This is a genomic window from Dyadobacter sp. (assembly GCF_039919315.1).
Classification (GTDB): domain Bacteria; phylum Bacteroidota; class Bacteroidia; order Cytophagales; family Spirosomataceae; genus Dyadobacter.
In genome coordinates this window covers 1-57,671 of record NZ_JBDSFX010000018.1, presented here as the reverse complement: position 1 = coordinate 57,671, position 57,671 = coordinate 1, and the positions used below count along the sequence as shown (strand labels likewise).

At 45.1% G+C, this 57,671-nt stretch carries 46 protein-coding genes and 1 riboswitch (1 of these 47 running past the window's edge); of the genes, 22 read left to right on the top strand and 24 right to left on the bottom strand.

Annotation, left to right across the window (positions count from 1 at the left end; all coding sequences use genetic code 11):
* The 5 genes from ABIO93_RS04805 to ABIO93_RS04785 form a co-directional block, all read right to left on the bottom strand.
* Positions 1-153: the 5' end (the start) of a sialate O-acetylesterase gene (locus ABIO93_RS04805; protein ID WP_348065001.1), read on the bottom strand. It extends 1,989 nt beyond the left edge of the window; the window shows 153 of its 2,142 coding nt (coding positions 1-153); it begins with the start codon at positions 151-153; its stop codon lies beyond the left edge, outside the window.
* A 154-nt stretch (positions 154-307) separates the two neighbouring features.
* Entirely contained in the window at positions 308-3,484 is a 3,177-nt protein-coding gene (locus tag ABIO93_RS04800) for a T9SS type A sorting domain-containing protein (RefSeq protein WP_348064998.1), read from the bottom strand.
* A gap of 75 nt (positions 3,485-3,559) precedes the next feature.
* Entirely contained in the window at positions 3,560-4,567 is a 1,008-nt protein-coding gene (gene obgE / locus ABIO93_RS04795) for a GTPase ObgE (RefSeq protein WP_348064996.1), read from the bottom strand.
* Positions 4,568-4,601: 34 nt separating this feature from the next.
* Entirely contained in the window at positions 4,602-5,183 is a 582-nt protein-coding gene (locus tag ABIO93_RS04790; protein ID WP_348064994.1) for an adenylate kinase, read from the bottom strand.
* A gap of 155 nt (positions 5,184-5,338) precedes the next feature.
* Positions 5,339-6,145, bottom strand: coding sequence for a T9SS type A sorting domain-containing protein (locus ABIO93_RS04785; protein WP_348064992.1), 807 nt, complete (start codon positions 6,143-6,145; stop codon positions 5,339-5,341).
* A gap of 171 nt (positions 6,146-6,316) precedes the next feature.
* Here ABIO93_RS04785 and ABIO93_RS04780 point away from each other — a divergent pair, with 171 nt between their 5' ends.
* The 5 genes from ABIO93_RS04780 (at position 6,317) to ABIO93_RS04760 (ending at position 14,299) form a co-directional block, all read left to right on the top strand.
* Entirely contained in the window at positions 6,317-8,134 is a 1,818-nt protein-coding gene (locus ABIO93_RS04780; protein WP_348064990.1) for a HAMP domain-containing sensor histidine kinase, read from the top strand.
* An 83-nt stretch (positions 8,135-8,217) separates the two neighbouring features.
* Positions 8,218-10,860, top strand: coding sequence for a valine--tRNA ligase (locus ABIO93_RS04775; RefSeq protein ID WP_348064988.1), 2,643 nt, complete (start codon positions 8,218-8,220; stop codon positions 10,858-10,860).
* Between the two features lie 259 nt (positions 10,861-11,119).
* Positions 11,120-12,115, top strand: a complete 996-nt coding sequence (gene fbp / locus ABIO93_RS04770; RefSeq protein ID WP_348064986.1) for a class 1 fructose-bisphosphatase — start codon at positions 11,120-11,122, stop codon at positions 12,113-12,115.
* 37 nt (positions 12,116-12,152) lie between these two features.
* Complete coding sequence (locus tag ABIO93_RS04765) at positions 12,153-13,490, top strand: DEAD/DEAH box helicase (RefSeq protein ID WP_348064984.1); 1,338 nt, start codon at positions 12,153-12,155, stop codon at positions 13,488-13,490.
* A 68-nt stretch (positions 13,491-13,558) separates the two neighbouring features.
* On the top strand, positions 13,559-14,299 hold the full coding sequence (locus ABIO93_RS04760) for a hypothetical protein (protein ID WP_348064982.1): 741 nt from the start codon (positions 13,559-13,561) through the stop codon (positions 14,297-14,299).
* A gap of 55 nt (positions 14,300-14,354) precedes the next feature.
* Here the strand turns inward: ABIO93_RS04760 and ABIO93_RS04755 are convergent, their stop codons facing one another.
* Both ABIO93_RS04755 and ABIO93_RS04750 read right to left on the bottom strand, forming a co-directional pair.
* A complete protein-coding gene (locus ABIO93_RS04755; RefSeq protein WP_348064980.1) occupies positions 14,355-15,437 on the bottom strand; it encodes a DUF5074 domain-containing protein in 1,083 nt (360 codons plus the stop codon).
* Between the two features lie 11 nt (positions 15,438-15,448).
* The gene (locus tag ABIO93_RS04750) at positions 15,449-17,362 is read right to left on the bottom strand and encodes a TonB-dependent receptor (protein ID WP_348064978.1); all 1,914 of its coding nucleotides are present in this window, start codon (positions 17,360-17,362) and stop codon (positions 15,449-15,451) included.
* Positions 17,363-17,439: 77 nt separating this feature from the next.
* Positions 17,440-17,636: riboswitch (cobalamin riboswitch) on the bottom strand.
* 62 nt (positions 17,637-17,698) lie between these two features.
* Between ABIO93_RS04750 and ABIO93_RS04745 the strand changes: the two genes are divergently transcribed.
* Positions 17,699-18,613, top strand: a complete 915-nt coding sequence (locus ABIO93_RS04745) for a DMT family transporter (RefSeq protein WP_348064976.1) — start codon at positions 17,699-17,701, stop codon at positions 18,611-18,613.
* Positions 18,614-18,661: 48 nt separating this feature from the next.
* Positions 18,662-19,222 carry a DUF255 domain-containing protein gene (locus ABIO93_RS04740; protein ID WP_348064974.1) on the top strand — a complete coding sequence of 187 codons (561 nt, stop codon included), beginning with the start codon at positions 18,662-18,664 and terminating at the stop codon, positions 19,220-19,222.
* 1 nt (position 19,223) lies between these two features.
* On the opposite strand, the gene prfA is transcribed toward ABIO93_RS04740, so the two are convergent.
* Entirely contained in the window at positions 19,224-20,297 is a 1,074-nt protein-coding gene (gene prfA / locus ABIO93_RS04735) for a peptide chain release factor 1 (RefSeq protein WP_348064972.1), read from the bottom strand.
* A 140-nt stretch (positions 20,298-20,437) separates the two neighbouring features.
* On the opposite strand from prfA, the gene ABIO93_RS04730 reads away from it, so the two are divergent.
* Both ABIO93_RS04730 and ABIO93_RS04725 read left to right on the top strand, forming a co-directional pair.
* Positions 20,438-21,019, top strand: a complete 582-nt coding sequence (locus ABIO93_RS04730; protein ID WP_348064970.1) for a hypothetical protein — start codon at positions 20,438-20,440, stop codon at positions 21,017-21,019.
* A 30-nt stretch (positions 21,020-21,049) separates the two neighbouring features.
* Positions 21,050-21,982 (top strand): S-adenosyl-l-methionine hydroxide adenosyltransferase family protein, encoded by a 933-nt coding sequence (locus tag ABIO93_RS04725; protein WP_348064968.1) that lies wholly within the window; start codon positions 21,050-21,052, stop codon positions 21,980-21,982.
* A gap of 22 nt (positions 21,983-22,004) precedes the next feature.
* On the opposite strand, the gene ABIO93_RS04720 is transcribed toward ABIO93_RS04725, so the two are convergent.
* Complete coding sequence (locus ABIO93_RS04720) at positions 22,005-22,883, bottom strand: aldo/keto reductase (protein WP_348064966.1); 879 nt, start codon at positions 22,881-22,883, stop codon at positions 22,005-22,007.
* A gap of 32 nt (positions 22,884-22,915) precedes the next feature.
* Positions 22,916-23,272 carry a hypothetical protein gene (locus tag ABIO93_RS04715; protein WP_348064964.1) on the bottom strand — a complete coding sequence of 119 codons (357 nt, stop codon included), beginning with the start codon at positions 23,270-23,272 and terminating at the stop codon, positions 22,916-22,918.
* A 255-nt stretch (positions 23,273-23,527) separates the two neighbouring features.
* On the opposite strand from ABIO93_RS04715, the gene ssb reads away from it, so the two are divergent.
* Positions 23,528-23,866: a single-stranded DNA-binding protein gene (gene ssb, locus ABIO93_RS04710; RefSeq protein WP_348064962.1), complete on the top strand. Its 339-nt coding sequence runs from the start codon at positions 23,528-23,530 to the stop codon at positions 23,864-23,866.
* Between the two features lie 110 nt (positions 23,867-23,976).
* On the opposite strand, the gene ABIO93_RS04705 is transcribed toward ssb, so the two are convergent.
* Positions 23,977-25,461, bottom strand: coding sequence for an FGGY family carbohydrate kinase (locus tag ABIO93_RS04705; RefSeq protein ID WP_348064960.1), 1,485 nt, complete (start codon positions 25,459-25,461; stop codon positions 23,977-23,979).
* Between the two features lie 313 nt (positions 25,462-25,774).
* Here ABIO93_RS04705 and ABIO93_RS04700 point away from each other — a divergent pair, with 313 nt between their 5' ends.
* The 5 genes from ABIO93_RS04700 to ABIO93_RS04680 all read left to right on the top strand — a co-directional run bounded on the left by ABIO93_RS04700 (position 25,775) and on the right by ABIO93_RS04680 (position 31,359).
* Positions 25,775-27,238: a M20/M25/M40 family metallo-hydrolase gene (locus tag ABIO93_RS04700; protein ID WP_348064958.1), complete on the top strand. Its 1,464-nt coding sequence runs from the start codon at positions 25,775-25,777 to the stop codon at positions 27,236-27,238.
* Between the two features lie 71 nt (positions 27,239-27,309).
* Positions 27,310-28,119: a 4-(cytidine 5'-diphospho)-2-C-methyl-D-erythritol kinase gene (gene ispE / locus ABIO93_RS04695; protein WP_348064956.1), complete on the top strand. Its 810-nt coding sequence runs from the start codon at positions 27,310-27,312 to the stop codon at positions 28,117-28,119.
* Between the two features lie 74 nt (positions 28,120-28,193).
* The gene (locus ABIO93_RS04690; protein WP_348064954.1) at positions 28,194-28,829 is read left to right on the top strand and encodes a heme-copper oxidase subunit III; all 636 of its coding nucleotides are present in this window, start codon (positions 28,194-28,196) and stop codon (positions 28,827-28,829) included.
* Between the two features lie 55 nt (positions 28,830-28,884).
* Entirely contained in the window at positions 28,885-30,051 is a 1,167-nt protein-coding gene (locus ABIO93_RS04685) for a helix-turn-helix domain-containing protein (RefSeq protein WP_348064952.1), read from the top strand.
* A gap of 108 nt (positions 30,052-30,159) precedes the next feature.
* On the top strand, positions 30,160-31,359 hold the full coding sequence (locus ABIO93_RS04680; protein ID WP_348064950.1) for an acyltransferase family protein: 1,200 nt from the start codon (positions 30,160-30,162) through the stop codon (positions 31,357-31,359).
* Here the strand turns inward: ABIO93_RS04680 and ABIO93_RS04675 are convergent.
* From ABIO93_RS04675 to ettA, 5 genes are all read right to left on the bottom strand, one after another.
* The gene (locus ABIO93_RS04675) at positions 31,340-32,914 is read right to left on the bottom strand and encodes an OmpA family protein (RefSeq protein ID WP_348064948.1); all 1,575 of its coding nucleotides are present in this window, start codon (positions 32,912-32,914) and stop codon (positions 31,340-31,342) included. The two genes, ABIO93_RS04680 and ABIO93_RS04675, sit on opposite strands and share 20 nt — an antisense overlap.
* A gap of 17 nt (positions 32,915-32,931) precedes the next feature.
* On the bottom strand, positions 32,932-33,528 hold the full coding sequence (locus tag ABIO93_RS04670; RefSeq protein ID WP_348064946.1) for a TIGR00730 family Rossman fold protein: 597 nt from the start codon (positions 33,526-33,528) through the stop codon (positions 32,932-32,934).
* 46 nt (positions 33,529-33,574) lie between these two features.
* Positions 33,575-34,957: a Mur ligase family protein gene (locus ABIO93_RS04665; protein ID WP_348064944.1), complete on the bottom strand. Its 1,383-nt coding sequence runs from the start codon at positions 34,955-34,957 to the stop codon at positions 33,575-33,577.
* A 79-nt stretch (positions 34,958-35,036) separates the two neighbouring features.
* The gene (locus tag ABIO93_RS04660; protein ID WP_348064942.1) at positions 35,037-37,235 is read right to left on the bottom strand and encodes a T9SS type A sorting domain-containing protein; all 2,199 of its coding nucleotides are present in this window, start codon (positions 37,233-37,235) and stop codon (positions 35,037-35,039) included.
* Positions 37,236-37,681: 446 nt separating this feature from the next.
* Positions 37,682-39,349: an energy-dependent translational throttle protein EttA gene (gene ettA / locus ABIO93_RS04655; protein WP_348064940.1), complete on the bottom strand. Its 1,668-nt coding sequence runs from the start codon at positions 39,347-39,349 to the stop codon at positions 37,682-37,684.
* A gap of 71 nt (positions 39,350-39,420) precedes the next feature.
* Here ettA and ABIO93_RS04650 point away from each other — a divergent pair, with 71 nt between their 5' ends.
* The gene (locus ABIO93_RS04650; protein ID WP_348064938.1) at positions 39,421-40,701 is read left to right on the top strand and encodes a DUF349 domain-containing protein; all 1,281 of its coding nucleotides are present in this window, start codon (positions 39,421-39,423) and stop codon (positions 40,699-40,701) included.
* 43 nt (positions 40,702-40,744) lie between these two features.
* Here ABIO93_RS04650 and ABIO93_RS04645 read toward each other — a convergent pair whose 3' ends face one another.
* On the bottom strand, positions 40,745-41,770 hold the full coding sequence (locus ABIO93_RS04645; protein ID WP_348064936.1) for a LacI family DNA-binding transcriptional regulator: 1,026 nt from the start codon (positions 41,768-41,770) through the stop codon (positions 40,745-40,747).
* 276 nt (positions 41,771-42,046) lie between these two features.
* On the opposite strand from ABIO93_RS04645, the gene ABIO93_RS04640 reads away from it, so the two are divergent.
* The 5 genes from ABIO93_RS04640 to ABIO93_RS04620 all read left to right on the top strand — a co-directional run bounded on the left by ABIO93_RS04640 (position 42,047) and on the right by ABIO93_RS04620 (position 47,359).
* Complete coding sequence (locus ABIO93_RS04640) at positions 42,047-42,658, top strand: RNA polymerase sigma-70 factor (RefSeq protein ID WP_348064934.1); 612 nt, start codon at positions 42,047-42,049, stop codon at positions 42,656-42,658.
* A gap of 140 nt (positions 42,659-42,798) precedes the next feature.
* Complete coding sequence (uxuA, locus tag ABIO93_RS04635; RefSeq protein WP_348064932.1) at positions 42,799-43,989, top strand: mannonate dehydratase; 1,191 nt, start codon at positions 42,799-42,801, stop codon at positions 43,987-43,989.
* 39 nt (positions 43,990-44,028) lie between these two features.
* Complete coding sequence (uxaC, locus tag ABIO93_RS04630) at positions 44,029-45,456, top strand: glucuronate isomerase (protein WP_348064930.1); 1,428 nt, start codon at positions 44,029-44,031, stop codon at positions 45,454-45,456.
* Positions 45,457-45,615: 159 nt separating this feature from the next.
* Positions 45,616-46,611: a sugar kinase gene (locus ABIO93_RS04625; protein WP_348064928.1), complete on the top strand. Its 996-nt coding sequence runs from the start codon at positions 45,616-45,618 to the stop codon at positions 46,609-46,611.
* A gap of 82 nt (positions 46,612-46,693) precedes the next feature.
* Positions 46,694-47,359: a bifunctional 4-hydroxy-2-oxoglutarate aldolase/2-dehydro-3-deoxy-phosphogluconate aldolase gene (locus tag ABIO93_RS04620; RefSeq protein WP_348064926.1), complete on the top strand. Its 666-nt coding sequence runs from the start codon at positions 46,694-46,696 to the stop codon at positions 47,357-47,359.
* Position 47,360: 1 nt separating this feature from the next.
* Here the strand turns inward: ABIO93_RS04620 and ABIO93_RS04615 are convergent, their stop codons facing one another.
* Positions 47,361-47,942 carry a Uma2 family endonuclease gene (locus ABIO93_RS04615; RefSeq protein WP_348064924.1) on the bottom strand — a complete coding sequence of 194 codons (582 nt, stop codon included), beginning with the start codon at positions 47,940-47,942 and terminating at the stop codon, positions 47,361-47,363.
* A 167-nt stretch (positions 47,943-48,109) separates the two neighbouring features.
* Between ABIO93_RS04615 and ABIO93_RS04610 the strand changes: the two genes are divergently transcribed.
* Complete coding sequence (locus tag ABIO93_RS04610) at positions 48,110-48,829, top strand: DUF3784 domain-containing protein (RefSeq protein ID WP_348064921.1); 720 nt, start codon at positions 48,110-48,112, stop codon at positions 48,827-48,829.
* Here ABIO93_RS04610 and ABIO93_RS04605 read toward each other — a convergent pair.
* From ABIO93_RS04605 to ABIO93_RS04580, 6 genes are all read right to left on the bottom strand, one after another.
* Positions 48,807-50,321 carry a tagaturonate reductase gene (locus ABIO93_RS04605; protein ID WP_348064919.1) on the bottom strand — a complete coding sequence of 505 codons (1,515 nt, stop codon included), beginning with the start codon at positions 50,319-50,321 and terminating at the stop codon, positions 48,807-48,809. The genes ABIO93_RS04610 and ABIO93_RS04605 overlap by 23 nt on opposite strands.
* A gap of 88 nt (positions 50,322-50,409) precedes the next feature.
* Positions 50,410-52,887 (bottom strand): endopeptidase La, encoded by a 2,478-nt coding sequence (gene lon / locus ABIO93_RS04600; RefSeq protein ID WP_348064917.1) that lies wholly within the window; start codon positions 52,885-52,887, stop codon positions 50,410-50,412.
* A gap of 171 nt (positions 52,888-53,058) precedes the next feature.
* Complete coding sequence (locus ABIO93_RS04595; RefSeq protein WP_348064915.1) at positions 53,059-53,604, bottom strand: DUF6702 family protein; 546 nt, start codon at positions 53,602-53,604, stop codon at positions 53,059-53,061.
* Positions 53,605-53,621: 17 nt separating this feature from the next.
* Entirely contained in the window at positions 53,622-54,938 is a 1,317-nt protein-coding gene (rseP, locus tag ABIO93_RS04590) for an RIP metalloprotease RseP (RefSeq protein WP_348064913.1), read from the bottom strand.
* A gap of 146 nt (positions 54,939-55,084) precedes the next feature.
* On the bottom strand, positions 55,085-56,917 hold the full coding sequence (locus tag ABIO93_RS04585; protein ID WP_348064911.1) for a DNA mismatch repair protein MutS: 1,833 nt from the start codon (positions 56,915-56,917) through the stop codon (positions 55,085-55,087).
* Positions 56,917-57,671: ABC subfamily B transporter ATP-binding protein (locus ABIO93_RS04580; RefSeq protein ID WP_348064909.1), on the bottom strand; the 755-nt coding region annotated here is incomplete at its 5' end. The genes ABIO93_RS04580 and ABIO93_RS04585, both read right to left, overlap by 1 nt.

Sequence of the window (57,671 nt, the reverse complement as noted above, 5' to 3'; positions counted from 1 at the left end):
GACGGTAATCTCTCTCTGACCTATTTGATCTTGTTGATAAACAGCCTGAAAAGTAGGAGAGGTAATTTTAATCTGAGAAAATACCGTTGATGAGACTGCGCAAATCAACAGAAATGCCTTTGCCACTACCGGAAGAATAATTCTATAACGCATTGGTAAACTGATACAGGGTAAAGTTTTGTATGTGTAACGTCGGTTTTGGTTTTGTTAAAGTCTTCATTACAAAACGGTCACAAATGTAAATGAATATTTTTGCTAAAATATCACTATTCCGTTTTTTTGATTACCGGGATCAGTAATCGCCCATTTACTGGACGATTATCAGCTTTTGTGTAGCATTAAATGACAAAGATGAGATGCGAATAATGTATATCCCGCTCGATAGCCCGGATAAGTTGAAGAACTGTCTGCTATCAAACCTTTTGACTGTGAAACTCTTATGAATGACGCCTCTGCTGTCGATGATCTGAACCTGCGCGTTATTGAGGTTTTGCAAAGTTTCAACGGTTACCTGGCCTGTCGCTACCGGGTTGGGGTAGGCTACAAAACCTGGATTCGAAGTATCAATATAAAATATGAATGGCTGCGAATATTCGGAATAGCAAGTCAGTGTGGGGCTGTATACAATGGTATTGTTAACCACATAAGTACCGGAACGGATCGCTTTGAGAGTAGCTGTGGTATCCGGTAATTGTACATCATTCAGTTTCCACAAATGGTTACCGGCGCTGAGGTTGTTTTCAGCCAATAATGTAAAAGTACCGATCTGTTTGATAGTAGGAGCAGAGGGTGAAGGTTTCACCTCCACCGGAATCTCAACAGAGTATGGGGAATAGCATCCTTTTTCGTCTTTTGCCCTGGCCGAATAATTCCCTGAGGCGAATACGCTAAGCATGTCACTTGCTGTGCCTTCATTCCAATAAAAATCACTTCCTCTGGTAGCTTTGAGTATCACGGTATCTCCGTCACAAAAAGTAGTAGCACCTGCCGCCTGAACGATCGGTGGAGGTGGCAATGCCAATGTTTGTGTCGTAATCTGGTTGCTCGGGTCGGAATAGCATTGGAATTCATTGATCGTCTGAACCGAATACGTACCGGCAGTAGTAACTTTTAATGTTTGGGAAGCAGTACCATTGCTCCACAAAAATCCGACAGCCGCGCTGGAACTTAGATTAACACTCAGATCCGCACAGAAAACCAGGGGACCGTCAGCTGCAATGGTCGGCTTGTCGGGAAGTGGATTTACCACAACCTGAACTACCGGTGAAACTGGCGATACACAACCCTTCTCGTCTTTGGAAGCAATAGTGAAATTTCCTGAACTACGGATCTCAATTTCACGGCCCGTTTCGCCATTGCTCCATACATAAGAAAAAGCTTCGCTGCTTCTTAATGTGGTATAGTCGCGTAAACAAAACGTGGTCGGACGTAAAGAAGTGATGGCTGGCGTGGCTGGTAATGGGTTCACTTTTACGTTCACTACGTCGGATGTTGACTCGCAACCATTGCCATCACGCTGTTTAAGGCTAAACTGCCCCGTTGCCGTGATTGAAATGGCTTTAGTTACAGCTGCATTGCTCCAAATATTTCCTGCCTCGTAGTTCGAAGTCAACGTTACATTGCCTCCATCGCAGAATTCTGTCGAGCCGCTGAGTCCGATCACTGGTTTTTGCGGTAAAGCGTTCACTTTTACTTTTACGAGGTCAGATTCCGGGGAGTAGCAGCCTTCGTTATCCAATGCTCTAACCCTGAAATCTCCCGAATTTCTTACACTGATAGTCGCGGTTCCCTCACCATTCGACCATACATTTTTTTCCTTTGAATCAGAGGTTAGTTTTACTTCCCCGCCATCACAAAATTCAAGCACACCTGACGCGGTGATCTTTGGAGTAGCTGGCAAAGGTGAAGTCACCACCCGCATCACAATTTTTTCGGAAGTAGATTCACACCCATACGCATTTCTCGTGGTGACGAAATATTCTCCTCCCGCAGTAACAGGAAGACGATCACCGGTAGCACCATTGTTCCAACGTGCATTTTCAGAAGTGCTGGAAACCAAAGTCGCGGTATTTCCAAGGCATACCGGATTACTGCCCTCGATTCGGATAGTAGGCTGGTTAGGCTGGATTTGATCATAGATCCTTATTTCTGGAGAGAAAATCACGTTGCCTCTGCCATCTCGTGCGCTTACCCGGTAGCTACCATTGCCAACCTGAATACTATTTGAATTTTGTCCATTGCTCCAATTAAATGACGACATTCCATCATTATTGACAGTCAGGTTCATATTGCCATTTCCCGCACAGGAGGCACTGATTCTTAAAGGACTCACTGCCTGATATGGATCTGAATTTGCAAAATAGTTATCATTTAGTCGCTGGTTCCATGCTTCTCCTAGCTGCGTCAGCCCTTCGTTCATGAAGTGGACACCGTCTTGATCTTGCCTTGGAATTTGAATTAAATCCGTAAGAGGCCCCTGGAAAACATTAAAAACCTCGTTGATTACTTTTTGCTGTCCGCCGGTTACCTGATTGTCAACACCATGAACGTTGTCATAAGAGGTAATTGATACCATCCAGGAAATATTCTTGCCTGAATCATTTCGACTAGTTTCAATAACCGTTTTCAAATCATTAAAATAACTGTCGCTGTTAGTGTTTGCGAAGTTATCAGCTTCACCCTGAATCCATAAAACACCTCTCAGGCCGGTAATTGGCGTGAATCGCTGGATAACCGCCCGCATATTTCCATAGGGCATTCCGCGGGGTTCGAAGGGCGTACCATTATATACGGAGTAGGCAGTACCATTAATACTTTCGCGCCAGGCTCTCACAGCACTTCCATACCAGGCGACATTATAAAATAGTATGGGTACCCGAAGTTTATCAGCAAGCAAATCACCCAGTTTTCCCCACGCCCAGGCTGACTTGCCTCTAGGTCCAATATCAGAAGAATTGTCTAAGTGTTGAAACTCGGGAAAGGAATAATCGGGAGAAACGGGAGGGCCGTCGGTTGTATTCAGTCTCACACTATTAACCCTGTCGTCCTGAGCTCCTTGTGCGCCATATTCGGGTAGGGAGTACCCCTGACCATTGGATTGCCCGGCAATCATAAAAACCTCGCCTACACCTACGTGAGGCACCTGATAAGAGCTGATGACCTGATCACCACGTATGGCCCTGACTTCCAAGTTATACCATCCTCCCTTGGCATTATCAAGACTTCCTGAGAAAAAACCACCTTGAGGATTGTTTTGAATGACTTTCCAGTCAATGGGCTCCCCACCATTCATAGGGTTTAATTTCGCCTCAATGCGGTCGGTGACCTTGGTGTAGCTGCCGGAAATATATATCGTAGCGGAATTGTTTCTATCACGTTGAAATACAGCGCGATCAGTAGGATAATCAATACTGATCTGGCTGAATGATTTTGTCGAAATAACGCTCAATACTACCCAAAACAAGTATGGTAGATAGTGTTTCATAGTAACTGAAAATTCATTAAAGTAACTCCTGGGACACACAAGATGCATCAAAAGGTTGCCTCTTTCAAGAAAATATTATTTTACGGAAAACGGCGAATTAATCAGTTGCCATACCGCATCTTTCAATTGTTCAATGCCTTCTTGGGATATTGCCGAAAATAAAAGACTAGGAATGTTTTTGGGTAAGGTTTTTTGTAAGCCAGCGCGCTCTTCTTCTGAAAGAACATCAATTTTGGAAATTGCCAGAATGCGGCTTTTATCAAGGAGGGAGGGGTTGTAAATGCGTAGTTCCTGTACAAGTGTCTGATATTCAGCATTAATATCTTCGCTATCAGCAGGAACCATAAAAAGTAATATTGAATTTCGTTCGATATGCCTCAAGAAACGAAGGCCCAGGCCTTTTCCTTGTGATGCCCCTTCAATAATTCCGGGGATATCTGCCATAACGAATGATTTGTAATCCCGATAGGACACTACACCAAGGTTAGGGACCAGGGTGGTAAACGGATAATCGGCGATTTCGGGTCTTGCGGCAGACACGACCGATAGAAGAGTGGATTTGCCTGCATTCGGAAATCCTACAAGTCCTACATCAGCAAGTACTTTCAGTTCGAGGATAACCCAAGCTTCCAGGCCAGCTTCGCCGGTTTGGGCGTGCTGGGGAGTTTGGTTGGTGGCTGACTTGAAATGGTCGTTACCCATTCCTCCACGTCCGCCACGCAAGAGGATCAGCTCCTGGCCGTCCTCGGTAATTTCGAAAAGCTGCTCGCCGGTTTCGGCATCTTTGGCAATTGTTCCGAGTGGAACTTCAACGATAATGTCTTTACCAATCGATCCTGACCTTCTTCCTCCTTCTCCACCTTTACCATCAAAAGCCTTGAGGTGCTTGGTGTATTTTAAATGGAGGAGTGTCCAGAGTTGCGAATTTCCTTTCAGGATCACATGCCCTCCGCGTCCACCGTCGCCACCGTCGGGACCACCTTTTTCAACGTGTTTTTCACGCCTGAAATGCAGGGAACCCGCTCCGCCAGAGCCGGAACGAACATTAATCTTAACGTAATCAATAAAGTTAGAGGAGGCCATGTGCGTAAAGTGTATATATTAAAAATGGTAACGATTACTTGGAGATTGCTTTCGTAATTGCTTTGGTAATTTCTCCAAAGATAAAATCAATTTCGCCGATACCGTTTATTGCGACAAACTTATCCTGTTCCTGGTAGTAGTCCGCCACTGGTTTTGTTTTGCTATTGTATTCTTGAATGCGCTTGCTGATCAGTTCTTCGTTCTGGTCGTCAGGACGTCCGGAGGTCTTTCCTCTGTTTAGCAAACGGGTCAATAATTCCTGATCGTCTACTACCAAAGCGATCATGACAGAAATGCTTTCATGGTAGCTGGCAAGCAGATTATCCAGGGCTTCCGCCTGTTTTACTGTACGTGGAAAACCGTCGAAAATAAAGCCGGGAGCGTCCTTATGTTCTTTCAGCTTGTTATCAATCATTCCAATCACTACTTCATCAGGCACCAAAATGCCCTTATCCATCAATGTTTTGGCCTGCAATCCCAATTCGGACCCTGCGTGGATTTCGGAACGCAGCAGGTCACCTGTGGAAAGGTGAATGAGTTTGTATTGGGCAATAATTTTTTCACTTTGGGTGCCTTTCCCTGCACCAGGAGGGCCAAACAGTATAAGATTCAGCATAGTTGCATTGAAAATTGATGTCGCAGTTGATAGGTGAATTCGGCAAATTTACAATTCTTACTAAATGTCAGCGTCATTGTGGCATATTTTTTACAATAAAAAATCCCCTTCATTATTTCTAATCAAGGGGATTGGGCAAAAGGGCTTGTTTAAAATCAGGGTACAACCACTCGCTTCACAGTCCCGTCCTCATGTTGTACGACCGTTACAAACAAGGTTCCTTTTGTATTTTTCTTCAATTCGATTTGGCCTACAAATTCTCCTTCAAAATCTTTGATCTCCTTTTTACCAACCTCTTTGCCTTTGATGTCGGTTACCGTTACGGTAACATCTCCTTTTTCCGGTACTGCGAATCTGAGATTGAGCATTCCATTGTCAGGGTTATTGGAATATACATTCAATGAACGGACATTGGCTGGTTTCATCACTTCTTTGTCCCAAAATTCACCCATTCGGTCGCCAAAGTTGTCCATTTCTTCCCTGAACATTTTCGCTTTGGGCTTAAACTCCCTTTCGAAATCTTTCATATTCCGGCGGAATTTCTCGGTATTGAAATCCCAGTCCGATGAAATATCATTTTTCCAGTGATAAGCGAGGGCGTCGTGGTCGTCGCGGTGGTCGATGATGACTTTCCTGCGTTTCCTGGCGATTACATCCTGGTCGCCGTCATCTACCGTAATCGAAATGGTTTGTTTTTTCTTTTTATCCACTCCCAAAGAATCAAGTACCTTCTCGACAAACTTCTCACGTTCGGCTTCGGACATCGCGCCTACCTCATAGCTTTTATCAATATTTTTGATCTTGCCATCCTCATCCTCCGTTACTTTAATCCGGATGCTGGTCTTTTGTTCCCCATCAGATTTTGGTTTTTTATCTGATTGCGCAGTAGCGGAATTGGGCAGTACCGACGCTGAAAGTAGCATTGCAAACAGGGCCGGTTTGTAAAAATCAAGAGCTTTCATAATGACTTGGGGTTATGTGTATGAATGGATTACAAAAATATCATGATCGTCTTCTGACCGTTGTTAAATAATGTTAAAAACATGATCTGCCGGAGCGTATGCGTTAAATTTGTTATCAGGAAGAATGTCGGTGAAATGGAATGCGGCGTTGCACCGGAGAATTGAAAATTTATGACAAAGCGGAAAATTCAAATAATAGTCGGTCTGATGTGTCTTGCATTGATAGGGCTCATTGGATTTCAATGGTACTGGATCCGGGAAGCGATCGCGATCCGTAATGATCAGTTCAATCAGAAAGTCTCTGAATCGGTGCAGGAAGTGGTACATCGGCTCGAAAAGCAGGAAATGATGTACCTACTGCAAAGAAGGATTGAAACAGAACAACAAAAGAGCAAGCTGGACCGCATTACGCAGCTCAGTAATATGCCTGTAAAACGCACGGCCGCCAGAAAGTCGGAACCAGTGCGTGAAGCGAATATCCATTCGCAGCCTAAAATGGAAATCGCTATCGGGCCGAATGGTGAAGAGATCCATTACCAGATCATTACCGAGGCGGTTCCTACCGATGTTTTGAGTCCCAATTTTAGGGTCATGGTGGATCATCAGCAACGCATCATCGAAGAGTTTTTTCAGGCGCAGCAATATGGCATGGCCGGCATCGACGAGTTTATGCGCAGAAGGCTGGATGATGAGCGCAGACTTGGAAATGCATTCCGCGGCGTAGCAGATGCCGAAAATAAAAAGAATGGTACCGATGGAATGCGGAAAGATTCTTCGTCGCGGAATGTTGCGAATCGTAAAGTAGCAATGCCGGATTCGAAAAATAGCCGCAGAAAAGCCCATGCATTGATCAGTTCCGGTGATCTCGACAGAGCGGATCTTTTGAAAGAGGTAATGAAGGATTTTATTTATACCAAAAGACCTATCGAGCAACGGGTTAACCGGTTTTTGCTGGATACCTTGCTTCAAAAAGAGTTGGTTCAAAACGGCATTTCACTGCCTTACGAGTTTGCTGTTCGCGGACAGAGTGATGATAGTCTTATTTTTTCAACGGCCAGCCTGAAACCCCGGGATTGGGAAACCAGATCGTACAAGGCTTCATTATTTCCGAATGAAACATTGAGCCGTCAAAACGCGCTGTACGTCTATTTCCCGGATCAGCAGCGGTATATTTTGAGCAATATGGGCGTGATGTTCGGCGGCTCGGGTATCCTGATCATTGTGATCATGGCTTGCTTTTATATGGCCGTCACCACGATTTTGCGTCAGAAAAAACTGTCGGACATTAAGAATGACTTTATCAATAACATGACGCATGAATTCAAAACGCCTATTTCTACCATTGCCCTGGCAGCGGAAATGGCGCAGGAGAATTCGGCTTCACTGTCTCAGGTAAGTCCGGGATCCAGGCTGGACAGATATCTGGGCATTATCCGGGAAGAAAATAAGAGGCTCGGAACGCATGTCGAAAAGGTGCTGCAAATGGCATTGCTGGATAAAGGCCACGTGAAATTGAAGATCAGCGATGCCAATATTCATGACTTGATCGGCAAAGCATTGAACGGGCAGAGTGTACAGATCGAAAAGCAGGAGGGTGAGGTGGATATGGAGTTTGAAGCAGTGAATGAAATCGTGCCCGCCGATGAAGTCCACGTTTCCAATATATTGAACAACCTCATTGATAACGCCATTAAATATTCGCCTGAAAAACTGCACATGAACATTAAAACCTGGAACGAGAACGATGGTATAGCCATTTCCATCGCAGACCAGGGCATAGGAATGAGCAAGGAACAGCAGCAGCGCATTTTCGATACTTTTTACCGTGTACCTACAGGCAATGTACACGATGTGAAAGGTTTCGGGTTGGGACTGAGCTATGTCAAAAAGATGGTGGAAGCCCACGAAGGAACCGTCCGAGTTCATAGTAAGCCTGGTGAAGGAAGTACGTTTACCGTTTGGCTGCCTACCCGCAAAGAGGAACAATAGTTTAGAAATTTCGTCTGCAAATCCTAACTTGCCGTCTTTTAAAAATGGCCTACCGCCTGTTACGGTAAATTTCTGACTGCAAAATGATTTCCAAAACTTATGCCCCCCAGGAGATAGAGGATAAATGGTATTCCTACTGGATCGACAATAAATTTTTTCAATCCAAACCTAATCCTGACAAGGAACCCTATACCATTGTGATCCCGCCGCCCAATGTCACGGGTGTGCTGCACATGGGGCATATGCTTAACAATACTATTCAGGATATCCTGATCCGGAAGGCCCGTATGGAAGGCAAAGAAGCCTGCTGGATACCCGGTACCGACCATGCGTCCATTGCTACCGAAGCCAAAGTAGTAGCGATGCTGAAAGAGCGCGGGATTAACAAACGCGACCTTACCCGTGACGAATTCCTTGAATATTGCTGGGAGTGGACGCACAAATACGGCGGCATTATCCTAAAACAACTCCGTAAGCTGGGTGCTTCCTGCGACTGGGACCGTACGCGCTTCACAATGGAGCCTGACCTTTACGATTCCGTTATCGACGTTTTTATTGACCTCTATAATAAAGGAGAAATTTACCGGGGCCACCGCATGGTGAACTGGGACCCGCAGGCGCGTACCACCGTTTCGGACGAAGAAGTGATCATGAAGGAGGTAAATCAAAAATTGGTTTACCTTAAATATCCGCTCGTAGACGAAATAGGCGAAGCACTTACCGACGAAGCGGTCATCATTGCCACCACGCGTCCCGAGACGATCATGGCCGATGTGGCCATTTGTGTAAACCCGCATGACGAGCGCTACAAGCATTTAATCGGCAAGCAAGTTTCTATTCCGTTGATCAACCGCGCGATCCCGATCATTGCGGACGAATATGTGGAAATGGAGTTCGGAACGGGCTGTCTAAAAGTTACGCCGGCGCATGATGCGAACGATTATGTGTTGGGTAAAAGACACGATCTGCCCGTGATTGATCTGCTGAATGAAGACGGCACATTGAATGATAAGGCACAGATTTTAGTAGGTGAAGACCGTTTTATTGCCCGTAAAAAAATCATTAAGCTGCTGGAAGAATCGGGTAACCTGGTAAAGACAGAAGAATACAAATCCAATGTAGGCCATTCCGAGCGTAGCAATGCGGTGATTGAGCCACGGATTTCGGAGCAATGGTTTCTGAAAATGGAGAAGATCAGTAAGCCGGCTTTTGAAAATGTGATGAATGATACCGTTCAGCTGATCCCGCCGAAATTTAAAAATACATACCGGCACTGGATGGAGAATGTCCGCGACTGGAACATTAGCCGCCAGCTCTGGTGGGGCCACCGGATTCCGGCTTACTACCTCAATGACGGCACCATTATCATTGCGAAATCGAAGCGTGAGGCATTGCGGAAAGCGCAGCATGAGTACCAGCTTTTTGCATTGACGGAGGAGGACATTACCCAGGACCCGGATGTACTGGATACCTGGTTTTCGTCCTGGCTGTGGCCAATTTCTGTTTTTAATGGAATCAAAGAGCCTGATAATGAGGAGATAAATTATTACTACCCGACCAATGATCTGGTAACGGCCCCTGAAATCCTGTTTTTCTGGGTGGCGCGAATGATCATTGCCGGATACGAATACCGAGGAATATATCCTTTCAAAAATGTATATCTGACTGGCATTGTCCGGGATAAGCAGGGCAGGAAAATGTCCAAGTCACTGGGCAATTCTCCCGACCCGATCGACCTGATTGATCAGTATGGTGCGGACAGTATTCGCACCGGTATGCTTTTCAGCTCGCAGGCGGGTAATGACCTTCCTTACGATGATAAGCTGATCGAGCAGGGAAGGAACTTTGGTAATAAGATATGGAATGCATTCAGGCTGGTGAAGGGTTGGACCGTTGATAGTGAGATTGCGGCACCAGTTGGTTCCAAACTCGCAGTACAATGGTTCGAAAGCAAGCTGAACGAAACGATCACGGAAGTACAGGACCATTTCACAAAGTTCCGGATTTCGGATGCGTTGAATTCAGTTTACAAACTGATATGGGACGATTTCTGTGCGCAATACCTGGAAATGATCAAGCCTGGTTTCGAGCAGCCGATTGACCTGGAAACCTATGATTCCACATTGGACTTCTTCGACCGGTTAATGCGTTTGCTGCATCCATTTATGCCTTTTATTTCAGAAGAAATCTGGCAGAACATTATTCAGAGAGAAGAGAAGGATTCGATATGCATTGCTAATTTCCCACAGGCTAAGGATGTAGACCAATCCTTATTGAATGACTTCGAAGTCCTTTTTGAACTGGTTTCATCGATCAGGAATTTGCGTAATGCCAAGAATATCAGTCCCAAAATTGAACTTCCGCTGGCCATCCGTTCCGAAACAAAGGAACGTTACCAGGGTCTGGAACCATTAATCCGCAAGCTGGCCAATGTAGAAGCCATTCAGTTTGTAACCGAGGAGGGCGAGGGAACTTCATTCAGGGTGAAGTCTGACGAGTTTTTTGTAAATCTGGCGGATGAGCTGGATGTGGAGACAGAAAAGGAAAACCTTCAAAAGGAACTGGAATACACGCAAGGTTTCCTGGATTCGGTGATAAAGAAGCTATCCAATGAGCGTTTTGTCCAGAATGCCAAAGGCGACGTGGTTGAAAAGGAAAGACAAAAACAAGCAGATGCAGAGTCGAAAATGGAGACATTAAGAGAAGCACTGGCAAGATTGAATTAAGCATACATACCCATTTGATTTGCAGAAAGCGCAGGATTCACGTCTTGCGCTTTTTTGTTTTATACTATTAGTTTTATGTCAGCCGGACATTTAAAAAGTGCAACATGACGATCTCTTAACTTATTCACCCTTAGGATTAATTGATTATTTTATTGAGATAAAATTATATTAATTAATAAAAAATTTTATTAGACGAAAGTGTTTGAAATATGAAAAATGAAGGCGTAAATTTCCCTGACTTAACACAATCCCAAAGGTCATGGCTACAAAAACTGCACAAGAACTCGCGCTACCGGTCGGTGTTACATTAGATCGCTTCATTATGCATAGCCAGAGCGCATTTCCCTATGCGACAGGTGAATTGTCACAACTGTTACGTGACATTGCGCTTGCTGGAAAGATCATTAACCGGGAAATAAACCGCGCCGGACTGGTAGATATCGCTGGCGGAAACGGGACGGAGAATGTGCAGGGAGAAAACCAGCAAAAGTTGGACATTGTAGCTAATATCCGTTTTATAAGAGCATTGAAAAATGGTGGCGAAGTTTGCGCAATTCTCTCGGAGGAAGACGAAGACATTATACACACCGGCAATAATCATGGTAAATATGTAGTAGCAATGGATCCGCTGGATGGTTCGTCGAACATTGATGTAAATGTTTCCATAGGGACTATTTTTTCAATTTACCGTCGGGTAACCGCGATCAACGAGCCGGCTTCGATCGAAGATTTCCTCCAAGGTGGCAGTAAGCAAATAGCGGCAGGTTATATTTTGTACGGTTCTTCCACGATGCTGGTTTATTCTACCGGTGATGGTGTGAATGGATTTACCTACGATCATTCATTGGGCGAATTTATTTTGTCTCACAAAAATATCCGCTCACCGAAACATGGGAGCATTTACTCTGTGAATGAGGGACATTACAACTCTTATCCCCCATTTGTCCAGAATTATATCAACCATTGCAAGACGAAAAATTATAGCGCCAGGTACATTGGTTCGCTGGTTGGAGATTTTCACCGTAATCTGTTGAAGGGCGGAATTTACCTTTATCCATCCACTAAAAAAGACCCGAAAGGCAAGCTGCGACTGCTATATGAATGCTACCCGCTCGCATTTATCGCAGAAAAATCGGGCGGCAAAGCAACCGACGGATTTGGCCGCATTCTCGACATTATTCCTACCTCATTTCACCAGCGTTCCCCGATTTACATTGGTTCTACGGCTATGGTCGACGATGTTGTCAAGAGCTGATCACCCGTTGCAGTGTTAGTTTTCGTACCTTTGTTCGATGCAGACTACGCAAAACAAATTCGAGCAGTTCAAGCTTAATCGTCAATTACTCAGTGCTATTGAAGAAGCTGGGTACACGGAGCCAACTCCAATTCAGGAGCAGGCTATCCCGTTAGCCTTGTCAGGACAGGACATTCTGGGCATTGCCCAAACAGGTACCGGAAAAACCGCAGCCTATACCTTACCATTATTAATGCGCATCAAATTCGCCCAGGGTGAACATCCAAGGGCGCTCATCATGGCCCCTACCCGGGAGCTCGCGATGCAGATTTCAGAGGCAATCATGCAGCTTGGGAAATATACCGACATTCGTACCGTCGTACTCTATGGTGGAGTTGGCCCCAAAACACAAATCGAAAATCTAAGAAAAGGCGTCGACATTATTGTGGCTACACCGGGCAGGTTCATGGACCTTTATTTTCAGGAAGAAGTGATCGTAAAGCACCTGAATGTCATGATCCTCGATGAGGCAGATAAAATGATGGATATGGGTTTTATGCCGCAGATCCGCAAATTGCTGGAAATCATCCCGCGGAAAAGACAGAATATGCTTTTCTCAGCTACTTTTTCTGAAAAAGTAGAAAGACTGTCCCACGAATTTCTAGAATTCCCGACGAAGATCGAAGTAACTCCGCAAGCCACTACCGCAGAAATGGTAGCGCAGTGCCTGTATGAAGTACCTAACTTCCGTACTAAAATCGCCCTGCTGACCCATTTGTTGCAAGATCGTGAAACATTCAACCGCGTGCTGGTTTTTACAAGAAGCAGGGAAGTAGCAGGATTGGTTCACCAAAATCTGCTGGGAAGAGTAGTCCGTGAAGACGAATTAAAGGTAATTCATGCCAACAAAGGACAAAATACCCGTATCAATGCCATGGAGGCATTTCGGGAAGGCTCGGTAAGGGTGATGGTCGCGACTGATGTAGTAGCGAGGGGCATTGACATCACCGAAGTAAGTCATGTGATTAATTTTGACGTGCCATTGATCTACGAAGATTATGTACACCGCATTGGCCGGACGGGGCGGGCAAATCATATCGGGCAGGCCATTACGTTCATGACAATGGCCGATGAATACCACATTCAGAAAATTGAGAACATGATCCGCATGGGAATTCCGCGGAAAGAAGTGCCGGAAGATCTTGAAATCGCATCAACTCCGACGCTGGAACGTCAGGATATGTTAAGGGAAATTGATAATCAGAAGAGAAAGGAAGATCCGACATTTTTGGGGGCATTCCATGAGAAAAAGAAGGTCTACAGGCCTACTTCCAAACCAGTAGCAAAGGGTGGCCAAGGCAGGAGAAGTTCCTCTGGAAGAAGTAAACGAAGATAATGCAATACAATTCCAATAAATCCGTTTAACTTGGACAATAGAAAACCTGTTCTCTATTTAAGTTATTTATGAAAGAATCTGTTGTTATTTGGCTTGCTTTTTTAGTACCTGTATTTGGCTATGCTCAAAATACGCATCTTGCGAGCGCTGGCCCAAACACAGACACTAATGTTGCCCAAAAAAGACCGTTAGAATTAAAAGAAAGACGCGTACTTCCTTTGTTTGGAGAAGTTAGTAAGACCTCAGAGCAGATCGACGAAGAAATCCGGTTTCTGAGTGAATGTGACAAATCATTTACGAGCCGAACAGAAGCCAGCAGTTTTTTTGCAACCCGCGCCTGGGAATATCTTCAGGAAGGATCGCTGGATACTGCCTGCTATCGCTTCAACCTCGCCCATTTATTGAATGATAAAAATGTAGAGGCTTATTGGGGGCTGGGCGTAGTGTCCTACCAGCGTGAAAACTGGGTAGACGCCAAGCGAATGTTAAGCCGTGGTATTGGATTGCAAGGAACCAATGTGCCGTTACTGGTCGATTTGTCAACCGTGGATTTGAAATTATATGCGATTACCAGCCGGAAAGAGGAGTTGGATGAGGCGGGAGAACTGTTGAAGCATGCGGTAGCGCTGGATTCAACGTACGCATTGGGCCAATATAATCTGGCTTTGTTACATTACAATCTTAATGAGCTGGATAAGTCCTGGGAGCATCTTCACAAGGGCCGAATGTTGGACCTTTCACAAATGAACCTGGATTTTGTGGAATTGTTGAAGGCCAAACTGCCCGATCCGCAAGGATTTTTCAAGTAAGAATTTCAAGCTAATGATACAGAGGGTGCCCGGATTGCCGGGCACCCTTATTTTTTTACTTAAAAAAGAAGCCCGTAGGAGCTACACCCACTTTAACCGAATCCACCAGACTTCCGTCGGTGCGGTAACGAACAGCGTAGCCTGCTTGGGCAAAAGATGGGGTCACACCGGCGTAGATGAGTCCCTGAGATGGATCAACCGTCAGGCCAGTGAAATTACGTTTGATAAAAGGCGTAGTCACATTGATCTGAGCGTCGTTAACACCGAATTTGTAAGTTTCTCCATGGCTTGCAAAGGCTGCATCGAAATAAGATAATACGAAGAAAACTGTTTTACGGTCATTACTGAATGCAAAGTTCCCAGCTGATTTGGAAGCGTCCGTGCCCATGGTAAGTGTTGCCTCAGTCGCGTAAGAATCCGCATTCAATTTCAGTGCTTTAATGCCAGCATTAACCCAAAGCTTTCCATTCGCGTCGATACCAATCGGATTAGGTGCGCCGTCCAATGGTATCGGTTTCTCTATCATGTTAGTCCCGGTGTTGATCACATACAAAGTTTGACCAGTACCGAAAGAAGTGGTGCCTACGAAAAGCTTTCCAGCATTGAAAACCAGATTTTCGGGGCCCTGAGCAATGTCAATTTTTCGGGTTACTTTATTGGTGTTCAGGTCGATCACCGCGATATAACCTGTTTTAAACTTATAGTCAGCATTGGTACCCCAGCATGAAACATAAGCAATATTGTTGCTGCCAATGACCACTTCCCGTGGATTTTCTATATCCGGTGCGCCAATGCTTGCTTCCGTTTTGAATGTATTGCTGTTAACAATTTCCACCTTATCCAGACCCGCCGCTGAGTTATCAACCAATATCAATCCTTTGTCTCCCACCGCCGCATAACCTTGCACACCGCCTTTCAATGCAGTACCGTTTACTTTGGAAAAAACATCAGCTTCCGAAGTCGTTTGCTCTCTAACAAAATATGAAATGGCTCCATTGTTTTGAGAAAAATTACCTTCATTGATCACAAACACCCCTTGTATATAATCACCTTTTGGAGCAGGGTCACTTTGGTTACACGACCAGGCTAAAATCGATAAGGATGTTACTGCTACTAATCTGGTTAACTGTTTTTTCATTGTTGTTTTATTTATAGAAAGAATTTGGTCTTCGAATCATAACTCATCGTCAAACTTAATGCAAAACTCCTTCCCGGCATTGCATTGTTCCTGACATTTAAGTAAAACGTATTGGTAATATTATTAGCCTGTGCCTGAAAACGCATCTTTATTTTATTCAGAGAGATGGTTGTTTCAGCCATCAAGTTCGCCAAAGTGTAACCGTTCAGAAATTGTGAATTGTCAAATGTGCTGAACCGTTTACTTATAGTTTGTAGCTGGGCTGTCAGCCTGGTATTTTGATACTGGACAAATGCGTTACCATTACCCGAATGCATCGGGACGAACACCAGTTGTTTGCCGATAATATCCACCGAATAAGCGTCGTAAGCCTTTTCCTGCTCGCTTTTGTTTAGGGCATAACCCAGATTGGTGCCGTATTTCCAAAGCTGAGCGTGATGGCGCCAGCCAAACTGTAATTCAATTCCGCGCGCCAGTACCTGCTGCAAATTTTCTACATGATAACTTTTAGAAGGGTTCCAGTAAGTCCAGTCTTTGATCCGGTTGTGGTAAGCAGTAAGCGAAGTTGTAAATGAATGATTAGCGCCTGATAGGTAGTTTTGTTCAAGGCCGATCTCTTTGTTCCAGCCGCTTTCCGGTTTAATGTCCGGGTTACCCAATTCTTTCCAATAACGCTCATTCAATGTAGGCACTCGGTAGCTTCTACCCCATGAGCCTTTTAGTTTCAGGCTGTAATTCAAGTCCTGAACTAACTCGTATTCAGTACCGATGGATGGAGTGAATGGCGGATCGAAGTTGGTCACAAAAGCCTGTCGCATATTGGCGGATACCACCCAGCGCGGGGTAGCCTGCCAGCGTGTGAGCATGAAAAGATCGCCGCGGTTTTCGGTAACGTGGGATGTTCCATAACCTGCCACTTGTGAGCGGTAATGTGTCCATTCCCCTCCAATCTTCATTTGAATGTTACTTTCTGATTTTTTGAAATTCCATTGAAAGTCTTTCTCTGCCCGGCTGGAAAATTTGTCGGTCACCGCATGATCCAGCAATGCATAATCACCTTTGGCATAGTCAATCACATCCCTTACCCAAGCAGTCCTGAATGTCAGATCTTTGATCCGGTAACGCAGCATTGTACGGTAGGCTTCTGTCAACGTGAGCTCCCTCCCCGCCTGATCGTCAGGCGTGAGGGTAAGCCTGTTGGACGTCAGCCATACGTGAGCCGATATTTCCTGGTCATTTTTGGATTGAAGAAACAGATCCTGAACAATGCCCCTTTGCGAGCTTTCTGACGGTAGCAATGCATACAACTTTCGCTCGGAATAGGGAAAATGATTATTCATCCGGCCACTGTACACATTGGTTTTTCCGGAAAAATTCCAGCGGTCATTCAATGTGGCGGCATATCGGCCTGTGAGCTGCATCTGGTGATTATTGAAACTCTCCTGCTGCCTGCACACGGATAGTTGCATGCCTTCATGGGTTGCATTACTGTTCAGCAAAATGCTTCCACCGACCGCATCGCTACCAACAATACTGGCGGCAGAACCGTATTGAACAGAAAGCTGATCAAAACCAGCGACCGGAATAGTGGAAAAATCACTCTGCCCCAATGTCGGGGAATTAATATTCAGTCCATTCCATAACACGGCCGTATGATTGGCCGACGTTCCCCGAAAAGAAGCCGTGTTCAGTTGGCCGGGGCCGTAGTTTTTAAATGCGATGGGTGTGTAAAGTGAAAGCAGGTCGCTGATATTCCCGAAACGGAATTGCGTCAAGGCAGCGGAATCTATTTTCTGTATTTTGAGCCCGCTCATGAATTTTTCAGGAACAAATCCCTTCACAGTTACCGGATTCAGCTGTACGCTATCTTTCTGCGCCAAAAGATTTTCTGAAAGAAAAATGCAAATGGAGGCAGTTACGGCCATGAAAAACCACCGGTCAATGATCACCTGGGCAAATGGATGAATTGGGCAAAAATCCCTTTGTTTTTCCTCCGAAAACAAAAGTTTCGAATTGTTATGGCAGGTCTCCTGGCTCGTCTTTTGATCCCCGGCCTTCCCGTTTTACAGTGGCCCCGAAGATTGGATCAATTGGAATAGACTTACAGTTGCGGGGACAGCTTCCGGTTACTACGGAATTCCCTATTAAGCCTTATTGCTGCTGAGGCAGCGCTATGGCACCAAACGCCACAAAGATAAGCAATCGGATGGACTTTCGACTGTGTGGGATATGCGCTATCTTTGGGGCAAATCCGTCTGTTTTTGGCTGCTACTACCGATAATTTCCCCGCTACCGCTTCCTTCAAAGGCATTTATCTCATGCTGGGAGCAGCTTTTTTCTTTGCATTGACCTCCGCGATTTCCAAATGGCTAGGTAGGGAATTTCACATCGTGCAGCTCGTTTTTTTTAGAAATATTGTGGGGGTAGTGTTTATCATTACCAGCGTCTTGCGGCGCCCGATGCGGCAGGAGGGAGGCAAGTTGGGATTGCTGATTTTCAGGGGAGTAGTAGGAACATTGTCGCTCTACATGCTTTTTTACGCGATTCAGACGCTGGGTTTGGGACGAGCTTCTACCTATCAATACACCTATCCAATTTTTCTCGCACTGTTTTCGTGGGTATTGATTGGCGAAACACTCAATTCCAAAGAATGGGCGGCCATATTCGTTGGTTTTACCGGAATACTCTTCGTTTTTCGCCCTGATCTTTCCATTTCCATGCGGGACAATGCGCTGGGGCTTGGCAATGCGCTACTTACCGCCATTTCCTACCTGTCGATCCGTCAATTGGGCGTGGTGTATGATACGCGGGCTATCATTCTCTCGTTTATGCTGAGCGGAATCATCATGCCGATCCTTTCGATGCTAGTAGGGACTTATTATCCGATGGAACATCTGGATTTTTTGATAGGTACATTCAAATGGCCCGAAAATGAATGGCATTGGCTGGGGTTTCTGGCGCTTGGATTAACTGCATTGATGGGGCAAAAAATGCTGACGCAGTCATTCACCTATGACAAAGCGGGAAGAGTGGCTGCCGTCGGTTATTCCAATATTCTTTTTTCGGTACTGATCGGTTTTTTGATGGGAGAATCCATTCCGTCGCTTGCCACGATAGCGGGAATGATGCTGATCGTGATCGGAGGCATATTGGTTTCTTTTGCCAAAAGCAGATAAACAATTTTTTTATGTTGAAATTTGTTACCAGGAAAAATCAATAAAATCATGAAACAATTCATAACCTCTTCGCTTCTCGTTCTGACATTGCTGGCGGTTTCTACAAGCTTCAAGGCAGATACGGGCAATCGTCCGGCCGAAGGAATTCAGTGGCTGACCATTGAGGAGGCTTATGCGAGAATTCAGAAGGAGCCACGGAAAGTATTAATTGACGTTTATACTGACTGGTGCGGGTGGTGCAAAGTAATGGATCGCGAAACTTTCAAAAATAAGGCGGTAGTTGAGTATGTCAACAAAAAATATTATGCGGTGAAGCTGGATGCAGAGCAGAAAGAGGCTATTACTTTGGGAGACAAAAAATACAAATACCTGGCTGAGGGCGGCAGAGGGATTAATGAAATAGCATTGGCACTCACCAACAACCAGCCCAGCTATCCAACGACTGTTTTCCTTGATGACAAATTCAATATGATCCAGCCGCTTCCGGGCTATATGAAAGCCAAGGAGTTTCACCAGATCATCACATTCATAGGAGAGGATTATCACAAAAAAGAAGACTTCGACACCTACAAGTCAAAAACCTACCGGGAATTGTATCCTGCAAAATAATTTAAACAGTTTCCCCTTCCTGCATCCGTTCCGCGTTTTCTGCAATTCTCAATCTTTCGATAAATTCTGCGATGTCGCCTTCCATAACGGCCGGAAGATTGTAAACCGTGTAACCAATGCGGTGATCGGTGATGCGGCTTTGTGGGTAATTGTAGGTACGGATCTTGTCCGAACGGTCGCCGCTTCCGACCATCGATTTACGTTGTGAACTGATGGCATCGTTATGCTCCTTCAATTTGATCTCGTACAATCTCGACCGCAAAACACCTAGCGCGCGGTCTTTGTTTTTGAGCTGTGAACGCTCGTCCTGGCAACTCACAACGAGTCCCGACGGAATGTGGGTTAGCCTTACCGCAGAATAAGTCGTGTTAACCGATTGGCCTCCCGCACCGGACGATTGAAAAGTATCCACGCGCACATCATTCATATTGATCTGTACATCCACTTCTTCGGCTTCCGGCAGCACCGCTACGGATGCTGCTGATGTATGAATACGGCCCTGGGATTCTGTTTGCGGTACGCGCTGAACGCGGTGTACACCTGACTCAAACTTCATTTTCCCGTAAACATCCTCACCTTCTACTTTACAAATAATCTCTTTGTAGCCGCCATTAGAACCCTCCGTGAAATCCATAATGGACGCGCGCCATCCCATTTTCTCAAAGAAACGCTGATACATACGGAAAAGATCTCCTGCAAAAATTGCCGCCTCGTCGCCACCCGTTCCGCCTCTTACTTCGAGAATAATGTTACGGCTGTCATTAGGGTCTTTTGGAATGAGTAATTCCTTGATCTTTTGTTCCAGTTCTTCCAGTTTCGGCGCAAGGTCGTCGAGCTCTTCTTTCGCCATCTCTCTCAGCTCCTCGTCCTTTTCTGTCGCGATCAGTTCTTTGGTGCCAGCGATATCTTTTTGAAGTTTCAGATACAATGCATATTGCTCCACAATCCGCCCCAGGTCCTTATATTCCTTGCTGATTTTGGAATAACGCGTCGAATCCGATACAATTTCCGGTTGTATAATTTGTTGCGAAACTTCCTCGAAACGTTCTTTTATGGCTTCTAATTTATCGATCATTTTTATTGAATATCTTTGGCACGACTCATTCGGGGCACAAAGATACGCATTTTAGACAAATGAATGTTTTTCAGAGGTTCGACGTATCTTGTGAACATCAACCTGTTGAATGAGGTGTCAGAATTGTAATTGATCATAAAATGAAAAAAATCCTGTACGGCGGTATAATGGTAATTTTGATGACCGGATGTGATCTGGGGAACCGCGTAGAAAATACCAAAGAGTTGAGCAGAGAGATCAAGGCGACACAAATCAAAAGGGTTACCAATACGCAGCTTATTTATTCCGCGGATGAATGGGGCAAGAAAATTGCTCAGATTGCTGAAAAATCATTAAAAAGCGAGTTGAAAAAAAATCCTGAAAAGGCGGGCGAGCTCTGCAAGCATGTCGCGGAAATTCCGGTCATCGCGGCGCTTCAAAAAGAGTATGGTGTCAAGGTTGAACTTTTGGGGATAGCAGATCTGAAAAACCCGGATCTGGCTGTGAAGGAAAGGGAAATACTGGATGCATATTTATACAGTGCCAAAAGCAAGTCTGCGGCGAGTGATAACCTGCAACAGCTCAGCGATACATTATTGGTTTATAATGCACCGGTTTCGGCTGAAAGTGACGTTTGTAAAACCTGTATGAAAGACCAGGAAATCCCATTTGCCGTGTGGAGGCTTCTTTTCAACAAAAAGGAGATTATTAGAAAGTTGGATGCCAAGCAATTGAAAGATTAACATCATATCAACAATTAAGAAAAGGCTCTCATGGAACTGGTTTTAAATTTTGGTATCAATCAAAAGACGTTAAAAAGTTATCTGATAGCAGCTACGACCGTGTTAATGGCTGTGTCCAATGCGTTTGCACAAAGCAATACGCTCGTCTTTCAGTCGGATTTTGGCTTGAAAGATGGTGCTGTTTCGGCCATGAAAGGCGTGGCAATGGGTGTGTCCCCTGATCTCAAAATATTCGATGTTACGCATGAAATTCCTGCCTACAACATTTGGGAGGCATCCTATCGTCTGGTGCAAACAGCCCCCTATTGGCCAAAAGGGACTGTTTTCGTTTCTGTCGTAGATCCGGGAGTAGGTACTGAACGGAAATCTGTGGTGCTACTGACCAAATCCGGCCATTACTTTGTCACGCCTGACAACGGAACGCTTACATTAGTTGCGGAACAGCTTGGTATCGAGGAAGTTCACGAGATAGATGAGGCAGTTAACAGGCGCAAAAATTCGAACGAATCCTATACTTTCCATGGTCGCGACGTGTATGCATTCACAGGCGCACGGCTCGCGGCGAAGATTATTTCCTTTTCCCAAGTAGGGCCGAAGTTGCCCGGCAAAATAGAATCCATTGCCTATCAGAAGCCTTCTTTTGAAAATGGAAAAGTCTCAGGCGGAATTCCTATTCTGGACATTCAGTACGGCAATGTCTGGACTAATGTGGATAAAGAGGTTTTTAATAAATTGAATGTAAAAATAGGAGAGGACCTCCATGTACAGGTTTTTCACCTGAAAAATAAAGTCTACGAAGGCAAGGTGCGGTATGTAAACACTTTTGGAGAGGTAAAAGAAGGGGCGAATGTGGGGTACTTCAATAGCCTGCTCAATTTTTCTCTCGGGATCAACATGGGAAGTTTTTCGGAGAAGTATAAAGTGTTCAGCGGAAATGAATGGAGTATTATTTTGACAAAATAGCAAAACAATACTCCATTGTAACCTATTGTTTTCCAACGACCTGGTATATCTCGTACCAGTCCTGATGGCTTAGTTTGATATCAGATGCGCTCGCACCATTCCTGATGCGTGTTTCCGACAAAGAGCCGATAATGGGCAATGTACCCAGTTTCATGAGCCACGCAACAGCGGTCTGCTCGATATTTGCATCATATTTTTTACCAATTTCTTCCAGCTTGCTTCGCAGCCTTACAGCCTTTTCATCGGTACCATTCAGAATTTTTCCTCCTGCAAGCGGCGCCCAGGCGAGTGGTTTACTGAAACTCTGTTTGATAAAATCAATCCGGCCGTCTTCAATGGCCGTGGTATTCATCAGGTTCAGCTCAATATGATTGGTAACGATCGGAATTCTCAGATAAGAAGCGAGTAACTGATGCTGGAAAACCGTAAAGTTCGCTACCCCGATATGTTTCGTTTTGCCAGATTTCACGATTTCAGCCAGGGCGGTCGCCGTTTCCTCCGGATCAGACAGAAAGTCACTTTGGTGTAACAGGAAAATGTCAAGATAATCAGTATTCAGCCTTTTCAGCGAACCATTGATACTATTCACAATGTGATCCCTGGAAGTATCGTAGTAAGTCAGGTACTTGTCATCGGATTTCCGGATGCCGCATTTGCTGAACAAAACAATGTCCTCTCTTTTGAAAGACTTATTTTTAATGATCTTACCAAAATGTTCTTCAATGGTAAAATCCCCGTATACATCGGCATGATCAAAAGTATTAATGCCCAGTTCGAGACATAAATTAACTGTTTTCTCAATCTGCGAAGTGGTGACTGCACCTTCGTCCGTCCATCTCCAGAAACCGTAAATGGCTTCTGATACCTTGGGCCCGGAATCACTAAGACTAACTTTTTTCATGCGGTGGCTGTTTGAATTCGGTGCAAAAGTATTTATTTCTCCAATCGCTTATCCTTTACGATCAGATAAAAATCGTTTTCGAGTTCGAGATAGCCATAATCATAGACAAAATGGTAGATGCTGCCTTTCAATGTCGGGCGGATACTCGTGATGAGGTTAAAGTCAAATCCTTTTCCGGCCAGGGCAATCTTCGTTGTCTTCGATTTTTCTTCCGGGCAAAGTTCTTCCAATATCCTGCGGTTTTTGCGGAGTTGATTGTTCATGTTCCTCACAATGTTGTAGGAATCTGAATTTAGCCGGTTGTTGTAGCTGTTCCGGCACATATCCGAGCAGAATTTCTTATCCACTCTTCCCATCAGAGGTTTCCCGCATTCCAGGCAATTCTTCATTCTATTTTGATTTAGCTCAGATTCGGGATCAGCGAACCTGATTCAGTGTGTATATGAACTCGTTGCGCAATATAGCAAAATTCGTTTGTAGGTGATACAAAAAGCAATTTTCCGTTTGCAAGCGGCTGCAAACGCTTTTATATGATTGTAAGTGGTAAATAACCGAATCATGTATTGCTGATCCCACACATTTGCAGTGTCGTTTTTAAAGAGCGATCGAAAACAATATCATTCATCATTTAACTAGTAAGAAACATGAACTCAGTAAAATTAATCGGTAATGTAGGACGCGATATCAGCGTGAAAGAGTTTGAAGGGGGCAGATTGGTTAGCTTCTCTCTCGCAACTAATGAAAGTTATCTTAACAAGAATAAAGAAGAGGTGAAAAACACACATTGGCACACGATTGTGGCCTGGGGACAACTAGCGCAGCGTTGTGAAACACTCGTTGAGAAAGGGAAAATGATAGTCGTAGAAGGTAAACTGAATTACCGGCAGTATGAAAATAAAGACAAACAGCTGGTCAGGGTCGCCGAAGTGGTAGCCTTCAAAGTGGAAGAGGCAGTCAAAAATCAGGAGGCTAATGTATCCTGATCAGGCACTCCGAAATACGTCCGGAAATGTTTCAAGAATGTGCAATGGTAATGCCTGGTCTCGGTCAACTTAAATTGATCAGAAATAAGTGTGACGAGACCAGGTATACTTTACAAGCTTTTTTCAAGTGCAAGTTTCCAGTTGCCGTATGCCTCTTTGGTGGCCTCGGTCACGCTGATGTCAGGTTCAATGGTTCTCAGAGCTGTTAAGCCAACGAAGGCCTCTCGTCGATTTTTGTAGTAGCCAAGTCCAAAACCTGCGGCCCGTGCAGCTCCCTGGGCTCCATCGGTATTATAAAGCTCAACAGTAGCACCCGATACATTGGCGAAAGTTTCACGAAAGACAGGACTCAGGAACATATTGGCTTCACCGGCACGGATATTTTTCAGCGAAACGCCAACTGTTTCCATGATTTCCATTCCATAGTACAAGGCAAATACGATACCTTCCTGTGCTGCCCGGGTATAATGGTTTAAACCATGTCTGCTGAACTGAAGTCCTTTGAATGTGGCGCCCGGATCCTGGTTTTCCAGCATTCGTTCGGCTCCGTTGCCGAATGGAAGACAAAATAGTCCGTCTGACCCAACAGGTGCGTGTGCTGCGAGGCTGTTCATTTCCGGGTAAGATATATTCCCCTGGAAAAGTGAGTTGCGAAGCCAGCCGTTGAGACTGCCGGTTCCGTTTACGCATAACAGCACGCCATAGCGGGACGATTTGGAAATAGGATTAACGTGCAGAAATGTATTGACCCTGGATTTTGGGTCGAACTTAATCTGATCACTAACCCCGTAAACAACGCCTGAAGTGCCTGCGGTAGCGGCTACTTCGCCTGGTTCCAGTACGTTTAATGAGAAAGCATTGTTAGGCTGGTCGCCCGCCCGGTAAGTAACAGGAATGCCAGCACGAAGCCCCAATTCGGCCGCAGCAGAAGCAGTTACTTTTCCCTGTTCGGCAAAAGTAGGGAGCACAGCAGGTAGTATGTCCGGATTAAAACCGAAATAGTCGAAGAGAAAATCAGCAGGACGTTCATTGACAAAATCCCAGAAAATACCTTCGGATAAACCCGACGGCGTAGTCACAATTTCGCCCGTCATACGAGCAGCCAGGTAATCACCCGGCAACATGAATTTATGAACTTTTGCGTAAATCTCCGGCTCGTTTTGTTTCACCCAGCCCAGTTTGGAAGCGGTGAAGTTGCCTGGCGAATTGAGCAGGTGAGGCAGTACATATTCCTCTCCTAATGATTCCATTGCTTTGTTACCGACTTCAACGGCCCGGCTGTCACACCAGATAATGGATGGCCGCAATACATTCATGTCTTTGTCAACAACAACCAATCCATGCATTTGATAGGAAATCCCGATTGCACCGACTTCATCAGGAGAAATTCCTGCTTTTTTGATAACTGCCAGGGAAGCAAGGCATGCATTTTCCCACCACATTTCAGGTTGTTGTTCTGCAAAGCCAGGCTTTGGTGCGGCGATGGTCATTTCCCGTTCAGGATAAAATGCTGAGGCAGCGACGGCCCCCGAATCTGCGTGAATCAAGCATGCTTTGACGGATGAACTGCCTAAATCGAATCCAAGGAAATACATTTTGCTTTGTTTAATTTGATTGAAATGCTTTAACCGATTAAATATAAGTGCTAAAAAGTACAAAAATGTTCAAATAAATTTTAGAAAAGAAGTTTATTAAGTGTAATGTTCACACTTAATTTAAAGTCATGAATGTACTCGATTTTGAACCAGTGGCTAAGAAAGAAGTTCTGTGTAGAAAAAATTCTGTATTTTGAGAAAGATATTGAATATGATGGAATCTATTTAAGGTCTAATTTGTGTTTAACTTGCGTTGTTTAAATGTCTTTACAGATATTTAAGCTGGTATTAATGACATCCTTTATCAGGAATTATGAGAAAAGTTGTACAAGTTGTATTGGTTGGTGGTTTTGTTGTTTTTTTTGCCGGATTTCGCGCTACTGAGAAAAAATGGGAGAAGCCTTTTTCGCGTTTGGACAATGAAGTTAGAAAGAATAGTAGAGCCTATGAAACACTGGGTGACGCTACAAAGTCGATCGGTCACAGGCTCACTGGAAGTGTAAATGGCGAAAAGGCTGAGGAATATGCTTTCAAACTGCTGAAAAGCTATGGTTTTACCGACGTGGTCTACCAGCCTTTTGAAGTGGAGGCCTGGATGCGTGATACTGTAACTTTATCCATTGCACCTGGTAGCAGCGATAATTTCAGAGATGTTCCTGTGGTATCACTGGCACATTCACCCGTGGAATCGAACCTTCAGGGCCAGATAGTGGATGTCGGCAATGGACTGGAAGAGGATTTTGAAGCAATGAAAGAAAAGGTAAAGGGCAAAGTTGCTCTTGCCAATATAAATCTGGTTGGCGTTACAGGCAAGAAAAACCTGCACAGGTCGGAAAAAACAGCCCTGGCTATCAAGTATGGCGCACGCGGTGTCATTATGGTCAATGGCGCTCCGGGTAAGATATTATTGACGGGAACGGCATCGGTTACTGGCGCTATCATTTCAATTCCGGCTGTTTGTATTTCCAATGACAGTGGTAACGAGGTGAGAAAATGGATCAAAGAAGAAGGTCCGTTGGAAGCGCATATTGACATGCACAATATTTCAAAACCGATCAAAGCAAGGAATGTCATTGCTACATTGAAAGGAAAATCAGACGAAAAAGTGATCATTGGCGGTCACCTGGATTCCTGGGACCTGGCAACTGGTGCGATTGATAATGGAATTGGGTCATTTGCGGTAATGGATATTGCCAGAACCTTTAAAGCACTCAAAGTAAAGCCCGAGCGCACGATTCAATTCGTACTTTTTATGGGTGAAGAGCAAGGCTTACTAGGGTCGAAGCACTTTGTCAGCGAACTTAAAAAGTCAGGGGCTATCGACAAGATCAGCTATATGATGAACCTGGATATGACCAATGATCCCAAGGGCGTCAATGCATTCGGGAGAGAGGAAATGAATGAATTCTTTGCAGGTGTCGGCACCGCAATCCGTCATGTCGATGAAAGTTTTAAAAATGAGTCGACCAATCGTGCCGGTCTGCATAGTGATCATCAGCCGTTTATGCTGGAAGGTGTCCCCATAGCAGGCTTGTCCGGGCATCTGGATCCTAATGTGCTGCAATGCTATCATGCAGATTGCGACGATTTCAGCCTTGTTAACAAAGAACAGTTTGAAAACACGGTCCGTATTGGTTCCATGTATTTATATGCGCTCGCCAATGCGGAAAGTATAGCTGTCAAGAAACTCTCCGATCAAAAAACACGCGATTTCTTAATATCCCAGGGATTGAAGGAAGAGCTGGTGATTGGTCAGGAATGGCGCTGGGAGCACTAGGAAAAAGATATTTGGCAGGTCAGGAATTATTTCGAGGATGGGTTCCTGGTAAGAATTAATTATGTTTTATAATGCTTGTATTTCCAAACGCAAAAATCAATCTCGGGCTAAACATTGTTGAAAAGCGCGCTGACGGATTTCATAATATTGAGTCCTGTTTTTATCCGGTGGGATGGACAGATGCATTGGAAATAACAGCTCATGAAGAGTTTCAATTTCATTTAGACGGAATTGCGATTCCTGGTAATGGGTCAGATAACCTTTGCTCGAAAGCATACCAAATGATCGCGGCGGACTACGAACTACCTCCGGTCAAAATACATTTGCTAAAAGCCATACCCATAGGTGCCGGACTAGGCGGAGGCTCCGCAGACGCTGCTTTTACGATCAAAGCACTGGATCAGCAGTTTAAGCTTAAAATTTCTTACGAAAAACAACTCCATTACGCACGTAGATTAGGAAGTGACTGCGCTTTTTTCATTCTGAACAAACCTGCCTACTGTTTTAGCAAGGGAGATGAAATGGAAGACATATCGTTAAGTCTGGCTGGACAATGGATTGTAATGGTTAATCCGGGCTTACATATCTCAACGATTGAGGCTTATTCGGGAGTTCAGGCGAAACGAAGCGACGAGGATTTGCGTACTGTACTAAAAGAACCCGTTGCTTCGTGGCGCGACCAAATTAAAAATGACTTTGAAGCAACACTTTTTTTAAAATATCCTCTATTAGAGACTATTAAAAGCGAATTGTACAAGCTTGGAGCGACATATGCTTCGATGAGTGGCTCGGGATCAACGATATACGGGATTTTTGATGAAGAGAAAGATTTGAAAGAAAATTTCGACGATTGTAAGGTCTGGCAGGGGTTTCTGCACTAAATTTAATGTTTCCGAATGTGCGTGAAGGTCGGGAATTGTCGTTATCTTCACCTATTGCTTTTAATGCGCGTTTTTTGATCAGATTTGAAAACAAGGAAATGAGTCCAAAGCATACCACGAAATTAAAGGAAAATCCTTTTACCAAACGACGTGAACCATTAGGCTTCATGCTTTGGCTTGCTGTGGCAGGTAGCTCACTTCTTTTTACTTCCATATTCACCATTTTTCTTGTGCGCATGCACAGGGAAACGGGACACCTGATCGCCCTACCAGATATGTTCTGGCTGAGTACATTGGTTATTTTGTTCAGCAGCATCACTTTGCATGAAGCAAATCTGGCTTTTGTGAATGAGCGTTTTCTGCACTACCGGGTCTTTCTGGGAGCGACGCTTGCCCTCGGTTTTATGTTCATTTTATTGCAGGCCGGTGGCTGGATGGAGATGATCAACACGGGAATTTTTAGCGGAGTCAACACTTCCGAAGGTTTTATTTATTTGCTGACCGGACTACATTTACTTCACATTTTGTTGGGTGTCGGCTATTTAACCTTCTTGTTCAGAAAAGCGGTCAGGAACAGAACTTATGTTGATTCGTTTGTTTACAGTGTTAACCCTCCCAATCGCCTTCGTATAAAGCTTTTTACCCGCTATTGGCACTTTACCGGCGCGCTTTGGCTGGTAGTCTTCGTCTTCCTGATATTGCTCTATTAGTTACATTCAAAAGTTTTTTTTTGAGATTCGTCTGCGGCCATCGAGAAATCCATCTATGATCCCATTCATTCCGCCAATTCGCAGCGATCTTTTTTCAACATTTATGCTGCTGGGCTTTGTCCAGGGGCTAATACTTGCTTACTTTTTTCTGACACATTATAAGGGAAACAGGTTACCTAACTTGTTCCTGGGTATTCTTATTCTGGGCATGTCGCTGATCATCAGCGATGTCTGGCTCGGTTATACCAATTACATGTTCCAGGTGCTATGGATCGTTGATTTCACCGAACCGCTAAACCTGCTACTCGCTCCAATGGCCTATCTGTACATTCGGACAGGAGTAAGCCAGCGTGCCCGCAAGTCGGATTGGTTACACCTCATTCCGGCGGTGGTCTATTTTGTTTATATGTGCGTGCTTATCTACCCGCAGGGCCTTGCGTACAAGTACAACAACCATCTTGGTTCCTATCATCCTGAAATGACGTATCTGCCTTCCGATTTTTACGGAGAGCGGTGGATGTTTTTCCCGAAAAGGCATATCAATGATTTTACATTTATCAGTATGCTCATTTACAACATGACAGGGTTCGTTTTCCTGAAAAATGCGTTCAAGGAGCGCGGAGTATCTCCTTTTACGAGATTGAAAAACGATTTGTCCTGGTATAGGGACATTCATTTGCTTTTGACGTTTCTGGTGATCACCTTCTTTGTCGTTCGTACGAATTTTCCGCACGATCTGGGCGATCATATTGTCGCTGCGTCTATTTCTCTGATCATTTATATAACGAGTTTCACCGTGCTACGCAGGTCATTGTTTTTTCAGGAAATCAATGTCAGGCAGCAGAAGAAGTATGAAAAATCATCATTGACGGCAGAAATTCAGTCAACTACCCTTAGGAAACTGGAAGAGGTGATGAGCAGTGAAAAGCCTTTCCTTGATCCTGGGTTTTCCATGCCGGTTCTGGCCCGGCGGCTGGGGATTTCGACCCATCATTTGTCCCAGATCTTAAACGAAGAGCTCAAACAGAATTTCTTCGATTTTTCAGGCGCTTACCGAATTAGAGAGGCACAAAAGCTACTGACGGACGGGGAAAGCCATTACATTAAAATCGAAGAGATCGCTCAAATGGTGGGTTACAATTCAAAATCTGCATTCAATACTGCTTTCCGGAAAGTGACCGGCTCCACCCCGTCAGAATACAAAAAGAGCATCACCAAATAGCATTTTTTAATGTACTGATCTATCGGGAAGAACGCCAGACTGATAAGCGAGGTCTTTCGGGGACATTTCTGCTGATAATTTTGGGCTTCAAACCAAAATCAGTCAGTCATGAAAAGCGAGTACAAAACGCAAGAAGACCTTTCAAAATTACGCCGGTACGATCTCGACTGGCTCCGCGTCATTGCCTTTGCCATTCTTATATTTTTCCACGTCGGGATGTTTTTCAATCATTGGGACTGGCACATCAAAAACAATGAGTTGACTCGTATCATTGAATGGCCGATGCGGTTTAGCAGCCAGTGGCGGATGTCATTGTTGTTTATGATCTCCGGGGCAGGCGTGTATTTTGCGCTGGGGAACCGTGGGCCGAAGTCATTTCTTGGAGAAAGGTTTATCCGGATATTCATTCCTTTGCTGTTTGGAATGTTTGTGGTAGTACCTCCTCAGATCTTTTTCGAACGCATTACCCAGGGTGCAACATTCTCCTATCCCGATTTTTACAAAACCGTTTTCGATTTTCTACCTTACCCGAAAGGCAGTTTCAGCTGGCATCATTTGTGGTACCTGGTGTATATTTTCTTTTACTCACTTTTAGGATTGCCGCTACTGCTTTTTATTCGTCGTAACTCTGAAATGACGCGCCGCTGGGCTGGCTTTTTTAGTAATATTTATCTCCTGATACTGATTCCTGTGATCTGGCACGCAGGTGGAAGTTTGCTGCTGGGAGAACGGTTTCCTACTACTCACAACCTTACCAGGGATTGGAATGAGCATTTTCACGACTTTACATTGTTTGTAAGCGGATTTGTGCTGTGTACCCAGACGACTTTTTGGGAAACTCTTAAAAAATTCAGAAAAGTTAACCTGAGCATCTGGCTTGTAATGACCACTATGCTTTACACGTTTTACTGGTCGGGGGATTTTGATATTGATGGATGGGAGGTGGTTCTGTATTATCTGATCAAGACGGTCAATGCATGGTGTATCTTGCTGTCTTTCTTTGGGTATGGATACGTTTATCTCCAATTTTCCAACCGTTTCCTGAAATATGCCAATGAAGCAGTTTATCCGTTCTACATTCTGCACCAGACCGTTATCATTTGCCTTGCCTACCCATTGATCAACTCACCGTTGCCGATAGCTGTGAAGTTTCTTTATCTCTCGGTAGCAACTTTTTTAGTATGCCTGGTTATTTACCATTTTGTGATCCGACAGTTCAGTGTGCTGAGGGTATTTTTTGGATTAAGACTTGCCAAGTCTCGCAGACCTGGTAAGTCAGAGGTCGCTCCTATTTCTTTAAAATCTTGAATTCAACGCGACGGTTCATCTGCTGACCTTCGGGCGTATCATTTTTAGCGACTGGAACGGTTTCGCCATAGCCTTTGCTACCGACACGATCAGGTTCAATGCCCTTTCCGATCAGGTACTCCCGCACGGTATCAGCCCTGTCCTGTGATAATTTGATGTTAAAATCAGCACCACCGGTATTGTCAGTATGCCCACCAAGTTCAATGGCGAGCGTCTTATTTTCTGTCATTGAAATAACAATGCGGTTGAGCTCGGGGAATGATTCACTATTAAGCGTTGATTTTCCCGTGGCAAAGAAAATGTTGTTCAAACGAACGATCTGACCTTCCTCGATCGGGATGAGCTTTAAAGATTTATTCGTAATTTCTTTAAAGCTTTTTCCTTTTCCGGTAGAATCCGTGAGGTCAATGTTTTCACCCTCCGCTATAAAATCCGGAGCAAGGGCCCGCATGCTGTATTTGCGGCCGTATGGTAAAATGATCTTGTACTCGCCTGTACTGGGGTTGGTAGTAGCGGTGCCTATCTCCTCGCCGTCGGCCAGGTCTTCATAAATGATCGTCGCTTCTACCGGTTTCCCTGTTTTAGCGTCAATTACTTTTCCACTGATCATCACTACCGGGTCCGCCGATGGCAATACGGCGACAGGAGCCTCCGTAGTATCCCCTACAACCGGCTTAGGTTGCAGGTTGAATCGCACAACATCACCTTTGCCCTCGGTATCCTTAAACGAAACCATGTAGGCAAAGTCGCCAAGGGCCGAAATTGTGTAGTAAGCGTCATAACCATCCGAATTGATGGCAGGGCCGAGATTTACAGGACGGCTCCATCTTTTCCAGGACTTGTCAATGCGTTTGCTGTAATAAATATCATTGCTCCCCTGTCCGCCTTTGCGGTCGCTTGAAAAGTAAAGTGTAACGCCATCGGGTGCTAAAAATGGAGTGGTTTCAGTAAATTCCTCTGTATTGATCTCAGGGCCGAGGTTTGATGGTTTAGACCATGTTCCGTTTTTCTGCTTGAAACTGACGTACATGTCATCCGTCTTGCTATTTTTCTTTTCGCTGAATGACATGACGAGTACTTTCCCATCGGTAGACAAGTAGCCACAGTCAAACTGCCCTTTGCTGATTTTAGCGTACCCCGGAATGTCCAGTTTATTGGGAGCGGTCCATCCTCTGGTTGTTTTTTTACTTGTTGAAAAGCCGCGGGTCTCGTAAACCCCGTTTTTATATGATCCTTTGATCAGCAATGTGTTACCGTCGGGGGTAATGCTGTAAAGGCTGTTGTAGTCCTCTTTATTGATCGGGGCCGGTAACCGTCGGGCCATAGTCCACTTATCATTTTTCAATTCAGAAAACCAGATGTCCTGGCTTCCTTTCGGCCCGCGCGTATTCTGCGGATGGCTTACCCGTGAAAAATAGATCGTTTTGCCATCAGGAGATATGATAGGACTGATTTCGTTGTACTCAGAGTTAACTGCTTTTCCAAGATTTTCCAACTGGGCATACGCCGCGAATGAAACGGAAAAGGTGACCATTAAAAGAAATGAAATACGCATTGCTTCCGGAGGGGTGACTAGTTATTGTCTATATATAACGACCTATCCAGTGGCTTATTTTCCGGATTCAACTGGCTGGCTTTTTCCATTTTGTCTAAAAGCTCCGAAGCATTATCGGCCACGATCAGCAAATCACGGTTATCGCTCCGCAAAAAGCCCTCTTCGACCATTTTATCCAGTTGTAATAGCAGCAGATCGTAAAAGCCATTGACATTCAGCAAGCCCACGGGACCTTCAAAAATCCGCAGCTGGGCCCAGGTCAGGATTTCAAAAAGCTCGTCAAATGTTCCATATCCGCCCGGTAATGCAATAACGCCGCCCGAAATAGATACCATTTTAGCTTTTCGTTCGTGCATGGTGTCCACAAAATGCAGTTCCGATAGTGTTTTGTGTGCCACTTCCAGCTTGGCCAGGAAGTTGGGGATGATGCCCGTCACAAATCCGTCGTTTTCCATGGCGCCATCAGCCACACGGCCCATCAGGCCCATGTTACCTCCTCCGTAAATCAGCTTGATATTTCGTTTAGCCAATTCTGCGCCGAGTGCGTAAGCTGACTCCGCGTAAATAGCCTTTTTTCCTGGATTAGAGCCGCAATAAACAACTATGGATTGCATTGGAAAAGTAATTTAATGGTAGGTGTGGTGTAAGTATCAATTCATTTTAACCGAGGACAGTGTCCGCCAGGTTTTTCAGGTCCAGACTGCCAAATGTCCCCGAACTCATCAGCAGTAGATTGCTGTCTTTCCATTCCAGAGATTTTAGAAAAGAAGCCAGTTCGTCGGAGTCCGTGAATATCCTCAGGTCATCCCGTTTGAACGCCTCACGGATATCCGATTCTGTAATGGGTTCAAGCCTTTTGTGCTCGATGGTCAGCGGGTTATAATAAACCACCGCAATATCCGCCGCATTCAGCTTTCTTCGGTATTGTTTTAAAAATGCTTTGTTAAGACTGCTGAAAGTATGCAATTCTGCGCAGGCGATCAATGTACGATTCGGAAATTGTTCTTTGAGGGCCGCTGTTGTTGCTTCTACTTTGGAAGGTGCATGCGCAAAGTCACGGTAGATATTGACAGAATCGTTTTTGCCCAATAATTCAAGTCTCTTAGATGCGCCTTTAAATGACTGAATGCCCTTGTAAAATTCTTCATCAGTAATCCCAAGCCTTTCACAAACCGCGCGGGCACCACTGATATTTTTCATATTGTGATTTCCAAACACAAGTACCGGGACTTCTCCCTGCTCGGCAGTAATAAGAATAGTCTTACCGTCGACGATTTTGTTAGGATGAGCGCTGTATGGAGTACTGACAACGTCGAGCCTTCCTTTTTGACCGATCACGTCCAGCATATCATCTGTTTCATCGAAAATAATGGATCCTGCCCTCGGGAGCGAATCCGCCAGTAGTTCAAACTGTTTCACGTAAGATTCCCAGGTTGGAAATACATTAAAATGATCCCAGGCAATACCGCTGATCAATGCGATATGCGGCTGGTAATGCATGAACTTTGGCGTTGGGTCAAGCGGGGAAGTAAAGTACTCATCGCCTTCAACAACGATCAGCGGAGCATTTTCAGAAAGCTTTACCATATTGTCAAAACCCTCGATCTGCGCGCCGACCAGATAGTTGAATATACGGTTGTTGTATTTCAGGACATGCAGGATCATCGAGGTAATGGTAGTTTTACCATGGCTCCCGGCGATCACGACGCGTTGTTTATTCTGGCTTTGTTCGAAAATATATTCAGGATAAGAGTACACCTTCACGCCCAGTTCCCTCGCCTTGGCAAGCTCAGGATTGTCCTGGCGGGCATGCATACCGAGAATGACCGCATCAACATCCGAGGTGATTTTTTCAGGAAACCATCCGGTCATGGCAGGCAGCAGGTCATAAGAGGCAAGGCGGCTTGCCGATGGCTCATATACTTCATCGTCCGACCCGGTCACAATGAACCCTTTTAAATGAAGCTCGATGGCAAGATTATGCATGACACTGCCACCGATCGATATAAAATGTATTTTGTGTAAGGATGAAATTTGGCTCATTGATAAAGATTAACTGATTCTGTGCGAAAGTTAGCAAGAATTGACCTTTGGGCAAATCACACCTGACGGGCTTTTTGGTTTATCGGGCTCCCTCTTTCACGAACTTTACATTTTCCTGCTCACCGTTGGCCCGTGTGAGGCCGATGATGTAGGAGCCGGAAGATAGATTCTCCACATTGATCTCAGCTTCGGGGCGGTCGGATTGGTAAACGGTCCTTCCGGAAGTATTCATGATCCGGACGGATTTTACGCCCTCCCAGTCATTGGTTGTGATGATAATTTTATCCGTAGCAGGGTTTGGATAGGTCATGGCCATTGTTTCGGAATTAAAATTGACACTGACGATGCGACTGTACGCAAAAGTCTGATCGAGATCTATCATTTTCAAGCGATACAGGTTTTGTCCTTTTGCAGGGGCAACATCCGTGAAAGAATAGTGTGTCGTCGCATTCCTGATCTCGCCACCAGCCGCCACTATTCCTATGGTTCTCCATTTTTTACCTTCAATGCTGTGTTCTATTTTAAAACTTTCGCTGTTTACCTCCTCCGATGTTGCCCAGCTTAGCAATGTGGTGTTTTTCTCTTTTGCAGCCTTGAAACTGATGAGTTTTACCGGAAGTGGCGGAGTGACATCCAATGATACGGAGGAAGACTTAGGCCCGCAACCGCTTCTGATGGTACTTACTGAATAATTATAAGTTCCTGTTGTTCCGGGAGCGCTGATAGTAATGGTTTTAGCACTCTTATTACTGAAATCCGGGCCGTTCCACAAGAAACCGGCAACATCGCAATCCTGACCAGCGCAGTCGGCACTCAGCGTGACGGAGCTTCCGGTAACTGGATTGGTTACTGAAGTATGCGCATTGATGGAGAAGTTACAAGGAAGGTAGTTGGACGTATTCCATATTTTGTCCCAATAACCCAGATCCGTCATCCTGATAGATTTGGGTTGCAGGTCGCTTGCTGCGAAATTCTGTCCGCCTATTTGTTTCCATTGTTCAAAAAGAAACTGGCTGGTGAATACATTCGGGAAAATGTTAACCGTCGTGGGTGCCGACCTTGCAGGAGGCTGATAATTGGGTTTGAGGTATAATTCCTTGCATGCGGCAATGGCAGGAGCCACCAACTGGATCTCATTGTCGCTGAAATGCATGGCAAGATGCAGGTAATCAGTGCCATGCTTAAACGCGCGCGGAAACCATTCGGCTGGAATCGCCCCGTTAATACCCGAGCCGCCACTAGGTTGCCCCATATCGATCGGGTCAAATTCCAGGGCTGCTATTTTGTTACTGGCCGTGCCTTTGATCGCGTCAATGCCCATGATTTTTTTCCAAAGGTCAAACTGATCAGTGCCATCCGTATGGTACATGCCGTCGGATAGTTCCAGTGCGAGGACCAAAGTGCTGCTGTGTAAATGCCAGTTGTTTCCCTGTACAGAGCCGAAATCGGAAATGAAATGAAGTACCTTGATATTGGGATTTTGACTTTTGACGGTGTCGTAAAACCCTTTAAAAAGCTTCAAAAGTCCCCAACCTGCAAAACGGTGGAGGTCACGGCCGATTTCGGAGTTATAATTCCCGTCGGTGGGCTGCGGCGCTGTGTTCATCGGGTAAGTTTGCCGGCCCCAGGTTACATTCGTTTGGTTTGGGAACTGAAGCGGCAGGAATTTGGTACGCCATGCCTGCAATGCCTTTGCTTCAAACATGCCGGAGTAGTTGATATCATTAATGATCTTTTGGGGCATATAAAATTCTTCTGAGCCATTATTGCCCATCGCCACATATAAGATCCTGGACGAGTAGCCCTGGACCTGTGATAATGCATCATTGACAAAGGAAAGAAATCTGCCCGTAGCATACTCGGAGAATACGGACGGGCTGGTATGTGCTATATTGTCGCGGATCAAGACACCTCCGGAAGTTTGTGCAATGTCCACGTTGGAAAGATAGGCGTCATTCCAGAACCCCGGGCGCAAGTAAGCAAAGTGGAGGGCTACCTTCATATTCGGGTTTAGGTCGAGAATGGCTTTTACGGCCAGTGCCATCTTTTGGCGCTGGTAATTGCCAAGCGTAGGTTCGTACTGTTCCCACTGTACGTGCAGTCGGACGGCCGTCACACTGGCGTCTTTTCCGTTATATTTCAGGGTAGCAAATTTCTTGATGTAGTCCCATTGTCCCGGGTTAATACCATTGGCGGCGGTAGCATCAAAGCCGTATCCAGTCGTATTCAGAACAATTTCTCTTTGCCCGAAACTCTCATTCAGACACAAGAGGGTCAATAAAAAGGCTAAATGGAGTGATAAGAAGGTAACATTTAAAATCTCTTTTGCGCAAATTGGTAAATAGCGTTTCAAGTGCATAAACTGTATTTTCAGTGGCGATAAAATTCAAAAAATAAAAATACTACAAAAATATAGAATATATACTACACTTAAATGTAGAAATTTATGAATAGAGGATTTCCGTTTCGCAGAAGCACGTTCTGCAAATAGTTTGAGAGGGAAGAATAGAAGGTAGTTGAGAAATTCTAATGTGAGAATTTATATTCAATATCTAATTTTTAATAGACTAAAATGTAACTGGAATTATAAAATTTCGTGGAAAGGTATTATAATAAAATTAAATTGCAAGAAATTGTGAAATAATTCTAGTTCGTAACGCAAAAAAGAGTGTTTGCCTTATAAGGCAAACACTCTTTTTTGTAGACTTTATACTAGGATTACTTCTATGCCAGCTTTTTGTATTTGATCCGCTTGGGAGTTGCGTCTGTTCCCAGGCGTTTTTTGCGATTTTCTTCGTATTCGGAGAAGTTTCCTTCAAACCAATATACCTGTGAATCACCTTCAAATGCAAGAATGTGCGTGGCAACGCGGTCCAGGAACCACCGGTCGTGGGAAATGATCACGGCACAGCCAGCGAAATTTTCCAGACCTTCTTCCAATGCCCGCAATGTGTTAATGTCAAGATCATTGGTAGGCTCATCCAGCAAAAGCAGGTTTCCGCCCTCTTTGAGAGTCATGGCCAGGTGTACCCGGTTGCGTTCCCCTCCCGAAAGTGTTCCTACTTTCTTTTCCTGGTCGCCGCCGCCGAAGTTGAACCGGCTGACATAAGCCCGTGCATTGGATTGTTTGCCGGCGATCATGATCCAGTCATTACCGTCGGCAATGCTTTGATACACTGTTTTTACCGGATCCAGATTGTCGTGCTCCTGATCTACATAGGCTAGCTGAACCGTTTCGCCTACATCAAAATGCCCGGTAAGTGGTTTGATCTGCCCGGTAATGAGTTTGAAAAGTGTAGTTTTTCCGGCGCCGTTAGGCCCGATAATCCCTACGATCCCATTTGGAGGCAGCGCAAAGCTCAGATTTTCGTATAGTAACCGGTCGCCAAAGCCCATGGAGACATTGTGTGCTTCTATCACTTTGCTGCCAAGTCTTGGGCCAGCCGGGATGAAGATTTCCAATTTATCCTCTTTCTCCCTCCCTTCTTCACCTAAAAGTCTTTCATATGCGCCCAAACGTGCCTTGGATTTGGCCTGACGCCCCTTGGCGCCCATGCGTACCCATTCCAGCTCGCGCTGTAATGTTTTTTGGCGTTTGGATTCTGTTTTCTCTTCTTTTTTCAAACGCTCCTGCTTCTGTTCCAGCCAGGAAGTGTAATTGCCTTTCCAGGGAATTCCTTCCCCACGGTCCAGTTCCAGGATCCAGCCAGCCACATTATCAAGGAAATAACGATCGTGGGTAACGGCAATAACGGTTCCTTTATATTGTCTCAAATGCTCTTCCAGCCAAAGAACAGATTCGGCATCAAGGTGGTTGGTAGGCTCATCCAGCAACAATACGTCTGGCTGACGAAGCAGCAGGCGGCATAGCGCAACCCGGCGTTTTTCTCCTCCCGACAGCGTCGACACCAATGCGTCGGATGGTGGGCAGCGCAATGCGTCCATAGCCACTTCCAGGCGGTTGTCCAGGTTCCATGCGTCGAAAGTGTCGAGCTGCTCCTGAACTTCACCCTGGCGAGTCAATAACTTATCGAAATCTGCGTCCTCTTCTCCGAAAGCCTCATTGATCTGATCAAATTCCTTTAAAAGATTGACAATTTCCTGAACACCTTCCTCTACCACTTCTCTTACAGTTTTGGTTGGATCCAGCTTAGGTTCCTGCTCCAGCATACCCACAGAATAGCCGGGTGAGAACACAACGTCACCCTGAATATCCTTGTCAATGCCTGCTATTACGCGCAAAAGTGTTGATTTACCTGACCCGTTTAAACCTAAAACCCCGATTTTAGCACCATAGAAAAAGGATAAATAGATGTTTTTAATGATATGCCGGTTAGGAGGAATGATTTTGTTAACCCCCGACATTGAGAAAATAATGGTTTCGTTACTCATTTTTTGTTTAATTTGTGCGTAACAAATATCGTTATATATCCCTACACTTAGCAGATAAAAAAATTGAAAGAATGGAAAATGCCACATTGAATGATGAATACGGCTACGTTAAAGACAGCAAAGTATTTTTAAAGGGGTATTTGGAATTCCCCGACCGGCAAATTGGAGAAGTAAAAAGGACAGAGCAGGAAGCGATAGATTATTTCAAGAATCGTTTTAATATTGTCCTTAACAAGGTGGAACAACTGGAACAGGAAATAGATGAAGCACTTAATAAGGGCTCCTATCTGACCAAGCTGATTCAATTGCAACGTAAGCTCAAAGGTTTTGACGCATTAGGGGATTTTGTACCGCTGTTGCAGAGGCTGGAAGAGAAAGAAGAGTATCTGAAAGGATTGATCGAGGTTAATCAACTGAAAAACCTGGAAATCAAACGCGCACTTATTGAAGACGTGAAAGTTGCGGCTGCCATTGAGGATTACGCCGCAGCGACAGACCAGATACAGGAGATCAAAGCAAAATGGATCAGGACAGGTCCGGTTGAAAAAGAATTTCAGGAGGAAGTGGAAACCACTTTCCAGCAAATACTGGACGATTTCTTCCAACGCCGCCGCGATTATTTTGACGAGCAGAATAAGATTAACCAATTCCGTATAGAAGAGTATGAGAAGCTGATCAAGATCACGAAAACGCTTAGCTACTCGCGTGACCTGGATGACGCCTATTCGAAAGCCAGAGATGTGCGGAATGCCTGGAACAATATAGGAGAAGTTCCTCCAAAGCGTTTTTTCAAAGTCAACAAAGCCTACAGGCACTTCCTGAAGCTGTTTTATGACAAGTATAACCTCGCTAAGGGAATTGAACCGAAAGTACGTGTTGACCCGCGTATCGTGGAGCAGCAGAAATTACTTCAGCAGGCAGAGGTACTTTTGAGATCGCCAGATATTGTGGAAGCGTCTCAGGAAGCCAAGGTGTTGCTTAGCAAATGGAAAGAGATCAAAATCCCTTTCAAAATGGCGGATAAGGAACTAGCCGAGCGTTTCCGGATGGTGTGCGATAAAATATTTGAACTAAGCTACCTGGCCCGTGTGATCAGCCGTAAGTATCCGGCTTTTGACCTGAAAAGTCCGGAAGAGCAGTTGAGGACTAAGTACCGGGAACTTGAATGGCTTGCGAAAAGGGAAAAAAGCGATCTTGAATTCGCCATACTTGAATTTGACAGAACTGCTACCGGCGATCCAGAAGTGGACAAGCAAGCCGCTGGTCGTATCAATATTCAGAAACGCAAGGTGCAGATGAAAGAACGTATCCTTTCGGAATTTGAAAGGAAACTGAAAACGATTACCGGGTAACGATTACCGGGTAACGATTACGGGGTAACCTTTACCGCGTAATTTACCTCATTGAGGATTTATTAATAACAAGATTCGATTGCAATACCCTGGTCTCAAACTCGACCGGGGTATTTTTGCTTTCGATGAGGTCCAGCAGCAGTGAAGTCGCCTGTTGTCCCATTTCAAAAGAGGGCTGCGTCACCGAGCTGACGGGCGGGTCGAGCAATGAGGACATGGCCAGGTCACAAAACCCTATCACCGCTACGTCGTCAGGCATCCGGTAGCCCAGTTGCCTGAGTGCCCAATGTATGCCCATTGTAATACGGTCGCTGGCTCCGAAAATAGCATCAGGCCTTTCGCGCAGTGCCATTAGCTGGTAGGTACGTTCCGTTCCGCCTTGCTGTGTGATTTCGCTATGAAGCACCCATTCGTCCTGAAAATCAATATTATGTTTTCTTAATGCATCCTTATATCCTTCCAGCCTGAACCGTGTGATCGATACGGGCTTAGGTCCGGCAATGTGCGCAATCCGTTTACATCCTCTTTTTATTAAGTGTTCCGTAGCTTCAAATGCGCCTTTGTAGTCGTCCACGCGTACCTTATGCGTTTGCATGGCATCGCTTACCCGATCGAAGAAAACAACAGGAATGCCCTGTTCCTGCAAAGAGACAAAGTGATCAATGTTGGTAGACTGACTCGAAATCGCTACCACCAGTCCGTCGACCCTGCGTGATGCAATGTGCCTGGATGCCGACCGTTCGCGTTCGAGTAGTTCGTGGCTTTGGTATATCATCGTATGGTACCCCCTGCTGTAAGCAATGTCCTCCACGCCACCGATTGCCGACGAGTAAAACCGGTTCGCAATATCCGGTACAATCACCCCGATTGTTTGCGTCCGGTTTTTTAAAAGACTGATCGCGATTGGATTGGGATAATAGTTCAGCTTTTCTGCCAGATTTATCACTCTTTTCTTGGTTTCCTCGCTGATCTCGCTGCTATCCCGAAGTGCGCGGGAAACTGTCGATTTCGAAACATCAAGCTGTCTGGCGATTTCCTTAATGGTAATGGATACCTTTTTCATCGACAATATGAGAATAATGCAATGTTATAATATATTCTGGGAAATGCACCAAATATAGGTTGTTGCACAAGTTACTAAAAATGTACTAGCGTTCCGGGAATTTTTGCGTTATCGGGAACGGTTCCGGGAACGGTTGCGTAGATTTATAGCTTTTTTTCAAGATTTATTTTTGTGTATCACCGAATCAATGTTTAAACTAGGTTAATTGTTGACGACGTTAGTAGGGCTGACACCACTACATATCCAGGAATTTTTCTATAATTTACCTAGCTCAAATTTTAAATGGAAGCAAGATCATTTACCAATACATTGCCGTCTGTGTATTCTCAGAAAAGTGTTTTGGAAAATTTGTTTGGCAAAGTGGTTACTACCGGAGATTACCATGCTTTTCGCGAACTGTTTACACATCATTACAGGTCACTTTGTAATTACGCGATGCGCGTGGTCGTAACCCGTGAAATTGCCGAGGAGGTTGTTTCGGATGTATTCGTGAAACTTTGGAAAAATCGTGAGCAAATTGAGGTGCATACTTCGTTTCAGGCTTACATTTACAGGGCTGTGCGGAATCAGGCCCTGGATTATCTTAAACTGAGAGTCCACCGGCAGAATGAGCGTGAATCGCTGGAATCGGTGCAATGGAATATGACCCACGCGGATCATTTTTCACCAGCGGAGGAAATGTCGTTCAATGAGTTTTACGAGCACGTGGAAGGCTGCATTCAGGCGCTGCCACGGCAATGTCAGATCATTTTCAGGCTGAGCAGAGAAGAGGGGCTACGTTACCGTGATATTGCTGAAAAACTGGCGATTTCCGTCAAAACAGTAGAAACACAAATGAGCCGGGCATTGAAAGTATTGCGCGAGCGAGTACCTGAACATAGGTTGGTGGCTTGAAGCTGGTAGCTATTAGCTGTTAGCGAAGTAGAATTGCTGCCGCGAATATAGTGTGTTATTAATAGTATCAATATTGAATCTTCAAGCAGTTGGCTGCCGGATGGCAAAAGCTAAAAGCCAATCGCTAAAAGCTAAAAACAATGGCATTAGAACAAACATGGCGTTGGTTCGGGCCTGCTGATCCTGTTTCGCTACAGGATATCCGTCAGGCGGGGGCAACGGGAATTGTAACAGCATTACATCACATTCCGAACGGAGAGATCTGGACTACGGAAGAAATACAAAAACGGAAGGCTATGATCGAAGACGCCGGCCTTACCTGGTCGGTGGTAGAAAGCGTCCCCGTACATGAAGCCATCAAGACGCGAACCGGCGATTTTGAGAAATACATTCAAAATTATCAGCAAAGCCTGACCCATCTCGGCCAATCCGGTATCGATACGGTTTGCTATAACTTTATGCCCATCCTGGACTGGACGCGCACGGATCTTGACGCTCCGATGAAGGACGGATCAACGGGTCTGAGATTTGACGCAACACATTTCGCTGCATTTGATCTGTATCTTTTGGATAGGCCGGAAGCGCAGGAGTTATATACCGAAGAACAAAAACACAAAGCCAAAAACTGGCTCGACAATGCTTCCGAAGAAAACGTCCAGCGACTGGTACGTAACATTATTGCGGGCCTACCTGGCTCGGAAGAGAGTTTTACAATAGAAGAATTCAGGAAAGTACTGGCTACCTATCAGCATGTGGGTGACCTTGAACTGAGAACGCATCTGTATCAGTTCATTCAGGCGATTGGCCCTGTGGCTGAGGATGCGGGTATCAGGCTGGCGATCCATCCCGACGATCCTCCGTATCCTATCCTTGGTCTGCCACGCGTGGTAAGTACTGAAAACGACGCTCTGCTATTGCTGGAAGCCTATGACAATCAGGCAAATGGAATTTGTTTCTGCACCGGTTCGTATGGTGTGCGGCCCGACAATGACCTGAGCGGCATGGTGAAAAGACTGGGCGACCGAATTCATTTTATCCATTTGCGTGCTACCAAAAGGGAGCATGACGGAAGTTTCTATGAGGCCGATCACCTGGACGGAGATGTGGATATGTACGGCGTGCTGAGGGCATTGATTTTGGAACAAAAAAGAAGAAAAAATGAAGGAAGAACGGATCTGAGAATGCCTTTCCGTCCTGATCACGGACATCGCATGCTTGACGATCTTTCGGCTACCAAAAGGACTAACCCAGGCTACACAGCCATTGGGCGCCTTCGAGGACTGGCCGAATTGCGCGGACTGGAATATGGAATTGAGAGGAGTAACCCTTGAATTTTAACAGAGCAGTATCAATTTGAAGCTCATCTACTAATGACAACTATCAGCACCTCCGTACAAAAGACTTTTATCACAGAAGATTTCCTGCTTCGTTCAGAAACGGCGCGTATCCTTTACCACGACTACGCCAAGGAAATGCCGATCATTGACTACCATTGCCATTTACCGCCCGATCAGATCGCGGAGGACAAACAGTTTGAAAACCTGACGCAGATCTGGCTGTACGGCGATCATTACAAATGGCGGGCCATGCGTGCGAATGGGATCAATGAAAAATATTGCACCGGTAATGCCAGCGACTGGGAAAAGTTTGAGCAATGGGCAGCCACGGTGCCTTACACGATGCGCAACCCCCTGTATCACTGGACGCATTTGGAACTGCTGCGCTATTTTGACATTGACATTATATTGAATAAAGATTCGGCGAGAGAGATCTACGAAGAATGTAATGCCAAACTGAAACAGCCGGATTTTTCGGTAAAAAGCTTGCTGAAACGGATGAATGTCAGGGTCATTTGCACGACTGACGATCCGACAGACACATTACATTACCACCAGCAGATCAGCCAAAGCGGACTTGGTATTAAAGTGCTGCCTACTTTCAGGCCTGATAAATCAATGCTGCTGATCGATTCTCCGGCTGAATTCAAGCAGTACCTGAATAAATTATCCGAAGTATCGGGAATTGGTACCATTAGTACTTACGAAGAATTATTAGCCGCTTTGGGAAGCCGTCATGACTTTTTTGCTTCAATGGGCGGAAAACTTTCCGATCATGGTTTGGAACATATCTATTCCGATTTTGATGAAAAACTGGCGAAGGAAGCTTTTGCCGCTGCATTGAATGGTGAAGTAGCGACAGTTGAGCAAAGGACTGCATTCAAATCGGTATTGCTTTTTGATCTGGCTAAATTGGATCATGCCAAATCATGGACGCAACAGTTCCACCTGGGCGCATTGCGCAATAACAACGAACGCATGCTGCGCGAACTCGGGCCTGACACCGGCTGGGATTCGATCGGCGATTACAGCCAGGCGCAGGCATTGTCCAAGTTTTTCAATAAGCTGGACTCAACCAATCAGCTTGCCAAAACGATACTTTACAACCTGAATCCGGCTGATAACGAAGTACTGGCCACCATGACAGGGAATTATAACGACGGTACGGTTGCCGGCAAAATGCAATTCGGATCGGGCTGGTGGTTCCTGGATCAGAAAGATGGAATGGAGCGGCAGATCAATGCACTTTCCAACATGGGGATTTTGAGTCGCTTTGTAGGTATGCTAACAGATTCAAGAAGCTTTTTATCATATCCACGCCACGAGTACTTCCGCAGAATCCTTTGCAATCTGATCGGTAACGATGTGGAGAACGGAGAGCTGCCTAACGACATTCCATGGCTTGGAAAGCTGGTTGAAGATATTTCCTACAACAATGCGAATAATTATTTCGGTTTTTGAGGTAGGTTTATATTTGACCGATTTTAAATAAAAGAATAGCCCAGACTTTTTTGGTTGTGGGCTATTTTAATGTTTAATACTTACTTTTGACTGTTTATTAATTTTATCAAAAGCCCCCGGAGAAGACGATTCTTTGGTATACGGGCATTAGTTTAAAATATGGCTCAGATTGTTTCTTTCGGAGAAGTCCTTATGCGGCTTTCTACTCCCGGTTTTTCCCGTTTTGAACAAGCCCGGCAATTGAATGTGACCTACGCAGGCGGCGAAGCAAATGTTTCTACTGCTCTTGCGTATTGGGGTCATCATACAGCCCACGTAACCCGTTTTCCCGATTCACCGATTGGTAGGGCGGCGGCTCAATACCTTCATTTTCACGGGGTGGATATTTCACATATCATTTACGGCGGACCTCGTATGGCGGTTTATTTCCTGGAAACAGGCGCGGCATTGAGAGGAAGCCAGATCGTATATGACCGTGCGAACTCGTCCCTGGCGGAAATCGATCCGAAGGAAATTGACTGGGACGAAATTTTGAAAGATGCAAAATGGTTTCACTGGGCTGGCATTACCCCGGCACTCTCACAGGGGGCAGCGGACGCATTGCTCGACGGCATTAAGGCTTCCAGAAAGAAAGGCATTACAGTTTCAGGCGATATTTTTTACAGGGCCAATTTGTGGAAATATGGTAAAAAGCCATCTGAAATCCTTCCGGAACTCACAGCTGGTACCGATGTAGTGATTGCCAACAGTGAGAATATAAGAGAGATTTTCGGCATTGAAGGAAACGATTTTAAGGAATCCTGTGTCAATTTACAAAAGGCTTATCCACAGGTAAGTACCATTGTGGATACCAAGCGTACTTCTCTCAGCGCGTCGCATAACCTGTTGAGGGCGTATTTGTGGAATGGCAAAGAGTTGCTGGAAACCGCGGACATCGAAATCAACCCGATCATTGACAGAGTGGGTGGAGGAGACGCATTTATCGCCGGACTGATCCACGGTCTGATCAGTTTTGACGATCAACAAAAAGCATTGGAATTCGGAGTAGCAGCGTCCGCATTGAAACATACCATTGAAGGAGATGCCCTGATCTCAACGATCGCAGAAGTAGAGGCGATCAGGCAGGGAGAAACCTCCGGGCGGATCAAGCGGTAACCGTAATTAAGGTCGAGGGAATCTAACTCCTATAAATAACAAAAGCTAAATGCTAATAGCCCAAAGCTAACGGCCCAAAAAAATGGATAAAGAAACAACATTAGTGCTTTTGAATGAAGTGGGAATTTTGCCACTTTTTTATCATGCAGATATAGAGATCGCTAAAGAAGTGATCAACGCCAGTTATAGGGGAGGTGCCCGCGCATTTGAATTCACAAACCGCGGAGAAAACGCCTTCCATGTATTTACAGAGCTTTTGGCCTATACGAAAGAAAGCCTGCCCGGACTTTCACTAGGGATCGGAACGATTTATGATGTAGAAACGGCTCAGAAATTCATCGATGCCGGCACTGACTTTATTGTAACGCCTTGCCTGAATCCGGAGGTAGGTCGTGCCTGTCTGAATGCTAATATTCCCTGGATACCTGGCGTTTCTACACTTACTGAGATTTACAATGCGCAGCAAGCGGGAGCTGAGGTTGTAAAGCTCTTCCCTGGCGATGTAGTAGGATCAGCATTTGTGAGAGCGATTCGTGGGCCTATGCCGAAGGTGAAGATCATGGTGACAGGCGGTGTTCAGCCTACGCGTGAAAGTATCAATGAATGGTTTGGCGCCGGAGCTTATGCAGTTGGACTGGGTTCAAACCTGTTTCCAAAAGATGTGATCGCAGAAGGTAATTATGCCTGGATTGAACAAAAAGTAGCTGAAAGTATCAATTTGGTGAAGGAATTCAGACAGAATAGCTGATTTAGAATTCCAGAATATCACTCAGGCGGACTGAGAATTGATTCAATACAATTCCGCCAGATAGCGTCTCTTCAAATTTCAAAGTGTAAGTAGGTTTGCCCGGCTCGAAAATGTAGGTCAGTTGCTGATCAGTACATATCAGCCAGGCAAGCCTTACACCATTCTCAATCCATTTATTCATTTTGGATTGTAGGTCCGCAAGACTGTCCGTTTCGGATTTCAGCTCGATTATAAAATCAGGAGCAAGATGTGGGAAAGATTTTTTTTCTGACATACTCAATGCGTTCCAGCGTTCGAGTTTTATCCACGCTACATCAGGGACACGCATAGAAGAATCGGCCAGAAAGAAACCGCCGTTTGATTCTAACACCCTACCTGCTTTATGTTTACGGTTCCAGATTCCGAGTTCTGTAATCAATTCACTGTTGTTGGAGCTGCTAATTGCAAAAGTAGGTGTCATGTTGATGAATAACTGCCCTTCTTCATCCCGTTCTATTGACAATTCAGGGTTAGCGAGGCTAAATGCTACCAATTCTTCATCATTAAAGAATTCGTGTACCGGAATGTTTAACGGAATGATCATGAATGAGTATGTTTTTTCAAATATAAGCATAAGATCAGCTTAATGCCAATCAATTAGCATGTGTGCCATTTCAACGAATGAACGGTGCTGGGGCTTAAAATAGCTTCCATAGATGCTATATTTAGCAATATCTGTTGTAACTTTTGGAGTACTTTCTTTGATCCTGAATGCTAACCGCCGCAATCATATTATCAGTGGTTTTTACTTCGCTTGGTTTTGTCGTGACCAGTAGTAATGCCAAATATATTTTGTCCGGATACAATACGATGTCCGAAGCTGATCGGGCGAAAATGGATATTGAAGGCTATCTTAGGTTCTTCAAGAGGTTTCACATTGCACTAGGTACTTCATTAATCACTGGGTATCTGAGTCTTAGTTTCGTTAACATGAACTGGGCTGGGACATTCATGATTATGTATCCCTTGCTGGCATACGTTTTCCTGATTGCGAAGGGGAATCAATTTTACAAAGGGACCAAAGGTCAGAAAGTCGGGACTTATGTAGGAATTTCTATTTTACTCGTCGTGGCAATTGTGGTAGGCATTCAGTTCCGAAGTGGCCTAAGTAATAATGAAATAAGTCTGGCAGGTAATGATTTAGAGATAAGAGGTGGCTACGGGATAAAATTGCAGAAAGACGAGATTACTGAAATCAGCATTGTTCCCAACATACCGCCGATCTCTTTCAGGTCAAATGGATTTTCAGCCGGCGATTTTTCAAAAGGTACCTTTAAGACAATTGATGGCCGTATGGTCAAACTTTTTGTCAATAAAAAAGCAAATCCGTTTTTGCTGATCAGAACAAAAACGGACGAAATATATTACAGTTCCGACGACGTCTCTTCGTCGAAACTGTATAACGAGATTAAAGCGTGGAGGTCCCGGTAGTGACCAATGTTACCATATTCTCTTTCACAGCGTCGGCAAAACCAGGCAGTAACGTCAAATCCACTCCCCAGAGCTCGGCATCACTCAATACTTGGCTAGCCAGATCAATAGGCGAGGCCGCGTTTTTCCATTTTTCATCAAAGTATGCAGCTGAATCACAACGGATCGAGTAAGGCTGGCCATTCCGCTCTCCGTAAAATGCTCCGTCTTTGTGTACAACTGGTTTCATGAATGTTAAGAATGCTGCAAAACCTTTTGCAAAAAGGGCCGGTACTTCGTCCGTCTTCTCGTAATGGTTTAGCAAGGTAGGAATGTTCCGCATTTTCATTTTGGCAGTATACTGAACCGTAATATCGATCAGCTGATGCCGTATGAAAGGATTTCGGAAACGGTCCAGGACCTGATTGCCGAATTCCTGTGCCTGCTGTGGATCTACATCATAAGGAATGGCAGGCGCCAGCTCGTTCAGCATAATGTTGGTGATGAAACTAGCAGTTTCCTGATTTTCCATACTTTCACTCACTGTGTCCAGCCCATATAGGAAGCAAAGTCCTGACGCCAGTGTGTGCGTACCGTTCAGCAGACGAAGCTTCAATTCCCGGAAAAGATCAATATTAGGTTCAATGACCACTCCTTTGTCCGTATCTGCGAAACTGAGCACCGAACGCACGTAAGCATCCCCTTCAATGGCCCACAACCGGTAGACTTCGGATACGATAAGTAGATCATCCCGGAAGCCCTGTTTTTCGCAAAGCACCTGAATGGTTTCTGCATCCGGTTTACCAGGAACAATCCTGTCCACGAGTGAGCTGCAGAAGTGATTTGCTTCCTCTAACCATTGGATAAAGTTTTCGGCCAGATTGTGTCTGCGCGCTTGTTCGATCACGATCGCTTTGAGCTTTGGACCATTACCAACAATCAGCTCCGTAGGAACAATAATCATCCCTGACGCTTCTGAGCCATTGAATGCAGTGTAGCGCTCGTATAAATAGGCCGTTAGCTTTCCAGGAAAAGATGCGGGAGGTGAAGCGAATATATCGTCATCAGTCAGCTGAATGCCGACTTCTGTTGTATTTGAAATTACGATTTTAAGCTCAGGATTGTGGGCGCATTGCAGAATGTCGGCCCAGTTGCCAGCGGCAGAAAGTGTACGGCTAATGGAGCTGTTAATGACGAAATCATCCACCTGGTTACCATTTTCGATGCCTCGAATACTATGGGAAAAGATGTTTTGCTGATCCGCAAAAGCGTCAGTACCGCCGGTGCTTGTAGATTTTACAACCACTATCTTTCCATTGAATACGCCCTGCTGATTTGCTTTATTGACAAAGTAATCGGGTAGGCCGCGCAAGAGTACACCGGTACCAAACTGAATAATTTTTTCAGGAAGGGCAAGAAGTTCCTGATGATTTGGCAAAAGCTCTGAACGCTCGTTCAAAAGGTCGGGGGAGAGCAGCGGTAAGGACATTTTAGTAGATGATATGTTCACCATTTATGACGCTATTTTGAAATAGAAACCCTTAATCAAAAAGAGACGCTGTGAAGCGTCTCTTTTTGGTATATCGTAAAACAGAATGTGGTTACACACCCAGCGTAACAAATCCGCTTTCTTCTTTTTCTTTCTCTTCTTTCGGAAAAATAAAGGTAGTAGCGTTTTTTACCTTTTCGGGCAGTAAAGCGATCGCCAATACTTCGTCGATCTGATCCACATAATGGAATGTAAGATCCTTGATGTAGTTAGCGGGCACCTCTTCCACATCCTTGCGGTTTTTGACACAAAGAATAATTTCCCGCACACCAGCGCGGCGGGCAGCCAGTATCTTTTCCTTCACACCACCCACAGGCAATACTTTCCCACGCAATGTAATCTCACCCGTCATAGCAATAAATGGTTTCACGCGTCGCTGTGTAAAAATAGACGCCATTGAAGTAACCATGGTCACACCTGCCGAAGGACCATCTTTGGGAACGGCACCTGCCGGTACGTGAACGTGCAGATCGTAGTGATTAAAGATCCGGTAGTCGATTCCCATCCGGTCGGCATTCGCTTTCAGGTAGGATAATGCGGCTACGGCCGATTCTTTCATCACATCACCCAACTGGCCCGACAATGTCAAACCTCCTTTGCCGCGGCTCAAACTGGTTTCGATGAACAGGATTTCTCCGCCAACCGAAGTCCAGGCCAAGCCTGTAACCACACCCGCAAAGTCATTGTCCTGATACAGGTCCTTATCGAAAATTTCTGCACCCAGGTATTTTTCAATGTGCTCTGGTTTTACCGTTTTGGGATAATCCAGTTCCATAGCCACTGATTTGGCGATTTTACGGACAACGCTCCCTATTTTTTGTTCCAGGTTTCTTACACCTGATTCTCTGGTATAGCCTTCAATGATCCGCAAAAGGGCGGCATTGTCGATTTTAATATCAGTTGATTTCAGTCCGTGATCTTTCCGTTGCTTCGGAACCAGATAGCGTTTGGCGATCTGCAATTTCTCTTCAATGGTATAACCCGTCATTTCGATGATCTCCATCCGGTCACGCAAGGCGGGATGAATAGTGTCCAATGCATTGGCCGTAGCTACAAACAATACCTTGGAAAGATCGTATTCTACTTCGAGGTAATTATCTGTAAATGAAGAGTTTTGTTCAGGATCTAATACTTCAAGCAGAGCGGAGGAAGGATCGCCGCGATAGTCGGAGCTCACTTTATCAATTTCGTCCAGAATAAAGACCGGGTTAGCAAAACCAGCCTTTTTGATATTCTGAATAACTTTTCCGGGCATAGCACCAATGTAGGTCTTTCTGTGCCCGCGGATTTCCGCTTCGTCGTGAACGCCACCCAATGCCATCCGAATGTATTCCCGGTTCAATGCTTTGGCTATGGACTTGCCCAATGATGTCTTACCAACCCCAGGAGGCCCATAAAGACAAAGGATTGGCGCTTTGAGATTACCTTTCAGTTTGAGAACAGCAAGGTACTCGATAATGCGTTCCTTAACTTTTTCGAGTCCAAAATGGTCGGCATCCAACACTTTCTGTGCTCTTACCAGGTCGAAATTGTCTTTGGTATATTGGCCCCACGGCAAATCCACCAAAGTTTCCAGGTAATTCATGGTCACAGGATATTCCGGTGCCATTGGATTGATACGCTGTAATTTATTCAGCTCCTTTTCAAAATGGTTACGAACGCTGTCCGACCATTTTTTCTGGCTTGCTTTCAGACGGATTTCGTCCAGATCGCGCTCCGGGCTGTCCATTCCCAGTTCGTCGTGAAGCACTTTGATCTGCTGGCGAAGGAAATAATCGCGTTGCTGCTGATCTATATCCGAACTGGCCTTGGTCTGGATTTCTCTTTTTAATTCCAGCATTTCAATCTCCCGCATCATGTACTGAAGCAAAAGAGTGGCCTGCTTGTGTCCATTTCTCTCTTCCAGCAGCTTTTGTTTATCAGCTACTTCTACATTAATGTTGGAAGATAAAAAATGGATCAGGAAAATGGGGCTTTCAATGTTATCAAGCGCGATGCGAGCTTCCTGAGGAATTTCCGGGTTCAGGCGCATGATCTTATGCGCACCGTCGCGAAGTGAATTCAGCAATGCTTTGGACTCCTTTTTGGTCGGCCCTACAAACGTATCGTCAATCGCACGCACTTCCGCAGTGAGATAAGGCTCCTCAGCAATGATGTTTTTAATCTCAAAACGCTGCCTTCCCTGAACGATTATGGTCACATTACCATCGGGCAAAGTGATCATTTTCAAGATCTGGGCGACGGTTCCGACATTATAGAGATCTTCTGCCGTTGGATCCTCTTTGTTAGGGATTGCCTGGGTTACCGCACCCAGGATACGCTGGTTAATGTCTGAATTCCGGTATATTTTTTTTACTAGACGAATCGCTTTCTGACGCACAACCGTAACGGGAATTACCATTCCGGGAAAGAGCACTGTTTGCCTTATTGGCAGTATCGCAAGTTCATTTGGAAGTTCAAAAGGTTCATCGGAGCCATCAGGGCCACCGAGAGGGACAATTTCAAGGCTGTCCATATCTGATTCAGACATGAGAAGCCGACTATACAAGTCAGAAGGTTCAAATTTCATAGGCATTCTGTCAAAATGACAGATAATCTTTTCCCAATATATAAATAATGACTTTCAAAAGAAAGGGAATATATAACAAAATAGCCATGCCACAATCAGCGTGTCAGGCCCATTTAGTTAATGGCCAAACGTCTACAAATCGTGAACGGTTTGCCCTTTTTTGAAGAGGAAAGTCTTTTTGTCGGAAGCGTATTTTACATTGGTCATGTTGACCTGATCATCAAATACTTCCATCAAAGTGCTATTCTGCAGTTTGTATCCCGCCCAGATACCTTGTATGGGTACTTCCAGGTAAACCCATGTTGCATCCTCCTCTTGCTCCTTTCCGATATAATGTATGCTGGCCGGTTTTTTCTGGCTGTCGGTGAGTACGAACGATTTTCGGATATATTGCTCTATCAGGGCATCGTTCTTATCGCCATTTTTAACAACGATGCGTCGCGCGTCATTACTTTGTGACAAACCCTTTTCAAGATCATCGGTAAACAAGCGGATACTGATTTCAAAGGACTTAATAGCAGGGTTAAACTGCATTTGTGTGACGCTCACGTGGTACTCATGCATCGGCGTTGCCGAAAAAAGCGAAAGGGAAAACGCAAATAAGAGATACGGAGAAATTCGTCTTAAAACACCGAGGCGTTTCCGCTTCGACATACATCCCCCGGTTCCTATTTTCATTCTCCCTTTCAAATCACTTAAAATACTGCCTTCCAAACGTCGTTGAAAATTGCAAAAGCCATTAGTCCTAACAAAAGTACCATACCGACTTTCTGTGCGTTTTCAAGGAATTTATCAGATGGCTTTCTGCCTGAAATTATTTCGTAAGATAGAATAACCGCGTGTCCACCGTCCAGTGCCGGAATAGGAAGCGCATTCATAAATGCCAATACGATGGAAAGTAAGCCTGTCAGGCTCCAGAACCGTCCCCAGTCCCAAACTCCGCCGAACATTCTTGCGATGCCAATAGGGCCGCTCAGCGCTTTCGAAGCGGAGACTTCACCGCGGAATATCTTGCCAAATCCTTTAACATAATTAAATACGACTCCAAATGCATCCTGCGTTCCCACAGCAATCGCTTGTCCTAAGGAATATTCTACTGCTGTGTAATTCAGAAGGCTTTTTGGATAAAAACCAAGCGTACCATCTTCGGAAATGGTGGGGGTCAATGTTTTTTCCTGCGAACCGCGCTGCACAACAAGTGTAGTCTGCTTGTTTTTCAGTCGTTGTAATTCGGCCTGAAGCTGGTGAAAGAAATGAATAGGTTTGCCGTCAATGGACACAACCTTATCGTTGGTCAACATACCTGCTTTTTGCGCAGGAGATGAGGGTACCAGCTCTCCGATCACAAATGGTTCGAGCGGACGAATGAAATTTCCTTTTTCTTCAGGGTCTGAAAGCTTTTCAATAAAGTTATTCGGAATTTCAATTTGCACATCTTTTCCGTCACGGTTTACCGTATAGGAACTATTGCTGCCCAGGAAAACTTCTGAACTAACCACCTCATTGAAATTGACAACTGGTTTCCCGTTGACCTTCACGATTTTGTCGCCGGTTTTAAGTCCGATTTCTTCGGCCATATCTCCCGCCACAATCCCGTATTTATTGACTTCGTTGATGGAAAGAAACTTATCACCCTCATTGTAGGCAATCACTATAAAAATAAAGATACCTACGATAATGTTGACGAAGATACCGCCAAGCATCACGACCAGACGCTGCCAGGCTGGTTTGGAGCGAAATTCCCAGGGCTGTGGTTCCTGGCTCATCGCCGCCGTGTCCATAGATTCATCGATCATTCCTGATATTTTGACAAATCCGCCTAACGGAATGGCGCCTATTCCATATTCGGTTTCACCTCTCTGGATACTGAATATTTTAGGGGGAAAACCTATGAAGTATTTTTCAACCCTCATTCCAAACATCTTAGCGGCTGCCATATGACCCCACTCGTGCAATCCTACCAAAATTGACAAGCCCAGAATGAGCTGTCCTGCCATTATTAATACTTCCATTCAGGTTTTTATAATCGTTATTGGTTTATTTTTCGGGCACTCATTTAATTCACGTTGGCCGCAGTCACTTTCTCAGCATTGAAAACGTAAATGTAATCAGTAAAGTTACGCAAATCCTGTTATATCATTAAAAATGCCTGTTTGCGTTAAGCCAGGGTATTTTTATTCGGTAAATCGATGTCTATCCCCATCATACGCATCAATTCGGACGCATTAAAGCTCCTGCATATTCCTTCATGCAGCATGTAATCAAAGTGTAGCTGACCGTTTTCCACATCGGAACGGAAGTGGAAGTTGTGTACATAAGTTTCGGTAGCACCCCATTCACCGAGTTCGAGGTCGTGTGTGGATACGAGCCCGGAAGCATTTTTGGAATGCAGCTGCCGGATCAGCGCTTCTGCCCCACGGTGGCGGTCAGAGGAATTGGTACCTTTCAAGATTTCGTCGAGCAGATAAAAAACCGGTGCGTCGGTATGTGCATCAGCCAGTTCCAGCAGTTTGCGGAGCCTTTTCAGTTCGGCGTAAAATGATGAAGTGCTTTCTTCCAGGGAGTCTTGTGTACGCATGCTGCTGAACACCCGCATGGGCGAACATGTAAAATTGGTAGCACTTACGACCGCGCCCATTTGCGCCAGTACCATATTGAGCCCGATAGTCCTCAGGAATGTACTTTTACCGGACATATTGGAGCCGGTAACGAGTATCGTGTGCCCGGTACCATTCATTGAGAAGCTGTTACTGACCCGTTTTTCGGACGGGATCAATGGGTGCCCCATGATACTGGCTTCTATGAATGCTTCATTTTGAGATAATACGTTGGGAATCACATAATCCGGGTTCGCAAACGCGTGTCCGGCAATGCTGTTCATCGCTTCGGCGTCGGCCAAAACATCCAGCCAGTCGGCCAGTTTGGTATGATTGGCCTTTTTCCAGCTTTCCAATCCGGCGAGACAATGTACGTCCCAGAGTGTCGGGATACCCACAAAAAGTGAAAAGAATGGGTTATTGCGGTAATCCAGTTTTTCAAAAAGGCTGCCGGCTTTGCTTAATGCCGGTGATGACCCGTGAATGGATACTTTTCTTTGCTGCCACCAGGGACTGTCATAAGGAGCAGTCTCTGCATTTTGCAACAGGTCCGAATAGGCTACCAGCGTTTGGCCCAGCGATGTGGTACGATTGGTAATGGATTGAATTTCAGCTTGAAAGCGTTTTAGGATGAGCAAATGAACGCCAAGCCCGAGTAAAAACAGATAGCCCGGAATTACTTTGGCCAGTACTAATATGCCAACCGCCAGGGTAGCCAGCGGGAGCCATCGCAAGCGTAATGCAGATGTTAGGTTGGCAGGAAGTACTTCGCCAGCCCACGCACGGAAAGCGCTTACCTGCGTCGCTGCGTGTTCGTGTAGCAATGCGGTCGCTTCCCAGGCATGAATAAGTTCAGGATGTTTTTTAAAATCGGCAGCTGCCACTTGCCGCGAAGCTACATCCTCCGGTGTCGCGTGATTTTTTAGCCAGTTGGATAACCTGCGGCTTCCCTCGGCGGTACGGGTACGGTTCAGGAGTTTGTAAAGGGAGTATTCGCCGAATATATCGAGATCAGTAGCGTAAGCATGGTCTTTTTCCTGAAACTGTACACCCGTATCCGACCTTTTGAACCGAAAGGAGAGCCTTTCAAGTTCGTCCTCGTTCACCGATTGCAGGTTTCTTTGAAAATCCCTTTTCCGTTTGGCAGCCTGCTGACGTCGCATCAGGATCAGGAATGCAACTAGCAAAATGAAAATTGCTGCCGCAAACCATGGTTGGCTGGTTTTATTCCAAAGCCAGGCCAGTACGATCATTCCCGCGAATACCGAAAGCCGCGCAATGGCAAGGGTATTGAATTTTCTCTGAGCGCCAGCTTCTGAAATGGCAGCTTTTTGAAGCTCAGTTTCAAAGAATTGCTTTGAAGAGATCTTAGTCGAATCTAATGTGTTTTCCATTAATTACTTTCAGCGGTTTCAAACTGCAATTTGATCAGGTTTGCGTATAAACCGTTATCCAAAAGCGTTAATTCCTGATGTGTACCTGACTCCGCAATCCGTCCTTCGCGGATCACATAGATAGTGTCCACTTTGCGGATAGTGGCCAGCCGGTGCGCTATGACGATCGTTGTCCGATTTTTCATGAGCTCGTCCAGCGCAATTTGTACCAGTTTTTCGGATTCAGCATCCAGGGAACTTGTTGCTTCATCTAAAATAAGGATTTTGGGATCTTTGAGAATAGCTCGCGCGATGGCAATGCGCTGGCGCTGACCGCCTGATAACTTGATACCCCGCTCGCCGACAACGGTTTCATATTTTTCAGGAAAAGTGTCGATGAACTCGGATGCGTGCGCCCTTTTGGCGGCATCCTGAATCTCTTCGCGGGAGGCCGTGGGCTTTCCGTACGCGATGTTTTCATAGATAGTACCTCCAAACAGCATTACCTCCTGGGGAACAATGGCAATGTTTTTGCGCAGCTCCGAAATCCCATAATCACGGATTGGCTTGCTATCCACGAGAATTTCGCCTGATTGATGATCATAAAAACGCATAAGAAGTTGAATGATCGTAGACTTACCTGCGCCACTGTACCCAACCAATGCTATCTTTTCTCCTGCATTAATGTGAAAGGAAATCCCTTTCAGCACCGGAAGATCGGAACGGGAAGGGTAGGAAAAGTGAACGTTATCGTAAGTGATATTTCCGTCGATCA

Coding starts and splice junctions, on each gene's coding strand:
- ABIO93_RS04765 (WP_348064984.1), top strand. CDS start 12,153: ATGCAGACTACGCAAAACAAATTCGAGCAGTTCAAGCTTAATCGTCAA.
- ssb (WP_348064962.1), top strand. CDS start 23,528: ATGAACTCAGTAAAATTAATCGGTAATGTAGGACGCGATATCAGCGTG.
- lon (WP_348064917.1), bottom strand. CDS start 52,887: ATGTCTGAATCAGATATGGACAGCCTTGAAATTGTCCCTCTCGGTGGC.
- ABIO93_RS04615 (WP_348064924.1), bottom strand. CDS start 47,942: ATGATCATTCCGTTAAACATTCCGGTACACGAATTCTTTAATGATGAA.
- ABIO93_RS04595 (WP_348064915.1), bottom strand. CDS start 53,604: ATGAAAATAGGAACCGGGGGATGTATGTCGAAGCGGAAACGCCTCGGT.
- ABIO93_RS04670 (WP_348064946.1), bottom strand. CDS start 33,528: ATGCAATCCATAGTTGTTTATTGCGGCTCTAATCCAGGAAAAAAGGCT.
- ABIO93_RS04720 (WP_348064966.1), bottom strand. CDS start 22,883: ATGAAAAAAGTTAGTCTTAGTGATTCCGGGCCCAAGGTATCAGAAGCC.
- ABIO93_RS04725 (WP_348064968.1), top strand. CDS start 21,050: ATGGAACTGGTTTTAAATTTTGGTATCAATCAAAAGACGTTAAAAAGT.
- fbp (WP_348064986.1), top strand. CDS start 11,120: ATGGCTACAAAAACTGCACAAGAACTCGCGCTACCGGTCGGTGTTACA.
- prfA (WP_348064972.1), bottom strand. CDS start 20,297: ATGATCGATAAATTAGAAGCCATAAAAGAACGTTTCGAGGAAGTTTCG.
- ABIO93_RS04775 (WP_348064988.1), top strand. CDS start 8,218: ATGATTTCCAAAACTTATGCCCCCCAGGAGATAGAGGATAAATGGTAT.
- ABIO93_RS04680 (WP_348064950.1), top strand. CDS start 30,160: ATGAAAAGCGAGTACAAAACGCAAGAAGACCTTTCAAAATTACGCCGG.
- ABIO93_RS04675 (WP_348064948.1), bottom strand. CDS start 32,914: ATGCGTATTTCATTTCTTTTAATGGTCACCTTTTCCGTTTCATTCGCG.
- ABIO93_RS04650 (WP_348064938.1), top strand. CDS start 39,421: ATGGAAAATGCCACATTGAATGATGAATACGGCTACGTTAAAGACAGC.
- ABIO93_RS04620 (WP_348064926.1), top strand. CDS start 46,694: ATGGATAAAGAAACAACATTAGTGCTTTTGAATGAAGTGGGAATTTTG.
- ABIO93_RS04700 (WP_348064958.1), top strand. CDS start 25,775: ATGAGAAAAGTTGTACAAGTTGTATTGGTTGGTGGTTTTGTTGTTTTT.
- ABIO93_RS04800 (WP_348064998.1), bottom strand. CDS start 3,484: ATGAAACACTATCTACCATACTTGTTTTGGGTAGTATTGAGCGTTATT.
- rseP (WP_348064913.1), bottom strand. CDS start 54,938: ATGGAAGTATTAATAATGGCAGGACAGCTCATTCTGGGCTTGTCAATT.
- ABIO93_RS04585 (WP_348064911.1), bottom strand. CDS start 56,917: ATGGAAAACACATTAGATTCGACTAAGATCTCTTCAAAGCAATTCTTT.
- uxuA (WP_348064932.1), top strand. CDS start 42,799: ATGGCATTAGAACAAACATGGCGTTGGTTCGGGCCTGCTGATCCTGTT.
- ABIO93_RS04790 (WP_348064994.1), bottom strand. CDS start 5,183: ATGCTGAATCTTATACTGTTTGGCCCTCCTGGTGCAGGGAAAGGCACC.
- ABIO93_RS04685 (WP_348064952.1), top strand. CDS start 28,885: ATGATCCCATTCATTCCGCCAATTCGCAGCGATCTTTTTTCAACATTT.
- ABIO93_RS04740 (WP_348064974.1), top strand. CDS start 18,662: ATGAAACAATTCATAACCTCTTCGCTTCTCGTTCTGACATTGCTGGCG.
- ABIO93_RS04730 (WP_348064970.1), top strand. CDS start 20,438: ATGAAAAAAATCCTGTACGGCGGTATAATGGTAATTTTGATGACCGGA.
- ispE (WP_348064956.1), top strand. CDS start 27,310: ATGCTTGTATTTCCAAACGCAAAAATCAATCTCGGGCTAAACATTGTT.
- ABIO93_RS04760 (WP_348064982.1), top strand. CDS start 13,559: ATGAAAGAATCTGTTGTTATTTGGCTTGCTTTTTTAGTACCTGTATTT.
- ABIO93_RS04665 (WP_348064944.1), bottom strand. CDS start 34,957: ATGAGCCAAATTTCATCCTTACACAAAATACATTTTATATCGATCGGT.
- ABIO93_RS04715 (WP_348064964.1), bottom strand. CDS start 23,272: ATGAAGAATTGCCTGGAATGCGGGAAACCTCTGATGGGAAGAGTGGAT.
- ABIO93_RS04625 (WP_348064928.1), top strand. CDS start 45,616: ATGGCTCAGATTGTTTCTTTCGGAGAAGTCCTTATGCGGCTTTCTACT.
- ABIO93_RS04605 (WP_348064919.1), bottom strand. CDS start 50,321: ATGGTGAACATATCATCTACTAAAATGTCCTTACCGCTGCTCTCCCCC.
- ABIO93_RS04705 (WP_348064960.1), bottom strand. CDS start 25,461: ATGTATTTCCTTGGATTCGATTTAGGCAGTTCATCCGTCAAAGCATGC.
- ettA (WP_348064940.1), bottom strand. CDS start 39,349: ATGAGTAACGAAACCATTATTTTCTCAATGTCGGGGGTTAACAAAATC.
- ABIO93_RS04755 (WP_348064980.1), bottom strand. CDS start 15,437: ATGAAAAAACAGTTAACCAGATTAGTAGCAGTAACATCCTTATCGATT.
- obgE (WP_348064996.1), bottom strand. CDS start 4,567: ATGGCCTCCTCTAACTTTATTGATTACGTTAAGATTAATGTTCGTTCC.
- ABIO93_RS04780 (WP_348064990.1), top strand. CDS start 6,317: ATGACAAAGCGGAAAATTCAAATAATAGTCGGTCTGATGTGTCTTGCA.
- uxaC (WP_348064930.1), top strand. CDS start 44,029: ATGACAACTATCAGCACCTCCGTACAAAAGACTTTTATCACAGAAGAT.
- ABIO93_RS04640 (WP_348064934.1), top strand. CDS start 42,047: ATGGAAGCAAGATCATTTACCAATACATTGCCGTCTGTGTATTCTCAG.
- ABIO93_RS04750 (WP_348064978.1), bottom strand. CDS start 17,362: ATGGCCGTAACTGCCTCCATTTGCATTTTTCTTTCAGAAAATCTTTTG.
- ABIO93_RS04785 (WP_348064992.1), bottom strand. CDS start 6,145: ATGAAAGCTCTTGATTTTTACAAACCGGCCCTGTTTGCAATGCTACTT.
- ABIO93_RS04610 (WP_348064921.1), top strand. CDS start 48,110: ATGCTAACCGCCGCAATCATATTATCAGTGGTTTTTACTTCGCTTGGT.